The sequence below is a fragment of the Bythopirellula sp. genome (assembly GCF_041737835.1).
GTDB lineage: Bacteria > Planctomycetota > Planctomycetia > Pirellulales > Lacipirellulaceae > Bythopirellula.
The window spans coordinates 173,015-230,685 of sequence record NZ_JBGSQY010000001.1; the positions used below are offsets into that span (position 1 = coordinate 173,015).

48 protein-coding genes (2 of these 48 running past the window's edge) are annotated in these 57,671 nt (G+C 55.6%); 25 read left to right on the top strand and 23 right to left on the bottom strand.

Features of this window, described 5'->3' with window-relative positions:
• The 3 genes in view from AC6T8Q_RS00715 to AC6T8Q_RS00725 are tightly spaced (at most 17 nt apart) and all read right to left on the bottom strand, a layout consistent with a single transcriptional unit that may run on beyond the window.
• On the bottom strand, positions 1–209 hold the 5' portion of the coding sequence (locus AC6T8Q_RS00715; protein WP_500677263.1) for an ExeA family protein. It extends 610 nt beyond the left edge of the window; the window shows 209 of its 819 coding nt (coding positions 1–209); its start codon is at positions 207–209; its stop codon lies beyond the left edge, outside the window.
• 12 nt (positions 210–221) lie between these two features.
• Positions 222–1,256, bottom strand: a complete 1,035-nt coding sequence (locus AC6T8Q_RS00720) for a tyrosine-protein kinase family protein (RefSeq protein ID WP_500677264.1) — start codon at positions 1,254–1,256, stop codon at positions 222–224.
• A 17-nt stretch (positions 1,257–1,273) separates the two neighbouring features.
• Entirely contained in the window at positions 1,274–2,188 is a 915-nt protein-coding gene (locus tag AC6T8Q_RS00725) for a hypothetical protein (RefSeq protein WP_500677265.1), read from the bottom strand.
• 207 nt (positions 2,189–2,395) lie between these two features.
• Here AC6T8Q_RS00725 and AC6T8Q_RS00730 point away from each other — a divergent pair, with 207 nt between their 5' ends.
• Positions 2,396–3,427 carry a galactitol-1-phosphate 5-dehydrogenase gene (locus AC6T8Q_RS00730; protein ID WP_500677266.1) on the top strand — a complete coding sequence of 344 codons (1,032 nt, stop codon included), beginning with the start codon at positions 2,396–2,398 and terminating at the stop codon, positions 3,425–3,427.
• Positions 3,424–4,224 (top strand): SDR family NAD(P)-dependent oxidoreductase, encoded by an 801-nt coding sequence (locus tag AC6T8Q_RS00735; protein WP_500677267.1) that lies wholly within the window; start codon positions 3,424–3,426, stop codon positions 4,222–4,224. The genes AC6T8Q_RS00730 and AC6T8Q_RS00735 overlap by 4 nt, the downstream gene beginning before the upstream one ends.
• A 4-nt stretch (positions 4,225–4,228) precedes the next feature.
• Here AC6T8Q_RS00735 and AC6T8Q_RS00740 read toward each other — a convergent pair whose 3' ends face one another.
• From AC6T8Q_RS00740 to AC6T8Q_RS00760, 5 genes are all read right to left on the bottom strand, one after another.
• On the bottom strand, positions 4,229–6,187 hold the full coding sequence (locus AC6T8Q_RS00740) for an immunoglobulin domain-containing protein (protein WP_500677268.1): 1,959 nt from the start codon (positions 6,185–6,187) through the stop codon (positions 4,229–4,231).
• On the bottom strand, positions 6,184–7,008 hold the full coding sequence (locus AC6T8Q_RS00745; protein ID WP_500677269.1) for a hypothetical protein: 825 nt from the start codon (positions 7,006–7,008) through the stop codon (positions 6,184–6,186). Before AC6T8Q_RS00745 ends, AC6T8Q_RS00740 begins: the two co-directional genes overlap by 4 nt.
• 96 nt (positions 7,009–7,104) lie before the next feature.
• Entirely contained in the window at positions 7,105–8,838 is a 1,734-nt protein-coding gene (locus AC6T8Q_RS00750) for a cyclic nucleotide-binding domain-containing protein (protein ID WP_500677270.1), read from the bottom strand.
• Positions 8,839–8,846: 8 nt separating this feature from the next.
• Complete coding sequence (locus AC6T8Q_RS00755; protein ID WP_500677271.1) at positions 8,847–9,866, bottom strand: cytochrome c family protein; 1,020 nt, start codon at positions 9,864–9,866, stop codon at positions 8,847–8,849.
• A 4-nt stretch (positions 9,867–9,870) separates the two neighbouring features.
• Positions 9,871–11,118: a 2Fe-2S iron-sulfur cluster-binding protein gene (locus AC6T8Q_RS00760; protein WP_500677272.1), complete on the bottom strand. Its 1,248-nt coding sequence runs from the start codon at positions 11,116–11,118 to the stop codon at positions 9,871–9,873.
• Between the two features lie 162 nt (positions 11,119–11,280).
• Here AC6T8Q_RS00760 and AC6T8Q_RS00765 point away from each other — a divergent pair, with 162 nt between their 5' ends.
• Positions 11,281–12,807, top strand: coding sequence for an adenylate/guanylate cyclase domain-containing protein (locus tag AC6T8Q_RS00765; protein WP_500677273.1), 1,527 nt, complete (start codon positions 11,281–11,283; stop codon positions 12,805–12,807).
• A 7-nt stretch (positions 12,808–12,814) separates the two neighbouring features.
• Here AC6T8Q_RS00765 and AC6T8Q_RS00770 read toward each other — a convergent pair whose 3' ends face one another.
• The 3 genes from AC6T8Q_RS00770 to AC6T8Q_RS00780 all read right to left on the bottom strand — a co-directional run bounded on the left by AC6T8Q_RS00770 (position 12,815) and on the right by AC6T8Q_RS00780 (position 16,272).
• A complete protein-coding gene (locus tag AC6T8Q_RS00770) occupies positions 12,815–14,026 on the bottom strand; it encodes a hypothetical protein (RefSeq protein WP_500677274.1) in 1,212 nt (403 codons plus the stop codon).
• A gap of 56 nt (positions 14,027–14,082) precedes the next feature.
• On the bottom strand, positions 14,083–15,222 hold the full coding sequence (aroC, locus tag AC6T8Q_RS00775) for a chorismate synthase (RefSeq protein ID WP_496921987.1): 1,140 nt from the start codon (positions 15,220–15,222) through the stop codon (positions 14,083–14,085).
• Positions 15,223–15,378: 156 nt separating this feature from the next.
• A complete protein-coding gene (locus AC6T8Q_RS00780) occupies positions 15,379–16,272 on the bottom strand; it encodes a phosphoribosylaminoimidazolesuccinocarboxamide synthase (protein WP_500677275.1) in 894 nt (297 codons plus the stop codon).
• A gap of 247 nt (positions 16,273–16,519) precedes the next feature.
• On the opposite strand from AC6T8Q_RS00780, the gene AC6T8Q_RS00785 reads away from it, so the two are divergent.
• The gene (locus tag AC6T8Q_RS00785; protein ID WP_500677276.1) at positions 16,520–18,001 is read left to right on the top strand and encodes an endo-1,4-beta-xylanase; all 1,482 of its coding nucleotides are present in this window, start codon (positions 16,520–16,522) and stop codon (positions 17,999–18,001) included.
• A 33-nt stretch (positions 18,002–18,034) separates the two neighbouring features.
• Complete coding sequence (locus tag AC6T8Q_RS00790; RefSeq protein WP_500677277.1) at positions 18,035–18,748, top strand: class I SAM-dependent methyltransferase; 714 nt, start codon at positions 18,035–18,037, stop codon at positions 18,746–18,748.
• Positions 18,749–20,201: 1,453 nt separating this feature from the next.
• Here AC6T8Q_RS00790 and AC6T8Q_RS00795 read toward each other — a convergent pair.
• Positions 20,202–20,540: an STAS domain-containing protein gene (locus AC6T8Q_RS00795; protein WP_496922005.1), complete on the bottom strand. Its 339-nt coding sequence runs from the start codon at positions 20,538–20,540 to the stop codon at positions 20,202–20,204.
• Between the two features lie 457 nt (positions 20,541–20,997).
• Between AC6T8Q_RS00795 and msrA the strand changes: the two genes are divergently transcribed.
• The gene (msrA, locus tag AC6T8Q_RS00800) at positions 20,998–22,164 is read left to right on the top strand and encodes a peptide-methionine (S)-S-oxide reductase MsrA (protein ID WP_500677278.1); all 1,167 of its coding nucleotides are present in this window, start codon (positions 20,998–21,000) and stop codon (positions 22,162–22,164) included.
• On the opposite strand, the gene AC6T8Q_RS00805 is transcribed toward msrA, so the two are convergent.
• Together AC6T8Q_RS00805 and metH are read right to left on the bottom strand one after the other, a co-directional pair.
• Entirely contained in the window at positions 22,165–22,737 is a 573-nt protein-coding gene (locus AC6T8Q_RS00805; protein WP_500677279.1) for a TetR/AcrR family transcriptional regulator, read from the bottom strand.
• 309 nt (positions 22,738–23,046) lie between these two features.
• The gene (metH, locus tag AC6T8Q_RS00810; RefSeq protein ID WP_500677280.1) at positions 23,047–26,745 is read right to left on the bottom strand and encodes a methionine synthase; all 3,699 of its coding nucleotides are present in this window, start codon (positions 26,743–26,745) and stop codon (positions 23,047–23,049) included.
• Between the two features lie 221 nt (positions 26,746–26,966).
• On the opposite strand from metH, the gene AC6T8Q_RS00815 reads away from it, so the two are divergent.
• From AC6T8Q_RS00815 to AC6T8Q_RS00835, 5 genes are all read left to right on the top strand, one after another.
• Positions 26,967–28,184, top strand: a complete 1,218-nt coding sequence (locus AC6T8Q_RS00815; RefSeq protein WP_500677281.1) for an endonuclease/exonuclease/phosphatase family protein — start codon at positions 26,967–26,969, stop codon at positions 28,182–28,184.
• A 79-nt stretch (positions 28,185–28,263) separates the two neighbouring features.
• On the top strand, positions 28,264–29,559 hold the full coding sequence (locus tag AC6T8Q_RS00820; protein ID WP_500677282.1) for an endonuclease/exonuclease/phosphatase family protein: 1,296 nt from the start codon (positions 28,264–28,266) through the stop codon (positions 29,557–29,559).
• A 141-nt stretch (positions 29,560–29,700) separates the two neighbouring features.
• On the top strand, positions 29,701–30,090 hold the full coding sequence (locus AC6T8Q_RS00825) for a BlaI/MecI/CopY family transcriptional regulator (RefSeq protein WP_500677283.1): 390 nt from the start codon (positions 29,701–29,703) through the stop codon (positions 30,088–30,090).
• Between the two features lie 110 nt (positions 30,091–30,200).
• Positions 30,201–30,464: a hypothetical protein gene (locus tag AC6T8Q_RS00830; RefSeq protein WP_500677359.1), complete on the top strand. Its 264-nt coding sequence runs from the start codon at positions 30,201–30,203 to the stop codon at positions 30,462–30,464.
• On the top strand, positions 30,382–32,754 hold the full coding sequence (locus AC6T8Q_RS00835) for a M56 family metallopeptidase (RefSeq protein WP_500677357.1): 2,373 nt from the start codon (positions 30,382–30,384) through the stop codon (positions 32,752–32,754). The genes AC6T8Q_RS00830 and AC6T8Q_RS00835 overlap by 83 nt, the downstream gene beginning before the upstream one ends.
• 74 nt (positions 32,755–32,828) lie before the next feature.
• On the opposite strand, the gene AC6T8Q_RS00840 is transcribed toward AC6T8Q_RS00835, so the two are convergent.
• From AC6T8Q_RS00840 to AC6T8Q_RS00855, 4 genes are all read right to left on the bottom strand, one after another.
• Positions 32,829–33,419 (bottom strand): hypothetical protein, encoded by a 591-nt coding sequence (locus tag AC6T8Q_RS00840; protein ID WP_500677284.1) that lies wholly within the window; start codon positions 33,417–33,419, stop codon positions 32,829–32,831.
• A 16-nt stretch (positions 33,420–33,435) separates the two neighbouring features.
• On the bottom strand, positions 33,436–34,257 hold the full coding sequence (locus AC6T8Q_RS00845; RefSeq protein ID WP_500677285.1) for a hypothetical protein: 822 nt from the start codon (positions 34,255–34,257) through the stop codon (positions 33,436–33,438).
• Positions 34,258–34,360: 103 nt separating this feature from the next.
• Complete coding sequence (locus AC6T8Q_RS00850) at positions 34,361–35,716, bottom strand: PQQ-binding-like beta-propeller repeat protein (protein WP_500677286.1); 1,356 nt, start codon at positions 35,714–35,716, stop codon at positions 34,361–34,363.
• Between the two features lie 120 nt (positions 35,717–35,836).
• Positions 35,837–37,534 carry a sodium:solute symporter family transporter gene (locus AC6T8Q_RS00855; protein WP_500677287.1) on the bottom strand — a complete coding sequence of 566 codons (1,698 nt, stop codon included), beginning with the start codon at positions 37,532–37,534 and terminating at the stop codon, positions 35,837–35,839.
• 343 nt (positions 37,535–37,877) lie between these two features.
• Between AC6T8Q_RS00855 and AC6T8Q_RS00860 the strand changes: the two genes are divergently transcribed.
• From AC6T8Q_RS00860 to AC6T8Q_RS00905, 10 genes are all read left to right on the top strand, one after another.
• Positions 37,878–39,851, top strand: a complete 1,974-nt coding sequence (locus AC6T8Q_RS00860) for a hypothetical protein (RefSeq protein WP_500677288.1) — start codon at positions 37,878–37,880, stop codon at positions 39,849–39,851.
• A 135-nt stretch (positions 39,852–39,986) separates the two neighbouring features.
• Positions 39,987–41,699: a polyprenyl synthetase family protein gene (locus AC6T8Q_RS00865; RefSeq protein WP_500677289.1), complete on the top strand. Its 1,713-nt coding sequence runs from the start codon at positions 39,987–39,989 to the stop codon at positions 41,697–41,699.
• Positions 41,700–41,806: 107 nt separating this feature from the next.
• The gene (locus tag AC6T8Q_RS00870; RefSeq protein WP_500677358.1) at positions 41,807–42,322 is read left to right on the top strand and encodes a hypothetical protein; all 516 of its coding nucleotides are present in this window, start codon (positions 41,807–41,809) and stop codon (positions 42,320–42,322) included.
• A gap of 30 nt (positions 42,323–42,352) precedes the next feature.
• The gene (locus AC6T8Q_RS00875; protein WP_500677290.1) at positions 42,353–43,669 is read left to right on the top strand and encodes a glycosyltransferase family 4 protein; all 1,317 of its coding nucleotides are present in this window, start codon (positions 42,353–42,355) and stop codon (positions 43,667–43,669) included.
• A 74-nt stretch (positions 43,670–43,743) separates the two neighbouring features.
• Entirely contained in the window at positions 43,744–45,747 is a 2,004-nt protein-coding gene (locus AC6T8Q_RS00880; protein ID WP_500677291.1) for a PAS domain S-box protein, read from the top strand.
• Positions 45,748–45,758: 11 nt separating this feature from the next.
• Positions 45,759–46,397 carry a response regulator transcription factor gene (locus tag AC6T8Q_RS00885; protein ID WP_500677292.1) on the top strand — a complete coding sequence of 213 codons (639 nt, stop codon included), beginning with the start codon at positions 45,759–45,761 and terminating at the stop codon, positions 46,395–46,397.
• 298 nt (positions 46,398–46,695) lie between these two features.
• Positions 46,696–47,385, top strand: coding sequence for a response regulator transcription factor (locus AC6T8Q_RS00890; RefSeq protein ID WP_500677293.1), 690 nt, complete (start codon positions 46,696–46,698; stop codon positions 47,383–47,385).
• Between the two features lie 159 nt (positions 47,386–47,544).
• Positions 47,545–47,808 carry a 30S ribosomal protein S18 gene (rpsR, locus tag AC6T8Q_RS00895; RefSeq protein WP_496922024.1) on the top strand — a complete coding sequence of 88 codons (264 nt, stop codon included), beginning with the start codon at positions 47,545–47,547 and terminating at the stop codon, positions 47,806–47,808.
• Positions 47,809–47,868: 60 nt separating this feature from the next.
• Positions 47,869–48,315 carry an acyl-CoA thioesterase gene (locus AC6T8Q_RS00900; RefSeq protein ID WP_500677294.1) on the top strand — a complete coding sequence of 149 codons (447 nt, stop codon included), beginning with the start codon at positions 47,869–47,871 and terminating at the stop codon, positions 48,313–48,315.
• A gap of 45 nt (positions 48,316–48,360) precedes the next feature.
• Positions 48,361–49,032: an ABC transporter ATP-binding protein gene (locus AC6T8Q_RS00905; RefSeq protein WP_500677295.1), complete on the top strand. Its 672-nt coding sequence runs from the start codon at positions 48,361–48,363 to the stop codon at positions 49,030–49,032.
• Here AC6T8Q_RS00905 and AC6T8Q_RS00910 read toward each other — a convergent pair.
• Positions 49,024–50,601 (bottom strand): choice-of-anchor I family protein, encoded by a 1,578-nt coding sequence (locus AC6T8Q_RS00910; RefSeq protein ID WP_500677296.1) that lies wholly within the window; start codon positions 50,599–50,601, stop codon positions 49,024–49,026. The two genes, AC6T8Q_RS00905 and AC6T8Q_RS00910, sit on opposite strands and share 9 nt — an antisense overlap.
• A 260-nt stretch (positions 50,602–50,861) precedes the next feature.
• Between AC6T8Q_RS00910 and AC6T8Q_RS00915 the strand changes: the two genes are divergently transcribed.
• On the top strand, positions 50,862–52,142 hold the full coding sequence (locus tag AC6T8Q_RS00915; RefSeq protein ID WP_500677297.1) for a PEP-CTERM sorting domain-containing protein: 1,281 nt from the start codon (positions 50,862–50,864) through the stop codon (positions 52,140–52,142).
• Between the two features lie 60 nt (positions 52,143–52,202).
• Complete coding sequence (locus tag AC6T8Q_RS00920) at positions 52,203–53,282, top strand: DUF1559 family PulG-like putative transporter (RefSeq protein WP_500677298.1); 1,080 nt, start codon at positions 52,203–52,205, stop codon at positions 53,280–53,282.
• 65 nt (positions 53,283–53,347) lie between these two features.
• On the opposite strand, the gene AC6T8Q_RS00925 is transcribed toward AC6T8Q_RS00920, so the two are convergent.
• Together AC6T8Q_RS00925 and AC6T8Q_RS00930 are read right to left on the bottom strand one after the other, a co-directional pair.
• Positions 53,348–54,094 (bottom strand): hypothetical protein, encoded by a 747-nt coding sequence (locus AC6T8Q_RS00925; RefSeq protein WP_500677299.1) that lies wholly within the window; start codon positions 54,092–54,094, stop codon positions 53,348–53,350.
• Positions 54,095–54,178: 84 nt separating this feature from the next.
• Positions 54,179–54,808, bottom strand: a complete 630-nt coding sequence (locus AC6T8Q_RS00930) for a lamin tail domain-containing protein (RefSeq protein ID WP_496922031.1) — start codon at positions 54,806–54,808, stop codon at positions 54,179–54,181.
• A 521-nt stretch (positions 54,809–55,329) separates the two neighbouring features.
• On the opposite strand from AC6T8Q_RS00930, the gene AC6T8Q_RS00935 reads away from it, so the two are divergent.
• The gene (locus AC6T8Q_RS00935) at positions 55,330–55,740 is read left to right on the top strand and encodes a hypothetical protein (RefSeq protein ID WP_500677300.1); all 411 of its coding nucleotides are present in this window, start codon (positions 55,330–55,332) and stop codon (positions 55,738–55,740) included.
• Positions 55,741–55,769: 29 nt separating this feature from the next.
• Positions 55,770–56,228, top strand: coding sequence for a hypothetical protein (locus tag AC6T8Q_RS00940; protein ID WP_500677301.1), 459 nt, complete (start codon positions 55,770–55,772; stop codon positions 56,226–56,228).
• Positions 56,229–56,316: 88 nt separating this feature from the next.
• On the opposite strand, the gene AC6T8Q_RS00945 is transcribed toward AC6T8Q_RS00940, so the two are convergent.
• Both AC6T8Q_RS00945 and AC6T8Q_RS00950 read right to left on the bottom strand, forming a co-directional pair.
• Positions 56,317–57,141, bottom strand: a complete 825-nt coding sequence (locus AC6T8Q_RS00945) for a Rieske (2Fe-2S) protein (protein ID WP_500677302.1) — start codon at positions 57,139–57,141, stop codon at positions 56,317–56,319.
• A 135-nt stretch (positions 57,142–57,276) separates the two neighbouring features.
• A protein-coding gene (locus AC6T8Q_RS00950) for an LLM class flavin-dependent oxidoreductase (protein ID WP_500677303.1) crosses the window boundary here: on the bottom strand, positions 57,277–57,671 show its final stretch. 592 nt of this gene lie beyond the right edge of the window; only the last 395 of its 987 coding nucleotides appear in the window; its start codon lies off the right edge, out of view; the stop codon is at positions 57,277–57,279.

Below are 57,671 nucleotides of genomic sequence, written 5' to 3' on the forward strand. Positions count from 1 at the left end.
CTATCCCCCAGTTGGTTTTCAAGCGAATGCCACAACAGCGTTTTGCCGATTCCCGCGGGACCGACCAGCAGCGCGGCTGGGCGACGGCTTTCAACAGCGTAGCGCAGCTTATGCAGCGCGGCCTGATGAGCCGGACAAGGAAACAGAAATCGCGCGTCGGCGGCCGGCTCGAACGGCTTGGTTTCCAACTGCCAGTAATTCTCGTACATGTTGGTCGCCGCCTAGTTCGCCCGATTGCCGATGATGCCGAGGCAGAGCGTTCCGAGTACTTTATTGAGTTGCTCGACGGCGTGAACCGTCGCCACGTCTTTGTGGTTGCTAGGAGCCACAACAATCGCCCCATCGAGTCGACAATGTTCGACGATGTTGTGCGTTACGCTCAATTGCGTGTTGTCTTGCGGCGCGCCAAGGTCGAACAGCACCAGATCGTAGTGATATCGCAACATACCGGCGATCACCGAAGACTGAATGTTCGCCACTCGCTCGCTTTCCGCCAGGGCGGGACCACCGAGTGGGATCAGCGTCAATTTGTCGGCCAGCGACAACACGGCACACTCCGCAAGCGGGATTTGCCCGGTCAGGACGTCTTCCCACCCGGCATCAAATTCCAAACCAAGCGATGCCGCGAGATTGCCGCGCACGAAATTCGCGTCGACAAGTGCGACGTTCTGTCCCGACTGAGCGGCGATTCGTGCAAGGCACATCGTGACGGTGCTGACGCCAACGCCAGTCGCTGTTCCGGCGAGTCCCACGAGCGATTTGCCGTCTTGGGATCCGGCGAGTAAGTTCTCAACAACAGGAAGCAAGAGATTCTTAGAGGACCGGAGCAAATCGTCGGTCATGGCTGGCCAGCGGAATTCATCGACCTCGAACAGTGGTTTGAACGCTGCGGTGGGCGCGGGCTTCGGCGCGGCGAACGACGAAAGAGGTCGCCGCTCACTCACGCGCGAAGGCAAATTCAGCATTTCAGGTTCTTCAACACCTTGCGAAGAGAAATGATTATGCTGCTCGGTGGCGATCGCTGCATAAGAATCTTCAGCCGGCCTAGCGAATGATTGTGGCCGCAGGACGACCGTGGGCTCGGCATCTTCGTAGCGGAGCGTTCTAGGAGGGCTTTCCGCGCTTTGTGCAAACACTCGCAGCTGCGGTCCTGGGGCCGCTGCGCGCGGACCAGCCGCTTGCCGTAGCAACGGTGGTTGCACGACGGTCGGTTGGTCCATGTAGGCGTTGATAAAGGCTTGGTCGATGTTGCTCATGCGATGAATCTCAGGTCTTAGCGGTTAATGGGTTCGGTCGTCGCTGCGTCTGCTCGTTCCGCGACGGCGGGGAGCGATTGTAAATCGTCGGCCGGTTTGTGCAGGGCTTTGCTGTAATCGAGTGCGAGTGGAGTATTAGTCACTGGAAATAACAGTTGCCCCAGCAGAGCGGGTTCATCTGTTGGCTCGATCGTGGGTTGCAATGTCGCGGAGTTTGTCTCGGTGGACAATTCCATTGGAGACTCCTCACTCGATGTTGAGGGAGGTATGTATTCGAATTCTTCGGGCATGCTGCTTGAAGGCGTAGCAATACTCTCCGCTAGGGGCACCGTAGTCAGCGAATCCGTGGGTGAGAGTGGTGGCTCGCTGAGCTCAACACGGAATCCCTCGCCGGGGAGCGCAAACTCATTGAGTTCGGCGGTTCCTTGGCGATTTGTGAGCATCATCCAAAACAGCAACGCAGCCGAAGCAAACAAGGCCGCGGTGACAAACAATCCTGCCAAGGGTGCGATTCGCTCATGAGTCTGCGAGAAAAATGTTCCCCAGCCTGAGGATTGTTTGGCTGAGCGTGTGTGAGAATAACCGCGTGGCTTGTGATCCTTGCCGCGCGATACACGTTTCCGTGGCAAGTCTTCCTCGCGTCGTTCATCCATGGAATCCCATTCACGGTCGACGTGGGCACGATCGACGAAACGTTTTTGACGACGCTTGCGAGGGAGTGGCTCTTCGGTGGGCAAATCAGCTAGGTCGGCAAACGCGGGATGAGACGATTTCAAAGTTCGCGTGGACTGCGCAGGCGTTTCAGCGGCCTGGGTGCGCGGAGCGGCGGCGACTTCCGGTGCTGCACCCACGTGGGGCAATTCGGCGAGCATTTTCAACCGCGTGAATGCGGAATCGTCGGTTAGGAAATCGGTTCGTCGGGGAATAGCCACAGGAACGCCCTCATGCGACGGAAAAGTTTTGCCAGCGCGTGCTAGCACGACGGGTGGTCGCACACCACTGCCTTGTCCTAGTATCGGTGCGGAGACTAACGACCTTGAGGGTCGCATCAATCGCGAAAAGATTGGCACGTGCTAGCAGCTTGAAACGGCTCTTTCTATACTGGCCAGCGACTCCCCCAGCGGAATAAGAATCTCGCCATGAAAGCACTGCTACTAACGCAACCGAGCCAGCTCACCTGCACAGAAGTCCCTGAACCGGAGTGCGCGGACGATGGCGTGCTGGTGCGCGTGGCTGCCTGCGGCATCTGTGGCAGCGACATCCATGGCTACGACGGTTCGACAGGGCGACGAATTCCGCCGCTGATCATGGGACACGAAGCCGCCGGGGTGATCGAAACTGTTGGTCGGAATGTCACCAAGTTTCTCGTGGGGGATCGTGTGACGTTCGATTCCACAATTTCTTGCGGCGCTTGTTCGTTTTGTACACGCGGTGCGGTGAATCTTTGTGAGAACCGCCAGGTGCTGGGCGTCTCGTGTGCAGAATATCGTCGGCATGGGGCCTTTGCCGAGCTGGTGGCCTTGCCGGAACGAATCCTTTATCGCTTGCCCGAGGGACTTTCCTTTGAGCACGCGGCTTTAGTGGAGGCCGTTTCGATTGCCGTGCATGCCGTGCGACGATCAGAATTGGTAAGGGGAGAAACGGCTGTAGTGGTCGGTACGGGAATGATCGGCCTCTTGGTTGTGCAAGTTCTCAAAAACTACGGCGCTTCAAAAGTTGTTGCCGTCGATCAGAGCGAAAGCAAATTGAAACTCGCGCGAGAATTGGGAGCCGATCAAACGGTTCTCGTGACTGGTGACGAAACATTGATGCAACTCTTGGAGGTTCAAAATGGCCAGGGGTTTGACCATGCGTTTGAAGTCGTCGGGATCACGTCGACCGTGCAATTGGCCGTGAATGCGGTTCAGCGTGGCGGGACTGTTACTCTGGTAGGCAATCTTTCTCCTGAAATTGCCTTGCCATTGCAGGCCGTGGTTACGCGCGAGCTTACGCTCCGCGGCACATGTGCTTCGAGTGGAGAGTATCCCGAGTGCTTGGAGTTGATTGCATCGGGAGCCGTGCAAGTGGATCCGTTGATCTCAGCCGTGGTTCCGCTGGCCGAGGGGCCAAGTTGGTTTGCTCGATTGCATGCCGGCGAGCCAGGTCTAATGAAAGTGATTCTTAAACCATGAGTGATAAGCCGTCCCAAAACATGTTTGATCTCACGGGCAAGGTGGCCATTGTTACCGGGGCGAGTCGTGGCTTGGGGCAATATTTTGGCCGTGCTTTGGCAGGAGCCGGGGCGGATGTCGTCGTTACGAGTCGTCATCTCAGTTCGCTTGAGTCTTTTCAAAACGAACTTGCCGCTACGGGGCGCAAGGTTGTACCGCTTGAACTCGACGTCACAGATTACGACAGCATCCAACGGATGGTTGCCGCGGCACACGCCGAGCTCGGGAAGATCGACATTTTGGTCAACAACGCCGGCTGCAACATTCGCAAACCCGCCCTGGATGTGACCTGGGAGGATTGGAACACAATCCTCAACACGAACCTCCGTGGACCATTCTTCGTGGCGCAAGCCGTGGCGCGGCATATGATTTCGCGTGAGTATGGAAGAATAATCAACATCGGTTCGGTCACGTCGGTGAATGGCTATGCTGGACTCGGGCCTTATGGTGCGAGCCGCGGTGGCATCAAACAGCTTACGATGAGTCTCGCCGACGATTGGGGGCCGCATGGCATTACGGTCAATTGCCTGGCGCCGGGGTGGTTCAAGACGGCACAGAACCAAGTGCTCTATGAAAATCAAGAATGGGTTGATTACTTGGTCGATCGCATACCCCTCAAACGCCCGGGCCAGGTGCATGATTTAGACGGCGCGCTTTTATTCCTGGCCTCGGACGCGAGTTGCTACGTCACGGGGCAGACGTTGCTCGTCGATGGAGGAATATCCACCGGCGCGGTGAGAGCTTTGCCGCGGAAGTGAGAGGTCATTTCTTCAACGCATGATACTGGTGACATTGTGTGCAACTATCGCCCGCGGCGCCCGGTTTGTGGCACGACGCGCAGTCTTGCTTGGTCATTGCATGAAAGCCTGCGGCAAAGTTGTTGGGCGTTTGATTTTGATAAGTCTCCATCATGGCAGCTGCTTCGCTGATCTTGTGACACGCCGTGCAGTCGGCCAATTCTGGTTGCATCGTGTGGGGTGCATGTGAAAACAAAGTGAAACGCACTCCGGGGCTTGGTGCTTGCTGGGCAAACCAATACACTTCGAGTCCGCCATTCGCGTTGCGATCAACACTATGGCAACTGCCGCACATTCCTGGGGCAGTCGGCTTCATTATTTCCAGGAGCAGGCTTTCGGCAAGTTTGCTGTGCGGCCCGCGCGTGGCTTCGGCCAACAGATCGATCCAAGCCGTTAGCCAGGGATCGGCATGTCCTGAGGGTTGATAACGCAGTGCGAAGATTTGGTCATCGCGAATCCAACCACCGCCGTCGATCCGCTCTTTTTCGTTGGCGGTGGTGTCTGGTGGCGTCGATTCTGCAGTCGCAAACCATGTCTCGCCCATGGCCGTCATGTCTTCGGCGGGAAGATGGGCGACAATGGCCGCGAGCTCTTGATCGTTGACAGCGCGCCCCAAGATTTTTTCCAAACGTATGCTGATAGCTTTGTGACCTTGTGCGGCAAGGTCCTTAAGATACTTCTGCAGTGCTGAGATGACACTGGCGGCCGCGGTGAGATGCGTGGGATCGTCGGGATCAATATCAAAGAAATCGAAGTCTACACCCAGAAGTTGAATCCCTTTCGCGGCAGTTGGATTTTCTAGCAACAAAAACTTAGTGATCGCGGGCAAGGGGCCGTCAAAGTCTCCGGTCGCTTGTTCGGGCCAGTTGCCAACATCATGTCCAGCGTCACCGAGAATTTCCGCATCGATGATCGGCAGACTGACAAAAGGAACGCCGGCTTGCCAGCTTGTTTCGAGATCGCTGTCGTGGCATTTGGCACAACTGACTTCATAGCCGAGCGTTTGTTGAAAGCCCTCCGCCGATTGACGGTGGCACATCTGGCAGGCAAATTCCTGCTTTTCCGCGGGGAAATGCTTGGCCTGATGGGCTGCGTGATCGAACGCGATGCGTGTGCGTCGCTCGTTGGGCCAGCGATCAAACTCAGGGTGATCGGTGGCAAAACTCTGGAATTGTTGGGCATGACACGCTTGGCAAGCCGTGTTGCTCATAAACGTCAAGTCGTGATTTGCCCCATGGTGTTCGCGATGGCAAGTGCTGCAGGCAAACTCACCTCTAGGATCGACTTTTCGAGAGGTAAGTTCCACCTCATGTGTTGTGGTCAACAGTTTCTGATCGATGCCATGGGCCAGCAGTGCCGTGGCAGCGGGAAATTCTTTCTGGTGGCATTCTATGCAGAGTGAGCTTTGAGTCGGTTCGGCAAGTTGTGGTTCGAGAGGATGCGAAAGCCATTGGAATAGTGTTTGATTGCCTGCGGCATGGCAACTTGCACAGCGCTGTGTCTGATCGCCTCCACGCGTGACGAGTTGGGCATGATGGACCGAAAGCGGCCCGGGCGCCAAAAATTCGTTGCGCCAGTTGCTGCTCAGAATCATACACAACCCGCCAAGAGTTGCGAGCGCCAGGGCCCACACAAAGCGGCCTCGTTGCGATCGCAAGGAACGCTCGGGCGTACACGAATAGTGGACGCAACATTCTCCGTCGGGGGTCGGCCCTGCTTCGCAGATTCCACCACGCAAAGTCGAACGATTACAAATCCAGCGATCGCCCTCGCGCACGGGATGGCAGGCCACGGCATGCGAGCAATGCCCATGGGCCGTGGGCCCGAGCGGACAAGGGGGGCCATCATCGGTGAGCCCACACATCCACGCTTGATTGGGCCGGTCGTAGGTATCTTCCAGTTCCGGTTTGAGCGGTTCTCTCACGGCAAACCCCCATCGAAGAGGTGCGCGAGACAACCGTGCAAACAAGCAAGCATCAGAAGCGGATACGTGAGTCCGATGTGTGCGAACAACCAAATCTTGAGTCGCCACTGCATCGCTGCTTGAAAATCCAAATCATCGCGTCGGCGAATGAGGGCAAACAGTTGCTCGCTCGCTTGTTGTTCAGGCACGGAGAGATACCGCGTGACTTCCGTTAATTCGGCGAGCAACCGTTTTCGCAATCTGCTCGAAGGCTTGAGCCAATAGTACCAACCCCGCGGCTTTTCCAAATAACCTTCCAGCCGCGAACTGTAGAAATTGCCGAGCGTATCTCTTCCCGTAGCTCGCACGGTTTCCAACACCACTTGCTGAGACTTTTTGCGAACCTGATTGCGTAAGGCAGGAATTCGTTCGTAAATGAATTCTTCACTCACACGGGCAAGTTGCACCGGCACAGTGCGCGTCCAATACAAGCCGACCAGGCCGCTGATGAAGGTTGCCGTATAGATCGCAGCCAGAATTCCTTCGAGCCAACCTTCGGGCAACCGCCAGTTAATATGCGTGGCAAATACAGCTGCGGTGGCGAGCCCAGTATAGATATGCACTTGCAGCCAACCCGCGGAAGTCGTCCACGAGACGATTGGCAATTTCTTGCGAATGTTGTAGGCCGCAAGAAATGCGAGCATGCCCAGCAGCAGATAGCCGGTCACGAAAGCGGGGTGACCCAGCCGCACGTGAGACCACCAAGCGTAAGTGACTACGCCCGCCATTGCGGCGATTGTCAGCGTGCTATTCCGCAGTCTCCGACTGGCGAACGACTTCATGGCACTCGTGGTGGTTCTCGAAAAGAAAGTGATCCTCCACCCAGACTACCGTGTTCACCTAAGACTGCGAAGGGCGAGGCAAGATTCAGACCAGTATCAGCGGTTGACCCAAGCGGAAAGTTCCCCCAGGTTACCTAAGTCCATGCGCACCAAGGCATCGTGGGGACAGGCTCGCTGACACGCGGGCCCACCGACTTGATCGGCACACAGATCACACTTGGTCGCTTTGTGAATCGGTTGTTGAGTAGCTTGGTCGACAATGATCGCGCCGCTGGTGTCGCGCACCTCAACCATTTGAATATTGTTGTAGGGGCAACTGTTCGCGCACGTGCTGCAGCCAATACACGTGAGATCGTTGATCCGCACGACGCCGCTGGCGGTTTCCCGGCCAATCGCGCCCGTGGGACAGCCGATCATGCACACGGGATCGATGCAATGCATACAAGCATGAGCGATCATGAACGGCCCGTGGCGTTGTCCTTCGCGAATGAAACGTGGATTGTTGTCGTGCGTGGCGGCACAGGCGCGAACGCAATCATCGCAGCGGGTACAACGGTTCAGATCGATGACCATCGCTTGGATGCCGTTCATGAGGCGGCGTTCAACGAGAAACTCCAACAGCGGCGTGTCAATCTTGGAAGAATCTTCAGCACTGTCGTAAGGCAAATCTTGAATACCGTAAGTGGCATACTTGGTGCCAACTTGGGCCAACTCTTCGCGTGAGAAATTGGGAAACACGTACTGATCGAGAACGGCTTGCGGAATACGCAACAAGTCGACGTAACCCAGTGCCCTTAATGAATTGCCCATCATAACGGGCTGGCCATCGCGGGCGGTCTGAATGGCTTCGGCAAGACCGTAGACTTGCCCCTTGCCAAGATAAGCAATCGTGCGATGACCGTGGCCAAAGTGATGACTCAGCCGTGCGAAGCCTGACCGTACAAGCAATATGCCATCGCAAGCAGAGCCCTCTTCGGCGATCAGCGGCTCCGCGATGATTGCTTCGGGGATCATTCGCTGGGCAGGTTCGAAATTGGCTTGCCAATCAAAATTGCCGTGCGTTTCAAATTTTGTGGCTGCGACGACAGCTTCCAAGACGTCTGTCGGGAGTTGGGCCAGCAATGGCGTTTCGCGCAAATGGACCCGCAAACTGTTTTCACGATAGAGTTCCTCGATGTGGCGACGGAGCGCAGGGGTGCGGCTCATCATATCACGCAGCCCTTGCCAACGTATCTCTAACAGCCAGGCATCACCCCGAGCGACCACAGTGGCGGAGCGGGGTGTACGAGTCAACGCAGCGAGTTCGCCAAAAACTTCACCCGGTTTTAAGGAGACGGTTCGTGATGAGCCTAGAACTCTTGGTACATCCTGCAAAAACACTCGCGTTTGAGTGAGGTCATCTACTTCGCTGCTGTCGTCGGCAACGAGTTCGCGTTGCGAGCGAATCTGCTTCCGTACCTCGGGAAGGTCCGGGCTGCGCCACATACTCACTAACGAACGGAGAAATCCACGCTTGTCGGTTTTCTGTCGTCCGAGGATCGCGGGATCGAGTCCGGAAAATATGACTTCCACGTTGCCACGCAACACAAGAAACGCGCTGTTGCCGTAATCGCCTTCACGGACGACGATCGATCCTTCGGGATAGTGATTGATACGAGTGTCGTTCTTGAGGAGATCACGCAGAGGCAGTGCCGAAGGAAACGCCTGCGGATCCATATCGCAAAAGGGCGGCAAGTCCAACAGTTGGTCGACATCCTCATCGCGCATCGCTTCGCCGAACGGGACATCCCAGCGGCGTGGGCGCTCGATGACGACTTCGGAGGGGACCATGGCGGTTCCTACTGATTTTTGTATTGCTCGGGTTTAGGGAGCAGTGGGTCGAGCGCGGCGAGTTTGTTGCCATCCGCATTCTTGGCGAATTCAAATGCAGCTTTGCCGACCGCATCGGCGGCGGCATTAAGTTCTGATTGGTGATTGAGTTGCAAGGGAACGGCGAGCGCCGCTTGCAATGCTCCGTCTATTTGCGGGTCGCTGACAACCTGGCTGATGTCGTAAAGACGCTGCTTCAATCGCGCGGCACGCTGAGCCGAGGCGATCCCAAATCGCGCTTTCACCGTGGCAGCCGCAGTGGCACGCAAACTGGCCTCCAAGTCGGCGAGCACCCCGACGACGTAAATCTTGCGAAGCTCGGCAGGACTGGCTGCTGCGTTCGACGTGCCGTTGGTTCGCAAGAAATTGTGCCGCACCAAACCTTGCGACCAGGAAACAAGTTCAAATTCATGGCTTCCCGCAGCGTGGCCTCCGACATTCACGAGTTGCTCGTTAGGCGTGGTGTGGCAGCTCAAACATTGCCTTGCGATCAGATAAAGATTTGTCGGGTTGTTCATTCCCGCTTTCACGCTCGCGGCGATGCGTTCTTGCCGATGGGCGGGTGTTTCTGTTTCTCGCGTGATGTTGGGACCGCCATAATCGTTGTGCAGTGCGATCCAATCTTTTGCCGCGCCGTGGCATGATTCGCATGACACGCCAGCGATCACCCGAACTCGCGAACCGATTTGCTGTTGGGTGTAGTGACAGGCCACGCAGGTTTCGTTGCGTTTCACGCTATTAAGGCCCAGCCGATCGGCGATCGCTTTGGCCTCGGGCATGCGGTGCAACGAATCAAACGTTTGGAAATGAGGAGTCATGTGCCACTGCAACATTTCTTTTTCATGGCATTTTGTGCAGGAGTCCGGCCCCAGGATTTTGGTGGGGTCGTTGAGAATCTCGCCAGCAATGTTGTCCGTTTCACCGGCGAACATATTCAGAGACGACAGACATAAGAGCAGGCAAGTTGTTAGTTGAAGATATTTTCGCATCGTGTCACGCCTCCAGAACGATGTCCCCTTCAGGGACACCGATGCAAGTGAGGCATTCATCCGCCGCCAACGGCACGCCAGGAGTTTTGGTGTGGCTGACTTTTCCATGGATGACTTTCAAAGCACATTGCCCACAACTACCCGCGCGACAGCCTGAGTCGAGCACGATGCCTTCTTGTTCTGCAAAATCGAGTAGAGAGGTGAACTCACCTTTCCAGGTCAGCTCACTGTGTGATTTAGCAAAACCAACCTGACAAGGCGTGGTGAGCTTGGTGGGCTTTTGCAGACCCTTGAGACTCGCCGGGCCAAAGGCTTCGAAATGGATGTGGGCTTCGGGGACGCCCCACTTCCATAAGGCAGGGACTAGCTCTTCCATCATGCTGGGGGGGCCACACACATAGAAATGAAAGTTGTTCGAGGGCAACACCTGTCGCAAGCGAAGTATCGAGGCGTGCCCGAGATGATTGTAATCGTGACCAATCCGGTCGGTCGCTAACGGCTTAGAATAGCTGATATCGCAGCGAATGTTGGGCGATTTGGCGATCTCAGCGAGCTGGTCGCGGCAAGGCTGCTCGCTGCTGTTGCGATAACCCGCGAACAGATAGACGTTGCGTTGTTGGCGGTCATGGACAATCGAACTCGCCATGCTCAAGATCGGCGTAATACCCACTCCCGCAGAGATGAGCACGACAGGTAGTTGATCCGTGGGGTTGAGAAAAAACGCTCCCTGCGGTGCTTGAACTTGTATGGTGCTCCCCACTTTCACAAGCGTATGAAAATGGCCACTCCCCTGCCCTGCGGGCAGCGATTGATTCGGAGGTTCCGCGAGTTTCACTGTGATTCGGTAATAGTCTTCACGTGGGCGCTCGGAGAGCGAATAGCAACGCACGATCGCTTTGCGCTGGGGATCAACTGGCAAGCTCATCGTGAGATACTGGCCCGGCTCAAAGCGTGGTAACGGCTTGCCATCGGCAGCGACCAGATAATAGCTTTTGTAACCAAGCGCTTCGTCGACAATCGCCGCCACGCGAAATGGTCGTTCGCCGGCCCAAGACTTGAAGATGGGCTTGGCTGCGCGGGCTCCGTTAAGCGTCCCGGTCAATTGTTGATCGAACAGGCCGCGGCGTTCTGCATAGCGGTGGCGACGCTTGAATTGGCGACGGCGGTTGCCAACGAGCGCGGAAAGCGTTTGTAATCCGCTCGCTCCCAACAGCGCGGCGCCGGACACCATTCCTATCAACGGCCAATCCACTTTGCATCCTTGCAAACAGTTCTGTAACTGCCCACTCGCGACCGAACGGCAGGCTTGGCATTTTTTCAGAACTGACCCAGCGTGTCGAGAACAGATAGCCACCACTGCTAGCGTGCGATTGTGCCGATTCTGCGGGGCATGTCGACACGGTTCGGGGCTAGCATGACCTATCTTCTAATAGCGGCCAATTTCCCACTCGAAGACTTTGCTTTCGCGATCATGCTCGACCAGTCCGAGATCTCTACTCAACGGCAATTCGCAGTCTTAGCGGACAACGCTCTGCTGGCTGACGCTATGCAAACAATGGGCGCGAGCGCCGTGTCAGGACCTTCGTCGGAAACTGTCACGAAATGGCTATCGGCCGTGGCGCAACTGCATCGAGCATCTGCCAACTCGCAAGAATTTTTTAGCGATGCCGCGCGGTTCGCCGTCGAAACCATCGGGCTCGATGCCGCGTGGGTGTTGAGTTACGCGCCCGTGAATGGTTGGCAAACCGTTGGGCAGCGCGCCAATCAAGATTTGTCTCAGGAGCTGGACTTTGCAGCACTTGGTGCTTTGCGCGACAAGGCCACCACGCACTACCAACCGGTGACTGATGGCGTTTGCTCGCACGATCATGCAGTGGTGTTGTCCCCGGTGTTGTCGTCGACTGGAGAAGTCATTGGTGCCGTCTATGGTGTGAGAAACACTCGTGGAGAGAATCGTCGTCGGGGAATTCGGCCACTTGAAGCACGTATGATGCAGATTCTGGCCGAATCGGTTGCCGTGGGGATTGCACGATTAGCTAACGAAACCGAAGCTGCACGGACCCGTGTGTTGCTCGAACAAGCTTTTTCGCCGACGGTTGTCGAACACATCCATCAGAATCCCGAATGTCTTGCGGGCCAGTTGCGTGAAGTCACGCTATTATTTGCTGATTTGCGCGGCTTTACTTCGTTGGCTGAAATGTTGCCGCCTGCGGATTGCTACCGCTTGTTGAGTGAAGTGATGGAAGTACTCACCGAGGTCGTGATAGCGCATCAGGGGATCGTGGTCGATTACTACGGCGATGGGATGCTGGCTTTTTGGAATGCTCCGCTCGACCAAGAAGACCACGCCGACTTGGCATGTGGTGCGGGGCTGGCGATGCTCGATCGCATTACCGCTTTGTCTTTGGAGTGGAAGGGGATTCTTAGCGAACCACTGGAACTGGGCATCGGTGTCCATACAGGCCCTGTGCTCGTAGGGAATGCTGGCACAAATAGCCGATTGAAATATGGCCCCCGCGGAAGCAACGTTAACATTGCCAGCCGAGTGCAGGCCGCGACCCGGGAACTGGAAACATCACTGCTGGTGACCGCCGCGACAAAGCGTCGTTTATCGCCTAAGTTTTTTACGTTGCGCACTTGCACCGCGAGGTTGCCAGGTTTGGAACAGCCGGTGGAGCTGTTTACTGTTTTCCCAACGTGTGAAGCGCGCGAAGTGAAATCACGCCTCGATCAATATGCTCATGCCCTGCGGCATTTCGAGCATGGAGATCTCATTATGGCCGAGGTTTTGCTCAAGGAACTCGTGGCGGCGGGACCAATCACGCCGGCGCGTTTCCTGGCACAACAGGCGGCTATCCAACGTGGCACTGAGTTTGGCCGTCGTTCCTCGGATCGCCAGATGACCGATCACGGTCCCATCATCGAGATTCACGAGAAGTAAGCAGCGATTACTTCCTAACCGCATCGTCATTTGATAAAGGCAAGCGATCGGCAAGCTCCACGGCTTCGGCCGTTGCGGGGAGCCATTCTCCCTGCAAAGGACAGAACAGCCTTACAAACCGGCTCAGCGGCAGATTCGAATAAGCAGGTTGCATGACGAGAGCCTTGCCACCAGCAGCAACGAGGCAATCTTTCTCAATGGGACAATTTCCCGATGCCGACAGACCAGCAGCATCTAAATGGAAATGGCAAGCGAATTGATCGAACTTGAGCGGCTCCTGGGAAGACAGAAGTGATTCGTCTTTGACGACGCAAAAGAGTCCCTTTTTAAGTTCAGTGAGCATAGCGGGACTGACCGTTCCAGACGAAGTTTTGAGTGTCCCTTGTGCTAGTTCAATCCGTTCGTCGCACCAATTTAAGTTTTCAAACTGCAACTCCGCTTGGGTGGCGAGTTTAAGTGGCGACTGTTCGCCGACCCATTTCTGGACGTCGATGGGAGCGATATGGCCGCGGAAGCTGCCGGCTACGTTATTCGCTTGGCTGTGCCACTGTACGACGCCGTTGAAGGCGGCCCCTTCCCAACGCCCTGCACCAGGGACGAGATTTGCCACTAACCATGTCGGCAGCTTTGTTTGTTGGGCGTCGAGCGTGGCTTGCCACGAACCATCGTTTCGTCGATCGATCACCAGCCGCACAGGTTTGTTGGATTCACCGAGCATCCCTTGCAGTGCGAGCCGTCGTTCGCCATTCGGCAAGATTTGACTTTGTACGACGGTATCACGCAGTTGGCAACTGTTGCGCATGCCATCGTCGATGAGCACTTGGTCGGCTTGCAGTGTCACGCCGGTGAACTGGTCTCCAGCAAGCCAGATATTCACGGCGGATGCTAAAGTTGTTATTTGAAGCGAATCGAACTGCAATTCATCCGTGGTAAGAATTTGTCCCGGACCGATATGCAATTGTTTGATTTTCAGCAGCGTGGCTGCGGTACTCAAATCGGTGAGCCGCAGATCGTTGAGTGTGCGTTCCAAAGGACGTGGTGCCGAGACTTGCGTCACGTCGGCACGAACATGAAGTGTTTGCTCAAACGTGCGTTGCCAATCGCGTTCCTGCCAGGGGCGGTGAAAATAGAGCACCCACACGAGCGTCGCCAGCGTCGGCAGGGCGCACAGCGCCACGAAGGCGATCCGGCAAACACGGCGTTGAATACGTTCATGCACTGAGAACATCCTTGTTCCCGCCGCTTGCGGCTTAGCGGCAAACGGAATAAAGCAAGCTAGCGCTCGGCAGCCATTTTTAAGAAAAGTTCGTAGCGTGCCAGCATCTCGGGCAAACTGTCGCCACCAAATTTATCGACCACCGCGGCGGCTACCTCAAACGCAACTACGTTTTCGACGATCACGCTGGCTGCGGAAATTGCACAGACATCGCTCCGCTCGTAGCTAGCAGATTCCGCTTGTTTGGTGTCGAGATTGATCGATTCCAGCGGTTTGGCCAGGGTGCTAATCGGCTTTTTCGCCGCACGGATGATGATTGGCTGACCGTTGGTCATGCCAGCTTCCAACCCGCCAGCATTGTTCGTCGGCCGCGTGTAGCCCAGATTGGGAGACTCTTTTTGGGTTTCGTCGTAATGGATCGGATCATGAACCTGCGAGCCGGGTCGGCGTGCGGCTTCGAAGCCCATGCCGATTTCCACCCCTTTGATTGCTTGCACTGCCATCACCGCTTGGGCCAACCGGCCATCGAGCTTGCGATCCCATTGGGCGTGTGTTCCCAAACCAAAGGGCACCCCATCGACGCGGACTTCGATGATGCCACCCAGCGTGTCACCATCTTTGCCGGCTTTATCGATCATTTGCTTGATCGCCGGATCGCGTTCCAAATTCAAACCGTAAAGCTCGCTTTGATCGCGAATCGCTTTGAGTTCTGCGAGCGTTCCTGCAACGGGTTCGATCTTTTCGCCACCCACTTCAGTCACGTAACCAAACACCGTGATGTTGAACGCGGCTAAAAGTTGCTTCGCGAGCGCACCTGCCGCCACGCGAACCGTTGTTTCGCGTGCCGAAGCACGTTCCAAGATACCGCGGATGCTGCCCAGATATTTGATCGCCCCGGTGAGGTCGCCATGACCAGGCCGTGGCCGTGGCAGATCGTCCAACCGTTCGAGCTTATAATCGCGGTTCACCACTTCCAAAGCGATTGGGCTGCCGAGGGTCATGCCGTGCCAAACACCGGTCCGCACGTCGACTTTGTCGGTCTCGATGCGTTGCCGTCCCCCGCGGCCATAGCCCCCTTGGCGCCGTTTGAGTTCCACGTCGATGAGGTCGGTATCGACGGTCACCCCGGCGGGAAAACCATCCACCAACGCGATCAAAGTTTTGCCGTGGGATTCGCCAGCAGTCCAGTAACGCAGCATGAGTGACAAAATGGGGTTAGGGCTAGGAGCTTAGGGAGGGCGAACCGCCTCGGCGGGAGAGTAAGGCCCCGCTAGCTCCGACGCAAGGTGAGCAAAATATCCATTCTACATTGGCCAAACGGGGTGGGATAGGCAAAGGCAATAGCCGTGAAAAGCTCACTTCCACGCAAAATCTTTCCCAGTAATCCGTTCAAAAGCTTCGATGTATTTCTCGCGGGTTCGTTCCACAACGTCCCCGGGCAGATCGGGCGGTGGGCTTTGCTTGTCCCAGCCACAGTCGGTGAGCCAGTCGCGAACGTATTGCTTGTCGAATGAGGGTTGAGCCTGCCCCGGTTTGTATTTGTCGGCGGGCCAGAACCGCGAACTGTCGGGCGTGAGGACTTCATCGATCAGAATGACTTCGCCATCAACCAAGCCAAACTCAAATTTCGTGTCGGCCACGATGATCCCTTGCTTATGCGCGTGGGCAGCACCGGCTTGATACACCTCGGTGCTAAGCGTGCGCAGCTGTTCGCCCAATTCGACCCCCACGATTTCGCACATCTGCGGGAACGAGATATTCTCGTCGTGCTCACCTTGTGGTGCTTTGGTCGCGGGGGAAAAAATCATCGACGGCAACCGCGCTGATTCTTGCAGACCCGTCGGCATTTCGATGCCGCAGATCTTGCCGTAGTCGACGTACTCTTGCCATGCCGAGCCAGATAAAAATCCCCGCACGACGCATTCGATGGGAACCACTTCCGTCTTGCGGACCAAGATGGTTCGTCCTGCGAGTTCCTCGAGGTTCACACCCTGCGGAAGGTTCATTTTCTTGACGTCGGATTCGATCAGATGATTGGCAATCTTCAGATGCTCGAACCAGAAATTGCTCAGCTGCGTAAGCACGCGCCCTTTGTCGGGAATCCCCGTCGGCAGTACCCAGTCGAAGGCGCTGATGCGGTCGGTGCTGACCAGCAGCAACTGATCCCCCATGTCGTACACGTCGCGAACTTTGCCACGGGTCACAGGCAAGCCGGAGATATTCGTTTCCATCAGCGGGGTTTGCGACATGAGAGATCCGATCAAGTGTCGAGGCAGCGCGGGCAAACGCGCGTAACAAGGCTTCCTCAGTACTACAAGCTGGATGGCGACAAGCCGGGCTTGCTCTCAGAAATATAACGGGTTCCCGCTGTTCACGGGACCCCCTTGGACTTTTCGTCGCTGCCATCCCGTTACGAGGTAATAATTGATAAACTAAAAGTTCCTCGCGCTCGTGTGCGAGTTTTTCATATTCGGTACATGCCACCAGGAACAACTCATGGGACAAATGCGATTTCGAGTGCATGACCAGAGTCGTATTCCCAAGGGTAGCTTGGATCGAATTTACGTGGCCGGGGCCGAGGAAATCCCTTGGTCCACCCGGGCCCGCTGGCAGGGTGCCGAACTTGTCGTCGAACGCACGGTCAACGACTCGGGATGCGTCTTCGTCCCCTGGTTGGTTGACGGCCAAGGTCAAAGTTTTCTCGCCACGGCGACGCTCATGGAGCGACAGCAGCCCTACGTGCTCGAAGTGGAACTTGCGCGGGGTCTGGTGCAGCGAATTCGCAATCGGCTGTTCATTTGGGAATGGTTGGGGATGACCACCCCCGACGATCTCAATCAGCAGTTGCAGCTGGCCACGCGGAATTTCGCGCGGGCAGCCACGATGCAGAACAATCTCGTTGACGCCGCAGAGCATGCCAACACGGCGATCGCGCAAGCCTTGCGGATGTCCGAGGAAATGGTGGGTGTCTATTCGCGGCAAGCCACGGCATCGCGGATGCAGCAAACCCCCGTTTCGACATTGATGGGTGTGACGCTGGGTCCCAAACTTCCCAGCGTCGAAATGCGCCGCAAGTTGGTCGAAGCTTGTAACATCATTCAAATTCCGATTGCCTGGCGTGCGATCGAACAACGCGAAGGCAAACGCAACTGGAAACAGACCGACGAGCAACTCGCCTGGTGTCAGCAAGCGGGATTGAAAGTCTCCGCCGGGCCGTTGTTGCAGATGGATGATCGCGGCATTCCCGATTGGCTCGTCTTGTGGGACGGCGATTTCGATAATTTGATGAAGCTGTTTCTCGATCATGTGCGGTCGGTTGTGACTCGTTACGCTGGCCGGGTCCATTTGTGGCAAGTCGCTTCGCGAGTCAACACCGGCAAAGTGTTGTCGCTGGAAGAAGAACAAAAATTGCATTTGGTGGCCCATGCCCTCGATCTCGTGCGGCGGATCGATCCGCGCACGCCGACCGTGGTTTCGTTCGATCAACCTTGGGCCGAATATCTCGGTGGCAAGGGCGACGATCTTGCCCCGTCGCACTATGCCGACGCACTGGTGCGTGCCGATTTGGGCATCTCGGGGTTTGCCCTAGAAATTAATGCGGGTTTCGATCCCGGTGGCAGCGTTCATCGTCCCACGTTTGAATGGGGACGACTGCTCGATCAATGGAGCATGTGGGGCTTGCCGTTGATGGCCTCCATTTCCACGGCGAGCGCTACGTCGCGCGACCCCGCCGCGCGCAAGAACATTGAAGTGAGCTTGCCCGCCGGGATGAACGACACCGATCAGGATCCGCAGCGGCATTGGGCCGGCACGGTGTTGCCGATGCTGCTCGCCCGTTCGGCCGTGCAGGTCGTGTTGTGGAATCAGCTGACCGATGGCGAACCGCATGAATTTCCAAACGCCGGGTTGTTCGATGCCAAGAACGAACCCAAACCGACGCTTGATCTGATGCGCGATCTGCGCAAGTCGTTGTTGTAATTGGTTACTGAATAATCCTTCCTGTTCTTTTTTATGGCCGCTCCTGATCTCAATCGCGTCAAGGAAGTTTTCGAGCAGTGGGCGATGTACGAAACCATCGTCAACAGCGATTACATGAACCACGCGGAACTCGTGACCGCACTCGGCACGTGGGCGACCAAGTTTGGCAAGCCGCTGCGGATCGTTGATCTCGGTTGCAGCGATGCCTGGCTTGCGAGTCATGGGTTTCGTACCGCGAACGTCGAACACTATCTCGGCGTCGATCTGTCGGAGTCCTCCATTGAGCGTGCCCGCGGCAATCTGACCATTTGGCCCGGCAAGGTCGATCTCGTTTGCGGCAATCTCGCCGACGTGCTTGCTCAACAGCCTGCGGCATCAGCCAATGTTGTGCTCGGCAGTTATTCGCTGCATCACTTCGCGACGAACGAAAAACTGCAACTCATCGACGAAGTTCGACGGATCCTCGCGCCGGGTGACGCGTTCATCTGGATCGACGCGGTGCGCAACGACGACGAAAACCGCGAGGCTTACATCACCCGTTTGACCCAGGCGATGTCGGACGGCTGGACTGCCCTCACCCCCGAGCAACGCGCTCGCGGTGTTGAGCATGTCCGCACGTCGGACTTTCCCGAGACAAAATCATGGCTGCTCGACAAGGTCGCGTCGGCCGGCTTTCAATTGAGCGAGACGCTTATTGAAAACAAATTCTTCGCCGGTTGGGTCTTTGTGAAGTCTAAGTCTTTCTGAGGGAGCCTAGGTCCGCCGGAGGCGGAAAGAATCTAGCCTCCACATCCACACGGCATGTACATGTGTTAGGAGTAGGCCGGAACAAGCTCCGCGCAGTTCCGGCACAGAATACGTATTAAGTAAGCCATGCCGGAACTGCGCACCGCTTGTTCCGGCCTACAAAAACCTCTCTTCAGTTTTGCCAGCTTGGCCAGGTTTGCGTGGTTTGCAACTCCCTGAGCACGCAAAGCTCGACTTTTCGCGCGAGCGCCGGGGTCCTAACTTTCGCGCCGAAAGTCTTGGGTTTTGTCACTTGTCGATATCGCAAGTGCTGTATGTTCAAGCCCTTGCGAAATTCGCACGTTACAAAACGAGTCGACTTTTGGTCGAAACATTTGCTTCAGCGCGTTCCAAATCAGAGTCCACGGTTTTCGGTTTTCAAAGAGCATGCCTACTGAAGGGCGAGCACCATTATCGCGATTGGTAGACGATTGGCCACAACAATTATTGGCCGGGGTGAAGATATTACACCACGGAGTCACGGAGAACACGGAGGGGAGTTGATTGCGGAGTGCGGATTTCGGAATGCGGAATGAAATCATTTAGTTGTGCTTACAGTCCTACAGTCCACAGTCCTGCTTCTGTGGCTGACCTCTGTGAGGTCGGATCGTATGGTGCACTTCCAGTCAATTCTTGAAGAATTTTTTATTGACAAGCGGTTCCCGAAATGGCTACTATCGCCCTGGGGGAAAGCAAGGAGAATTATGACGCGCACCCTATTATTCTGTTTCTGGGCCTTCTCTGGCCTGTCTTCTCATTATTTGTCGGCGGCGGTGATTTCGCGCGACTGGAAAAGCGCCGGCGACGGCCTGCTGACCTACGATACGGTCAATAAGCGGGAATGGCTCGATCTGAGCCAGACTCTGTTGCAGCAGTTCCCAGGTGTCTCCCTCAATGATCGTTATCAAAGTGTTGTGGCTGAGCTTGTCCCTGGGGGATTGTTTGAAGGATTCACGGTGGCCAAACGAGATGATGCAATTGCTTTGGCGCAGTCCGGAGGGATTGACACTTCAACAACGAACTTGGCCATAAACGAGATTCCTGGGTTAGGCTTGGGTCAGTTGCTTAGCTTGACCGTTGAACTTCCCAATGGCACGAGGGCAGCCATAGGATTACTTGATGAGCTTTATAGACCCCAACTTGAAGTGTTATTGAATGCCAAGTTTGGAGCGAATTACACTACACCTGGGGCCGGTCTGTGGATTGACGGTTTTGATACAGTGCAATTGACGCCCTTGCCTGGAGTTTTTCTTTACCGTGCCATACCAGAACCAACTTCTGTAACGCTGATGTTGATGCTTGGTTTTGCGATGATTAACACGCGCACCCAGAACAAGTCCACACAGTCGTTGCGCACACGCGCAACGCGTTGCTTCGCGGCTAACATCCGATACGATTGGCGGTTTGACCGTCCTCACACCCGCGCGAGTTCTTGGCCGCGGACGGCTTCTTCGCGCGTCATGAAATGGGGCAGCGCCTGGTCCAGCCGGCAGATGTGCAGCGCGTCGACGCATTCGGGCGACAAGCCACAAAGCCGCAATGCTCCGCCGTGCTTGAGCACGCGCTTATGCAGCATGACGAGCTGTCCCATCAGTTGGCTGGGCAGGAAGTCGACATACTCCATCTCCAAGACCAGCCGATAGACGAAGTGCTGATTCAGCAGTGCCCACATGCGGTCGGCGATGTTGTCGTACGGTTCGTCGGTCGGATGCAACGCGACGATCAACCAATCGGGCCCTCGATCGATTTTCATGGGAATACCCACCTTTATGCCATGTCCGTGGCTACCAGGAAGAGCCGCCTACGGCAGCCACGACGCGGCGAGAAAAGAATTTGCCTAACATGCTCCTCCAAGCGCATCTTACGCCGACTCAGAGGCCAGCTACAAGAGTACTTGCGAAAACGACAGAAACAAACGGTGGGAAAAACCCGACCGCTTCGAATTTCCGATTTCACAAGAACCAAAGGACAGTGAGCGGCGTATTGCTAGCTGGGGAAATCTTGGACTGAACGGGGAAGGTCCGTCGCTGCTTGAATGGCCAGCTTCTGACTGCGATTTTTAGTCGACAGGTGATTTTGCAGCGAGAGTTCGTTAAAATCGCCCCATGGTTCGCGGATTCTGTAACAGGACCTTAACCTCGGGCGTCAATAATTATGAGTGCCGCATCCTCTAGAACACGGCCCTGCGGCGGCCACATTGGAGGCTTGAGATGCAGATGAAGTATTTAGGCCAAATGTTTCGCTTTCTGTTGGTCGCTGGGCTAGCGTGCGGCGTGGTTGCCGCGCTGTTGCCCGCCATACATGCCGAGCCACCCACCCGTACGGAGAAGAAAAAAATGAACGATTCCAAGCCTGCAAACCTCGAGCAAGCCACCTTCGGAGGCGGTTGTTTTTGGTGTACCGAAGCCTTTTTCAAAGAGCTGAAAGGTGTGTACAGCGTGGAGTCGGGCTATAGCGGCGGTGCGCGCAAGAATCCGACCTATCAACAAGTCGGCAGCGGCCGCACGGGTCACGCGGAAGTGATTCAGATTGAATACGACCCGAAGAAGATCACGTTCAAGGAGTTGCTCGAAGTCTTTTGGAAGACGCACGACCCCACGACGCTTAATCAACAGGGCAACGACGTTGGCACCCAATATCGGTCGGTCGTCTTCTATCACAACGACGAGCAAAAAGAACTCGCTGAGAAGTATTTGCAGAAGCTCGACGAGTCGGGCGCTTACGGCGCTCCAGTCGTTACAGAGATCACAAAGTTCGAGGCGTTTTATCCGGCCGAGGACTACCACCAGGATTATTACGACTTGAATCCCGAAGTCCCTTACTGCCGGTTTGTGTTGCAGCCGAAGCTCGACAAGTTCCGCCAGGTGTTTGCCGACAAGTTAAAAACGGAAGAGTTGGAAGAACCGATGCCCGCCGACACTGATTTCAGCAAAATCAATTGGAAGGAGAAGCTTACTCCTGAGCAATATCAGGTCACTTGCCAATTCGGCACGGAACGTCCGTTCGATAATGAGTATTGGAACAACAAAGCGCCCGGCATGTACAAGTGCGTGCGTTGCGGCATGCCTTTGTTTACGTCGTCGACCAAGTTTGATTCCGGCACGGGTTGGCCCAGCTTTTACAAACCGACCGATAATGAGCATGTCAGCGAGGTCGAAGACCGCAGTCACGGCATGGGCCTGCGCACCGAGGTGCGTTGCTCGCGGTGCGATGCTCATTTAGGGCACGTGTTCGACGACGGTCCCAACCCAACGGGCTTGCGTTACTGCATCAACTCGGCGGCGCTGGATTTCAAGAAGGGTGATCCCGACAAGCTTGAAAAGCAGGCGAAAGAAAAGCTCGCCGATGAGTCGGAAGCGCCCGTCGAAACGCCGTAATCAGTTATCGCGTTCCAACAAAGCTGCGGCGATCAATTCCTCGGCCATTTGCAGAGTTTCTTCGGCCTCGAGTTGATCGCCGTAAAGCTGTCGGGCGATGAGCGAACTATCGAGCAGCGCACCCAGCCGCGCGGCGAAGCGAGCAGGTTCGTTGATTTTTGCCTGCTTGGCCGTTTGCTCGATAATATCCAGCACGCGGCGCTTATTGAGTATGGCCGTCTTGCGAGCCGGGTCGTGGGGATCGCCGCTGGCCACTCCCGCGGCAATCAGCAAGCAACCACGGAATGTTTTGTCGTATTGCAGATTGTCCCAGACGCCGAAGATGCCCAAGAGTTGCTCTTTGAACTCGGCGTCTTCTGGACCGCTCGGCAGCGCATCGATTTGCTTCATCAGCTGTGTGGCAAACACATCAAGCACGGCGCAAACGAAGGCTTCTTTCGTTTCAAAATACTTATAGAAAGTCGTCTTGGTCACGCCCGCGTGTGACAGAATGCGATCCAGGCCCACGGGATGAATCCCATGGCGATGGAAGAGCTCGAGGCCCGCATCGAGTAAACGCTCTTGTGAAGACATGACGTCCTTGATTGCTTGTGAATCACCCCCCATCTGGCAGGGAATAGAATAGTATGAACCATAATCTCTACAACGCGAGTGACCATTGACTGAAAGTCAACAGGCATAGCGACGTGTGCTCAGTTATGTGACACCGCGCGACGACAGATTTCACGAAGATAAGAAATACGCACGCGCCTACAGAGTGCGATTAAGCCAAGCGTGCCGTTTAGCAGTGCCAGTTGCAGCGATAAGTCACGCGCAAGCGATCAGGCTGAGTATGCGCTGCGACTCTAATAGGCAGATTGAAGTGCGCTCAACCACATGCAGCTAACTTGGTTCATAACCCAAGTTGGGGGCCAGCCAACGCTCGATTTCAGCGATGGTCATTCCCTTGCGCCGCGCATAATCGGCCACTTGCTCTGCCGAGATGCGGTCGACGGCGAAGTAGCGCGCTTGCGGGTGAGCGAAATAAAGCCCGCTCACGCTGGCCGCGGGATGCATCGCATAATGCTCGGTGAGCGTAATGCCGGTGACTTTTTCGGCATCGAGCAAATTGAACAAGGTGCGCTTCTCGGTATGGTCCGGCTGCGCGGGATAGCCGGGCGCCGGACGAATGCCGCGGTACTTTTCGTCGATCAAATCGATGTTCGATAAGTTTTCGTTCTTGCCAAAGCTCCAATCGCTGCGGGCTTGTTGGTGCAGGTACTCGGCAAACGCTTCGGCCATGCGATCGGCCAGGGCCTTCACCATGATCGAATTGAAGTCGTCGTGATCGGCTTGGAATTTGGCGGCGAGTTCGTCGCACCCAAGGCCGGTGGTAACGGCGAATGCTCCCAGATAATCTTTGCGTCCGCTGGAGAGCGGCGCGACAAAATCGGAGAGCGAATAATACGTGTCCTGGCCTTTGCGTTCCCATTGCTGACGCAAGCCGTGGAAGCGGCACAATTCCTTCGTGCGTGATTCGTCGGTGAAGAGCGCGATGTCTTCACCGTCGCTAGCCGCTGGCCAAAAACCGTAAACGCCGCGCGCGGTGAGCGATTTCTCATTGATGATTTGATCGAGCAATTGCTGGGCATCATCAAACAAACGCTTGGCTTCCGCGCCAACGTGTTCGTCTTCAAAAATGCGCGGGAACTTGCCTTTAAGTTCCCACGTTTGAAAAAAGGGCGACCAATCGATGTATTCGCGAAGCGTGGTAAGCGAAAAATTGTCCAGAACTTTTGTGCCCGTGAAGGCCGGCGTGGGGAGATCGATGGTCGACCAATCGCATGTAAAGCGTTTGGCTTGGGCATCGGCATAGGGCAACAGCGCGACCGCTTGCCGTTGGTTGTACGAGGCAACCAGCTGCTCTTGTAACTTGCGATTCTCGGTTTCAAACAACGGCTTGTTGTCGGCGCTGATCAGTTTTTCGACCACGCCCACCGAGCGCGAAGCATCGAGCACATGCGCGACGCAGTGTTCGTAATTGGGGGCGATTCTCACCGCCGTGTGTTTGGCACTTGTTGTGGCTCCGCCAATCAGCAGCGGCTTCACAAAACCTGTGCGACGCATTTCCTTGGCGACGTGTACCATTTCATCGAGGCTCGGCGTGATCAAACCCGACAAGCCAATGATGTCGACGTTCTCCGCCTTGGCCGCTTCGAGAATCTTTTCACACGGCACCATCACGCCGAGATCGACCACCTCGAAGTTGTTGCAGCCGAGCACCACGCCGACGATGTTCTTGCCAATGTCGTGAACGTCGCCTTTGACGGTGGCGAGCAAAATCTTCGCCCGCGCTTGGCCCACGGTTCCCGCGGCTTCTTTTTCGGCTTCCATAAACGGCATGAGATACGCCACGGCTTTTTTCATCACGCGGGCGCTTTTCACGACCTGGGGCAAGAACATTTTCCCCGCCCCGAATAGATCGCCAACCACGCTCATGCCGTCCATCATCGGGCCTTCGATAATTTGCAGGCAAGTCTCATATTTTTGTCGGGCTTCTTCCGTATCTTCGTCGATGTGTTTGACGATGCCCTTGAGGATCGCGTGCTTCAAACGTTCTTCGACGGGACCCGAACGCCATTCTTCGTCGGCCACGATGGCTTCGCCAGATTTACCCTTAACCGTCTCGGCATGCTCGACGAGCCGTTCCGTGGCATCGGGACGACGATTGAGGATCACGTCTTCGACCAACTCTTTGAGCTTGGGTTCGATATCTTCGTACACCGCCAGTTGCCCGGCGTTGACGATGCCCATGTCGAGACCCGCCTGCACGGCGTGGTATAAGAACACCGAGTGAATCGCCTCGCGGACAATGTCATTGCCGCGGAAGGAGAACGACACATTCGACACGCCCCCCGAGACATGCACGCCGGGACAAGTTTCCTTGATGCGCCGTGTGGCGTTGATAAAGTCGACGGCGTAGTTGTTGTGTTCTTCAATTCCGGTGGCCACGGTGAGGATATTCGGATCGAAGACAATATCTTCGGGTGGGAACTGTATTTTCTCGGTCAGCAGTTTATAAGCCCGCTGGCATATGCGAACTTTGCTTTCTTCGTCGGCGGCCTGGCCTTGTTCATCGAAGGCCATCACTACGACGGCCGCGCCATAGCGACGACACAACTGTGCCCGGCGCAGGAACTCGGCTTCGCCATCTTTCATGCTGATCGAGTTGACGATCGGTTTGCCCTGGATCGCCTGCAAGCCGGTTTCCAGCACCGTCCATTTGCTGCTGTCGACCATCACGGGGACAGCGGCGATGTCGTTTTCGCCAGCGATGAGCCGCAGATACTTCGTCATCACGGCTTCGCTATCGAGCAGGCCTTCATCCAGATTGATGTCGATGACGTTAGCCCCGCCTTCGATTTGGCCGCGGGCGATTTCGATGGCTTCTTCGTATTGCTCTTCCCTGACCAAGCGGGCAAATTTCTTCGACCCCGTGACGTTGGTCCGCTCACCGATCATCAGGAAATTGGTTTCGGGCCGGAGTGCCATCGGCCGCGTGCCGCTCAAACGAAACAGCGGTTCGATGCGCGAGGGTTTATGCGGGGCGACTTTGCGCAAGCGCTCGCTGATCGCCGCGATGTGATCGGGCGAAGTGCCGCAGCAACCACCGACAATGTTGAGCCAACCCTGATCGGCGAACTCACCAATCAAATTGGCCATCGCCGCGGGACCAAGGTCGTAGTGCCCCATTTCGTTGGGCAGACCCGCGTTGGGATGGCAACTAATCCGCGCGGGGGAAATCTGTTGCAGTGTTTCCAAGTGGGGCCGCATTAGCTCGGGCCCAAGCGCGCAATTCATTCCGACCGACAACACGGGAAAGTGCGAGACGGCGGTCCAGAAGGCCTCGACGTCCTGTCCAGAAACAAACGTTGCCCCCCCCTTGTCGAACGTGCCGGAGATCATCACCGGCACGCGATGACCCGTCTCCGCAATATAGCGGTCGATGGCGAACAGGCAGGCTTTGAGGTTCAGCGTGTCGATGACCGTTTCAGGCAGGAGAATATCGACACCCGCTTCGATCAGCGCGGCCACCTGAGCGTAATATGAGGATTCCATTTCTTGGAACGTCACGCCGCGATAGCTGGGGTCGTCGACTTTGGTGCTGATCGCCGTTTGTTTGGTTGTGGGGCCAATCGATCCCGCCACGAAACGCGGCTTCGAGGGATCGCGTTCGGTGAACTCGTCGCAGGCCTTACGGGCGCAAGCCACGGCTGCGAAGTTGATTTCTTCAACCAGCGACAGCGGCAGGTTGAATTCTTCCATCCCCACGGGGCTGGCGCCGAAGGTATTGGTTTCGACAATGTCGGCCCCCGCAGCGAGATACCGGCGGTGAATCTCGGTGATGTCGGCGGCTCGGGTCAGGCAGAGAATATCGGCGAAATTCTTGAGGTCACGATCATGACCTGAAAAGCGTTCACTCCGGATGGCATTTTCATCCAGCCCCAGGGCTTGGATTTGGGTCCCCATCGCGCCGTCGAGGATCAGGATGCGGTCTTCAAGCAGGTTTTCGAGCGTGGCAGTACTATCGCGGTGCGGCATGTTCTGTGGATTATCGCAAATTAGGGGGGATTAATTTCGTGAATCGAACCTATAAGTATCGCAAATGCGGTTTCCGGTTACAATGCAGTCGGGCCACCGCTTTGCTACCGCTTTATCTATAGATCTATAGGAACAGAATGGTGTTGATCAGATCAGGTTCACTGACGAACTGTATGTGTCGGGTTATGGTCGGATTGGTGTGCTTCTTGGGCAGCTTGTCCTTGAACGCTCAGACCGGGACGTTTATTGACCGGCAGCTCTCCAGCGATCTGCGGATGATGAGCTACAACATCCTGTGGGATTCGATCTTTCCCGACAGGGATCCCGTGAAGGCAGCCAAATTCGATCGGGTGATGGATGCAATTAATCCCGACATTCTCAACCTGCAAGAAATTGGCGATCCGTTCACTTCGGGATGGATTCCCAAGAATGGCAATGACGTTCGCGACTTGCTGAATTCTGTTTCACCTCTTCCCGGCGGCGCATCGTGGAATGTTTATAAGGGTAGCAGTGGCGACAGCGTGCTAGCCAGCAAGTATCCCATCACCATGACGCGGAACTCCACAAGTCCCTCAGGTGACTTGGGCATGGCCATCGGATTGGTCAATCTGCCGGACGACCAGTTTCCCAGCGATTTTTATGTTATGAACAATCACTACAAATGTTGCGGTAGCAATGGCAGTTCGGAAGATCTGCGCCGCCAGCAACAGTCCGATGCGAATGTCGCCTGGCTTCGGGATGCTCGCAACCCAGGAGGATCAGTCAATCTAGCACCTGGCACTCCCTTCGCTGTTGTTGGTGACCTCAACCTCGTGGGAGGTCCAGGTCCACTCGATACTCTGCTCACCGGCAACATCAGCAACGAGGCACGCTACGGCGTCGATTCGCCGCCTGATTGGGATGGAACCTCAATCACAGATGCTGCCCCAGTGCACAATGGCACGGGGTCGACAAATTACACGTGGCGCTCGAGTGGCTCGACGAGCCGCCTTGATTACATCATCTATTCCGACAGCGCGCTCGACGCTGGCAACAAGTTCGTGCTCAACACTGTTAGTATGACCAGTACCGATCGCACGGCCACAGGCTTACTGCAGTACGACACAGCACAGGGAAATTCGTCAACATATTTCGACCACCTACCCGTTGTGGTTGATTTTCGTCTGTTTGATTTCGCCGAGGCTGATTTCAACTACGACCGCTTGGTGGACGACACTGATTTGGCGATCTGGCAAAATTCTTACGGCATGAAGACTGGGGCAACGCGTCTGATGGGCGATGCCAACGGCGACGGCGACGTCGATGGCCGCGATTTTCTCGTGTGGCAACAGCAGGTTGCTGCTAGCGCACCGGAATTTGCCGCCGTGCCTGAGCCGGCAACCCTGTCGCTTTTTCTCTTTACGGCACTCGTTTTTGGCCGTATTTCTCGTCGCACCTAAGCTGTAATGCGAATTGTCTAGAGTAGTTCAGGTTTGAACGCTAGAATGTGCGCATCTTACCTAAATGGAGATGCCGCATATGAGACAGTCGTGGATTGTTGTTTCCCTTGCCGTCTTTGACATTTGGCTTGGAGCCGGTGTTTCCACTCAGGGGCAGACCGGCACATTTATAGACCGGCAGCTTGCTGACGACTTGCGGGTGGTGTCTTACAACGTGCTTTGGGACTCCATTTTTCCAGAACGAGACGCGGTGAAGGCCGCCAAGTTTTCGCGAGTCGTGAATGCATTGAAGCCCGACATTCTTAATCTCCAAGAGATCGGCGATCCATTTACGCCAGGGTGGACTCCTCGCAATGGGACCGATGTGCGCAATCTTCTCAATAGTATCTCGCCTTTGCCAGGCGGCGGTTCCTGGAATGTTTACAAAGGGGGTGACAACGTCATCGCTAGTAAATATCCGCTTTCCATGACACGAAACAATACTTTGCCGATTGGTGAACGATCACAGGCGATTGCTTTGGTCGACTTGCCGAATGATGTTTATCCGACCGATTTTTATGTGATGAATAATCATTTTAAGTGCTGTGGCAACCCCGGCGGATCAGAAGACGCCTTGCGACAGAAGCAATCCGACGCAATCGTCAATTGGATCAGAGATACCAAGAACCCCGGCGGATCGGTGAATCTCACACCAGGTACTCCCTTTGCTGTTGTGGGTGACCTGAACATGGTAGGCGGACTGCAACCGCTTAACACACTGTTAGACGGAAATATCATCGATCAGTCCACCTATGGAAGTGACGCACCGCCTGATTGGGACAATTCAAACATCACCGACGCGCGGCCTGTTCACAACGGGGCGGGCAGTGATTTTTATACTTGGCGGGATGACAATTCCAATTTCGATCCAGGGCAACTTGATTTCGTGCTCTATTCGGACTCCGCGCTTGATGTGGGGACAAAATTTGTCCTCAACACCGTGAGCATGACCCCCGCACAGCAAGCGGCGACTGGCCTGCAACAATTTGACACGTCGCAGGGGACTTCCTCGATCAATTTCGATCACTTGCCTTTAGTTGTGGATTTTAGGATTTTTGATTTTGCCGAAAGCGACTTCAATTTCAGCCGCACTGTCGATGCCGCTGACCTAGCGATTTGGCAAAACTCTTACGGTATGGCAACCGGAGCAACACGCACGATGGGCGATGCCGACGGGGACGGCGATGTCGATGGCCGCGATTTTCTCGTGTGGCAACGGCAGGTTGCTACTAATGCACCGGAATTTGCCGCCGTGCCCGAGCCGACCGGTTTCGCGCTCGTTCTATTGGCTGTGATTGTCGCGCCGCTAAGCCGCCGTCGGCCGCTCGCGGCTTAGTGAGAAACATCAGTCGCAACTCCAGGCGCTTACGCTTCTGGCTCGCCTCTGCAAAATCTTTCTTGACATCTACTGGTCAACCAGTAGAATCACGGGCGTACCTACTGGTTAGGCAGTAGATTACTATAGCTGGAGACTTTTATGTCCGAAACGCCCACGGAACGCGAACTTGAAGCCTTGAAAGTCCTTTGGGACCGCGGCGAGGGAACGGTGCGCGACGTTTGCGATGCGCTCAATGCCGGTGGTGAAAAACTGGCTTACACCACCGTGCTGTCGTTGTTACAGGTGATGGAACAGAAAGGGCTGGTCACACATCGCAGCGTCGGCAAGGCCTATATCTATCTGCCAGCCATCGAACGCGAACGAACTCTTCGCCAACTGGCCACGGGCTTTCTAGATCGTGTGTTTGACGGCGCGCTCGATGAATACCTCGTGCATGCCCTCGGCAAACGAAAAATCAGCACGCAAGAGATCGATCAACTGGAACAACTCCTCGCGGAGCAGCGGCAAAAAAACAAGCCAAAGAAGTAGTGAGCCGTTTATTTAAGATTGGCCACGAGAAACACAAAAAGACACAAAGAATTTGAGATGCAGTTTCATTTTTGCGTCTTTTCGTGCTTTTCGCGGCTATATAACCCGCTATGAATCTGACTGGGGAATCCAATCATGAACTCGCTCGATATATCGCGGTGGTTGTGGGATTTCTATTTGCTTGCGTCGGGACTGCTCTTGGCGACCGGAGTGGCGAGTTTTTTGATCGCTCAGCCCGCGCGGCGGATGGCATTGGCCTGGGCGATGGCTGGCGGTTTGCTGCTGTTGCTGATGCTGACCGCGGTGCCGAATTGGTCGCGTTACTCGCTCGTCTCCCCTGCCCTGCCGGAGCCTGTGGGGAACGTGGTGATTGAACCTGTCCTCAACACCGCGATCGAAAGTCCTCCTCAAATTGTTGCGGCTCCAGTTGATTCACAAATTATTCCCGCAGCACGGATCTTGACCATGGACTGGCGATTGCTCGCCACCTTGGTTCTCTCGACGGGATCGGTCATTGTTGCTGTTTGGTTGATACTCGGTGCCTGGCAAGTACGGAGGTTGCGGGCTCGGGCCCAAGCGGTTCCGCAGCATGTCGCCGATCTGCTCGCGGATTTCCCTTCCCAGCCATCGGTTCAACTCCGAACGCACACCGACCTGCCGGTTCCCGTGGCGTTGAGTTTGCGCCGGCCGATGATTTTGTTGCCGCAGACGCTCCTATCGCGGGCGAACCCCACGGAACTGCGGAGCGTGTTGGCTCACGAGCTGGCCCACGTCGAGAATCGCGATCTGTGGCTGCTAGCGCTATTGCGACTGTTAACGATTCTGCTGTGGCCGCACCCGCTGTTTTGGTTGATGCGTTCGCGCGTGCGGCACGACCAAGAAATCCTGGCCGACATGGCCGCGGCCGAACTCACGACGCGGACCACCTATGCCGAGCAATTGGTGGCGCTCGCCCGCTCGGCAGTCACCACGCGCGTGCCACGGCTGGTGTCATCGGTCGGGCTGTGGGAAAAGCCGTCGCAGTTGACGCAGCGAATAAAACTGCTGCTCGACGACAAGCTCACGATCCTGCAAAGCTGCTCGCGGAAATGGCGATTGGGAACAGTGGCTGTGTTGGGTGGACTTGCGATTGGTCTGTCGTTGGTGACGCTAACGCCGGCGGAAACAGAAGAAGATTTGTCACAGGCTGCAACGCGGTCCGCCAAGGCAAAGCCTCAGCAAGACACTAAGATATTCAAAAAACTTGTCAATTCACTACGACCGAACTTGATCGTCGGTCTTTGTCTTGATGAAAACAATCGTCCGATAGAGGGCGTTTTGATTGATTTGTATGAATCACCAGTTGATTCCAATGAACAACAGTATGTTAAGACTTTATCCACTCTTTCGGACTCAGAAGGGAGATTCAGTTTCGCTGACGTTGTTAATATTAATAAACAGTTTCCAGCGGGGTTAGGAAGTCAGTACTTTCCAGTCGACAGTAAGAGAATGTTTGCAGTAGTAGGAAGTAAGGCGGGTCGAGTAACGAATGCGGTCAATGCGACTGATGTTCAGATTGCTCAACGAGGGATGATGTGCGCTTGGCGGATGCCGCCAGTCGAATCTTTACACGGTCGAATCGTCGACGAAGAAGGCAAGCCCGTTGTTGGTGCAGAAGTACGCGTCTTTCTCTTTCCAAAAATTGGTGGAATCCCGGCACTGCAAGTAAACACGGCAGTAACAAATGAGGAAGGAAAATATACCCTTGGCAATTTGGGAAAGTACGACGAGGCTCAGGCTAAGGAACGGTATAAACATGAAATTGGCGAAAAGTTTGGCAAGAAATTTCAATCGGATCCACGTTTTCCTAATTTCCTTCCCTGGCAGCAATATATGTTTGTCACCCACCCTAAGTTTGCTGATCATCATGTAAAAATTGCAAAAATACCCGGCGAATTAGATGTCACGTTACGAACCGGGAAATTAGTGACGGGCCGAGTCTATCAGCAAGAAGAAGCAGGACCCAAAAAACCTGCGATTGGTGTAGAAGTAATCGTGTCAGGTGTTACCAATCCAAATACCACGACATTGAAAACAAAGTCCGAAGGTATCTATCGGATTGAAACACTTAAGGATGGAAAATATCAAGTAAATTTCAAAGCTGAGGGTTGGTTCGCTCCTGGGGTTGAAATCGACGTTAATGATAAGAGTCTAATTCAACTCGACGACATAGTGATGACGCGTGGTGGCCGGGTTCGCATTCAACTCGTCGATGCAAACACAAACAAACCGCTCCGATTTGCGAACAGAGTAAAAGCTTTTGTTGTTCCTCATTTGCAGTCAGAAAGTCAGAAGAAGTTATTCACAAATAACCTAGTGGAGTTTTCCACAACAGGCGTCGGTGAACAGCAAGTTCCAGCTGGCAAATATCATTTTCTTGTCAGCCTACTGGGAAGTGATGAGCAAACAAAGTATAGAGATTCGCTCTTCGCTAATATTCGCCACATAGAGGATTTGTCATCGCATCCTGCCTACCAAGTCTATGAAGGTAATATTCTCGATATCACAATACCTATGGTTAAGGTCAGTGGTTCCGGTGAAATAGAAACCTCTGTTCCATCGCAGCGTAATGCCGCCTACGAAGACGCGGTGTTTGATCGACCGCCGCCAGCTGTTAGCAAATAAGACACTTTCTAGCCGGATCGCCACGCGATCCGGGAATATCCCGGACCGGCGTGGCGGTCCGGCTGGGGTCAACCTTACTCCGGCGTGCCGCGTTCCATCGTGACGAACACTTTCTCGAACGTTGGTTTTAGCGCCTGCCAATCGGCTTCGGGGCACGTGCAGTAAATGGTCAGACCCTTCTCGTGGCCGATGATCGTGCCGCGGTAGCCGTGGAGCGTGCCGCCAAAGGCTGTTTTGGAGGTGAACTCGGTGCTCCGCGCGGGGCCGAGTTGGCATTCGATCACGTTGGGACTCGGCGAAATTTCGGTGTACTCGGTGAATTTTTCTTGGGCTTCTTTGAGACCGCCCACGTGAATTTGATGCACCGGTTCGAGCTCCGGCGGCAAACCTTCGGGGGGCGTGCCACCCATCGCATCGCTCAAGAGCGAACCCGTGGCACTCGCCTTGATTTCAATCAGTGCGGGGCCCGAGGCAAACTTGGCCCAGACGGGTCCCCCCTTCCCTCCGCCTCCTTTGTTCTCCCAACCCTCGGGAGCCTGGCAGGCGAACGTGCCGTCCTTGACGTTGAACGGCACATACGCGGTGGGAATCTTTACTGTTTCGGAACAACCGGCGATCAAAAGAAGTGAAACCAAAGCCAAAGACCATGTTTGATAACAACGCATAAAGAATCTCCCTGCGTTAACAACTTTTCAGACTCATCCAACGCGCGGCTGTGCCGAGTAGCACCCCGTAGATCAATAAGCACAACGTAATCAAGGGCCCCATCACCGCGGCAGTTAGATACGGTGGATCGCGCCACGCCGCATGAAATGCTGTGATCAACATGCTCACTAGTCCAAACGTAATGGCATACACCGTGATCCACATCAACGGCCGCGTCAGCAGTGTTTTCATGACCGGCCAAGAGAACAAGGAAAATGGTGCGCCTGTTTCGAGGCTTGATAACTGCAAGAAAGGATAGAGCGCGACCGTGGCCCAACCGACGATTTGCCACCGCGACCCTTCAAAGGGGAGGCTGACAAAATAGCCAATCCCAGCCGACGCGGCGAGGATGCCGACTGTCGAGGGCAACATCCAGAACCAATCTTGCCACGTGCCGCGCAAGGCTTCTTCCGGGGTCGTTTCGCCGTGCGAAGTGGATTCGATGAGCCCCAAGTAATAGGCCGAGGCATACGAGGCGGTAATAAAAGTGAGTATCCCCGTCGGAATGAGGACAACGCGGCCGACCATCAGACTGAAATTCACAAGCACGTAGCACCACAACAGCACGAGCGATGTGAAGGTGATCAGCGGCAAGAGCAAAAGAAAGTGCAAGTAGGTCGCCGAAGTGACCCGCGGCACGAGCGCCCTGACATTAACGTGCGGCGACGCAGCATCGCGGCGTGGTGCCGTCGGGCGTTTTTCTTCTTTCGCCACCAGCTCGGCATGCGCTTTTTGCATGTACCGCTGGGCGAGCGCTTTGCGCGGATCGATTTCGGTCGCGTCTTGAGAATCCGCCATCCCATTTTCCCCGGAGGTTGGCAAACGTCACCAACTTAGGGCAACTCTACCAATTCCAGCCGGGGGAGCAAGGGTTTTCTCCGCTAAGCCGCGAGCGGCTGACTTACTTTTTGTCCACGCAGTAGAGCTTTTTGCTGGATCGAATGAAGATTTCGCCGTTGCTGATGGCTGGGCTTGCCGAAAAGTCGGCTTCGTCGGTGCCAAAGCGGTTGACGGCGATTTGCTTGATTTCGTCACCCAGCTCGAACACGTAAATCAATCCCGCACGGGTCACAAAGTAGAGCTTGCCATCGGCCACGACCGGCGACGAATAGCTTTGGTTCATAAATCCGCCACCGCGGCCACCACGTCCGCCGCCCTCCCCTTCAGCCGGCTTTTCTTCAGCCGCTTCTGGTTCTGGGGGCGCTTCCAAACGCTGCTTGAAAAGCTCTTCCCCACTGGTTGCGTCAAGGCAAGTGATCACATCGCGACTAACCGAATAGATTTTGCCTTCGTGGAGGACGGGAGTTCCAATGCCCCCTCGTGCGTTGCTGGTCCACAAAATGTTCTTGTCAGTGACGTCCCCCGTGCCGCCCGCTTTGACCGCGGAGGTGCCGCCGTCACGGCCACCGACTAAATAAGCGATGCCTTCGCCGGGGATCACGCTCGTGCTGCATGCATCGCCTTCGCCGACGGTCGCATACCAAGCGAGCTTGCCGGTATCGGGTTTGAATCCCCAAATCTCGCCAGGCACGGCCATGACGATTTCTTTTTTGCCATCTTCGGAATTCACGAGGATCGGCGAGCCCCAGGTTCCTTCGAAGCCTTGGGCTTCTTGTTTCCAAACTTCTTTGCCCGTTTCCTTGTCGAGCGCAACCAGCGCATGGCTTTCGGCGTTTGCGGGAACGATCACGAGATTCTCATACAGGATCGGGCTCGAAGCCGAACCCCAGTCGCGCGGGTCGGACTCGGTGCCGACGCTTGTCTGCCAGAGCTTCTTGCCATCCATGTCAAACGCGACCACGCCCGTCTTGCCGAAGAAGGCGAAGACTTTTTCGCCATCGGAGACGGGGGTGTGCGATGTGTAGCCATGCTCGGCGAACATGCCGCCGTAGTTGTCTTCGGGCAGATAGGGATCAACGACTTGATCCCACAGGATTTTGCCGTCGGCACGATTCACACAAACGAGATGCCGCTTGAGTTGCGATTGATCGCCTGGTTCTTCGCGACTCAGACCGTAGCCACTCCAGCAGGTCACAAAGACTTTATCTCCTACGACGATTGGGCAGGACGAACCTGGCCCGGGGAGATCGATGCTCCACTTTAGGTTTTGCTGGTCGGACCATGTGGCTGGAGTGGGGGCATCGTCGGGAGAAACGCCCGAGCCATTGGGCCCACGAAAGCGGGGCCAGTCAGCCGCAAAAGACGGAACGGCACACAACAATACAACGGCAAAGAGCGACAAGGCTCGCAAGTTCATCATAGGACCTCCCTGAGAAGCGCAAGGTGCGCATGGTGGAACGATAAACAAAATTCTATCGAACCATCAATTCAGGTGGGAAGCCGTTGGAACGTGGAAATCTCGCAATTCGGTCGCGTATTACCAGAACTTCACGTAAATCACGCTCAGGATTGCCAGCAGTGCCACGATCATCGCCATGATTTGAGGACTGACGCGGAACATACTCTTATCGACCTCAAAGGCCTTGGGATTGTCTTTCGGGCCAAACAGGCTGATGACGACCATCAACGCGACGGTAATCCAGAATGCCAGTCCCATACAGTTGAGGAACGGAATCTCGTAGCCGCCGTCGCCGGTGGGATACGCCGTGTAGAGAAATGTTTCGGTGCCCCACCACTCAGGCGCCTTCTCGTTGAAGAAGACCGACAGGAGGAAACCCGACAGCACGCCGACGATGGCTGCGGTGCCCGTGGTACGCTTCCAGAACATGCCGAGCAAAAAGATGGCGAACACGCCCGGGCTGATGTAGCCGGTGTACTTTTGGATGAACGTGAAGCCCCCTTCACCGCCAATGTTGAGCGTGTCGTTCCAGGTGAGAGCGATCGCAATCAACATCGACGCGACAATCGCTAGCCGGCCCACCCAAACCAAATGCTTTTCGGTGGATTCGGGTTTAACAAACTTTTTGTAGATATCGAGCGTGAAAATCGTTGAAATACTGTTGGCCTTACCAGCCAGCGAAGCCACGATCGCCGCGGTGAGGGCGGCCATCGAAAGGCCTTTCAAGCCGTTGGGCAGGAACGTCAGGATTGCCGAGTAGGCGTTGTCGGCCATGACTTTGCCTTCGGCGTTGACCATTTCCGTCTGCAAACCGCCTTCTTTATGAATCACATAGGCGGCAATGCCCGGCAACATCACGATCACCGGCATGAGAAGCTTGAGAAAGCCAGCGAACAGAATGCCGGTGCGAGCCGTTTTCAGATCTGCGCCCAAGGCACGCTGCGTGATGTATTGATTGCAGCCCCAGTAATTGAGGTTCGCCACCCACATGCCGCCGATGGTGAACATCGCAATGCCGGGGAGTGCCCGATATCTATCGATTTCAAACTGCGGGGTCTCCGGACCTGGCTTGGGGAACATTAATTTAAAATGATCCGAGGCATTCGACATCAAAAGCTTGAAGCCTTGGATGGCGTCTTTGCCCATGTCGAACTGTTCGCTCACCAGCGTGAGGGCCAAGTAAGTGGTCGCCAAACCACCAATGATCAACACGACGACTTGGATCACGTCGGTGTAGCCAATCACCTTCATGCCGCCGATGGTGATGATCGTGGCAAAGATAGCGATCGCGACGATCACAGTTTGCAAGCTGGCATTTCCATCGAGCAAGTTGCTAATGGCGAGCGCGCCTAAGTACAAAATCGAGGTCAGATTTACGATGATGTACAGGAACAACCAGAAGAAGGTCATGATGACAGCGACCGTGTCGTTGTAGCGCATCTTCAGGAACTGGGGCATCGTGAAGATTTTGTTCTGCAAATAGATCGGCATGAAGAACACCGCCACGATGATCAGCGAGATGGCCGCGATCCATTCGTAAGCCGCGATGGCGATGCCGAGCGTAAAGCCCTGCCCCGACATGCCGATGAATTGCTCCGCGGAGATATTCGACGCGATGAGCGAGGCGCCGATAGCCCACCAGGTGAGGGCCCCTTCGGCCAGGAAAAAGTCGGTGGTGGATTGCTCCGACTTCTGTTTCCGCTTGTAAACCCAAACGCCGTAGGCCGAGACGCCAACCAGGTAGCCAATAAAGACGATATAGTCGAGTTGATTCATGCGGACATAACCCAAACTGGAGACGGGGCCCAAACAGGAAACGGAATGATCCACTAAGGAACGAAAAGTACTGAAAAGTCTTCCCAGAATAGCAACAGCTATCAGTTGATGCGAGAGGAGCCAACTACCCGTGGTAGAGACTTTGCGAGAACGGACATCAACTCCTGGCGTTTCTCCCCAAAGTCGCAAGACTGCCGGTCAACCTGTAAACAGTTTCTTACCGCCGGACGGCCTTCTTCGCGGGTTTCACGCTGCTCGACAGCCCCGCGGAGCTTGCCTAAAATGGATATCTGCTCGGCCCGAGTGCCGGCAGCCCTGCCAACCCCGGAGCCAATCGGCTCGTATGTCAATTCAGGTCGATCTTGATCAGCTTTCCGCTGCTCATTCTATCGCGCGACGGCAATTGTTAGCCCAACGCCATTCGCAGCCCCACTGGACGTGCCAACTGGCCAGTTCGCCGTTGTGTACGGCTACAGCCATTAGTGCGCTCGTGTTGGCGGAACGGCACGTCGACGATTCGCCTGCTGACGATTCGATGTTGGAAAACAGTTGGCTGTCGGGCGTGATGATTCGGAGCGAACTGACCGAGTTGGTCTCCAAGGGCTTGCGGTGGTTGGCCGAGCACCAGAACCCTGATGGCGGCTGGGGCGATACCGACCGCAGTCGGTCGAACATTGCGGCCACACTGTTGGTGCAAGCGGCGTTCAATCTGACAGGTGTGCCTGTGAAGTATTCCAACGTGCTGCAAAAGGCGCAGGAGTACGTCGACAAACAGGGTGGCGTGGCTGGGCTCAAAAAACGGTTCGCGCATGACCGCCAGTTTGCCGCGGCGATTCTCACGAATTGCGCGCTCGCGGGAATGGTGCCGTGGCGCAAAGTGCCGTCGCTGCCATTTGAATGGGCCTGCTTCCCGCGGAAGTGGCAACAACGGTTGGGCCTGTCGTCGGCATCGTACACTCTGCCAATCTTGGTGGCCGTGGGACAAACGAAATTCCACTATATGCAGCATCGCAATATCTTTGTGCGCTGGCTGCGGCGTTGGGCCGTGAAGCCGAGCTTCGCAACGCTCAACACGGCACAAGCACCGGATGGCAGCTTCGCCGAAACGACTCCGCTCACCAGCTTCGTGCTGATGTGTCTGGCCAGCATCGGCCACAATGAACATCGCATCGTCCGTCGCGGAATTGAATTTCTGCTGGAAAACGTGCGGTCCGACGGCAGTTGGGCTCCTTGCACGAACTTTGAAGTTTCCGACACATCGCGTGCTGTACGATCGCTGGGTTGGAATCTCAACGACGATTTCCAGCCGATGAGTTGGTCCGCAACTCCAGAGCCCTCGGAACAAGCCGATGCGGTGCTGACTTGGCTGCTGGCCGGGCAACACAAAGAACAACATCCCTTCACCGGTACAGCGCCGGGCGGTTGGGCTTGGTCGAAGTCGGCGGGGGCGATTCCCAATGCCAGCGATACGGCCAACGTCTTGATGAATCTGGCCGATTGGCATAACCACTGGCCTCGCCACCGCACGAGCGAAGTCACGGGTGCCGCGACAAAGGCCGCGCGGTGGTTGTTGGATTTGCAAAACCGCGATGGGGGTTGGGCAATCTTCTGCACCGGTTGGACAGGCACGCCGGGCGATTCGAGTTGCTCGGACGTGACCTCGCTCACCATGCATGCGCTCAACAACTGGGCCAAGTTTTTGCGTTCGACATCGCCCAGCCATCCGTTAATCGCCCGCATCGATATCGGTTTAAAAAAGGGATTGGAGTTTTTAGAGAAGGAACAACGCGAAGAAGGTAGCTGGTGGCCGCGGTGGTTTGGCAATGAACTGCATCCGCAGGAAGCGAACCCGGTGATTGGGACCGCCCAGGTTTTGAAAACCCTCAACGAAATGCAGGCCGGCAAAACCGACATGGCCCAGCGGGCGATCAACTGGCTCACTGGGGTGCAATATCCCGTCGGTGGCTGGGGGACTGTCGCTCAGCGCGTGACGAACGAATCGTGGTATGGCCGCAAGCGCGACACCGAGGTTGAAACCAACTGCAGTCTTGAGGAAACATCAGTGGCGGTGGATGCTTTACTTCCCTTCGCCGATGGCAATCCCACGGTGAAAAGTAGCGTGGAACATGGCCTCGGTTGGCTGATCGAGGCCTCGGCTGACACCTCCCGTTTGGAGCCGGCCCTTGTCGGTTTCTATCTCACCAAATTATGGTATTATGACGAATTGCTTCCCCAGACCCTCGCGGTTCGCACGCTCGGCAATGCTTGCCGCATGTTGGGCGTTCCCGCCGCGGTGGCTGCCGCGACCCATCCATAAAACGGGGTTGTCTCGGCCGGTTGTGGAAGCCAAGATGTTCGGCCTGCCGGTCCCATTTTCGGCAGAGCCATTCCCGATAGCTCGCCAGCGCAATTTTGTCTTGAGAGAGTGGCTGTCTTGGGAGAGGAGACAATCGTGGCGAGTACGCGGATGGAAACCATGAACCGGGAAAATTCAGCAGCATCAAACGGCGTTACTAGCCGTGGCCCCGGTTTGCTCAAGGAGATCCCCGCCGAACGGAGCATCCGGGGTCTCATCCGCCGCGAATGTTGGGCCGCTGCCCAAGAAATTGACCACCAAGCGGGTCTCTCTAAGGAATTGCTGGAAACTCACGCCCGACGGATCCTTGCCAAGCTCGTATTAACAGAAGGTTATGTCGGCTGGACGATGGTGGTGTTGTCGAGCGAATTCTGGCGGGATCAAGTTGCCGCCGTGCCTCACGAGCGTCGTCTCTTGTTGTTGCCGCCGGATTCGGAAACGTCGTTTGCTGAGCTGCGCGCACAAGCGAGTCAACTTGGCCTGACCATTGCGACCACCGAGTCCTCGACCGCGATCATGGAAATCTTGTTCAGCGGCACGATCGACGCGATTGTTGGCGTGGCCAGTTTGGACATTTTGGAAAAGGCGATCGACAAGATTTTGCTCGTGGGTATGCCCGCGCTTGCCGTACCTTTGCTCTCCACAAGCGATGAGCCACCGATGTTCGACGCCGATTGGGTGCAGGATATGCTCCACGTCGGCCCTGCGCAACAGCCTAACACGTCGAATCGCTATCGGACGTTACTTCAAACCGCGCGGAGCTTGTTTGAACCCGTGGAACTTGCCCGCTTGTTGCCACGGCAACGTAGCGGTCCCAGCCTCGCCGAAGTGAACGGCGCAGGGGCTTCGGGCCTCGATCCACTCGCCGCGACGGAAACCATCGCGCATGATTTTCTCGCCTTGGGGGGAAAGTACGCTCGGCCGTTTATCACGCTAGCCGCTTACGATGCGTTGACCGAGTCCGACTCACTACCCGATGCGGTGCGCAGGGTCGCGCTTTCGATTGAAAGCTTTCACAAAGCATCGCTCGTGCATGACGACATCGAAGACTCTGATGATTTTCGTTATGGACGGCCGTCGCTGCATCGTGCCCATGGTTTGCCAACGGCAATCAACGTCGGCGACTACATGATTGGCTTGGGCTACAGTTTGGTTTCCCGTGAATCGGCCGCCTTGGGCTCGGCAGTCGTGGGCGATATTCTTGAAATCTTGTCCGATGCTCATTTGCGTTTGAGCGAAGGCCAAGGGGCCGAACTGCTCTGGCGGGACGCGCGTAACAAGCAGCTGACACCGCAAGAAGCTTTAGAGATTTATTCGCTCAAAACGTCGCCGGCATTTGAAGCCGCGCTGTTGAGTGGACTGCGCTGTGCTGGTTCGTTGGAGAATTTACAGAAGCCCCTCCAGCAATTCTGCGAGCACCTGGGAATCGCCTTCCAGATACTTAATGATTTGAAAGATTGGCAAGGTGATCAGGACAACAAGCTCGGAGTGGGGCTCGATACCTTGGGGGGACGGCCGACCGTGCTCTGGGCCTTGGCCTTGGAAGGATTATCTCCTGAATTTCACGAGGAATTACTAAGCCTCGCGGAATCTCAAGCCGATGCCGAGAAAAAAATCCTCCGCGTGCGCGAACTCTATCAGTCGGCAGGCGTATTTGACAAAGCCGCCGACTTGGTGCGCGCTCACCAAGCGCAAGCAGAAGCCATCGCCGGGCAGATTGCTCCCGAAAGTTTGCAACGATTGTTGCACTACTTGTTGGAAATCGTGCTCGACCGAGCTTCCGCACTTCCGAGTGCGACGGCACAGTGACAACGTCGCATCGACGACAATTTCGCATCGACGTGGCGTTGATTTAGCTAACGGATTTATAGCCTTTCAATTCACGGTGCCCAGCGAGCGATATGCCTGTGAGCGACATGATCAAGGAACTGTGTAATATTTTCTATCCTACGTCGGCCGAGGTGGGCTTGTTCGAGGAAGTCGCCGTCGGTGATCTTCCCGATCAATACAAAGCACTGCTGGCTCATGACGATCACATGACCGTCACGGTTGAAGCCTGGCACAATAGCTTGGTCGAAGTTCACGTGTTGCAAGAGAGTCGCAAAGGGGATCACTATGCCCGCCGGATCGTGCTTGCTCTGCAGCGTGACGGTATGCCCGTGCAATTTGGAATCATGCGGATCAATCTGGCCGACTTGCCGGAGATCGTCAAACTCGAAATTGAATCGCAAGCCTTGCCGCTGGGGCGGATCATGATTCGTCACCATTTGCTTCGCGAAGTCGAGCTGTTAGGGTTGTGGCGGGTGGCAGCGGGGCCTGAGTTGCGAAGACAATTGAAACTCGAACGGGGAGCGGTTTGCTTTGGCCGGACGGCACGGATTCTCGTCGACAAGGTCCCCGCGGTAGAATTGTTGGAAATCGTGACGCTTTAATTCCGACACCTCTTGCCTGCCGACCCGCCCGTGAAAATTGCTTATCTAGCCGCCGGTGCCGCGGGCATGTATTGCGGCAGTTGTTTGCACGACAACACGCTTGCCGCGGAACTTTTGCGTCAGGGCGAAGATGTCATTCTCGTACCGATCTATACGCCCCTTCGCACCGACGAACAAAACGTCAGCCAGCCGCGGGTCTTTTTCGGTGGGATCAATGTTTATTTGCAGCAGAAGTGGGCCCTGTTCCGCCGCACGCCCCGCTGGTTCGACAAATGGCTCGATCATCCGGCGTTGTTGAATGCCGTGACCGGCCGGGCCAGCAGCGTCGACCCCGCCGAGTTGGGAGATCTCACCGTTTCCATGCTGCGAGGTGAAGAGGGCAACCAACGCAAGGAATTAGAAAAACTGGTCGATTGGCTGCTCGACGAAGTGAAGCCAGACGTGGTGCATCTTTCCAACTCGATGATGCTGGGGCTGGCACGGCTGATCGCCGAGCGCTGCGGGCCGCCCGTGGTTTGCTCATTGTCGGGCGAAGACATCTTTCTAGAAAAGTTGAAATCCCCCCACAACGAGCAAGCTCGCGACTTGTTGCGTGAACGTGCATGTGATGTGCATGCTTTTGTGGCTCTTAACAATTATTTCGCCGATTTCATGAGCGAATATCTCGACGTAGCGCGCGATAAAGTTTTCGTGATCCCGCACGGCCTCAATCTCGAGGGCCACGGCGAACCGCAAACAAATGCTCATTCTGACGACACCCCTCGGCGGATTGGGTATCTAGCACGCATTTGTGCAGATAAGGGATTGCATTTGTTGGTCGAAGCGGGGGAGTTGCTTGCCGGCCGATCTGATGTTCCTGAGTTTGAGATACATGCCGCCGGTTATTTAGGAGCCAGCGATCAACCGTACTTGCGGGAAATCGAGCGCCGCGTGTCGCACGGCAAGTTAGCAGGCAAATTTCACTATCACGGCGAACCCGACCGCCAGCAAAAGATCGAGTTTCTACAATCGCTGAATTTATTTAGTACCCCCACGATTTATCGGGAAAGTAAGGGATTGCCGGCCTTGGAGGCTTTGGCCAATGGGATTCCCGTCGTGTTGCCCGCACACGGTTCGTTTCCCGAAATCGTCGCGGGCACACAAGGGGGTGTTCTCTTTGAACCACACAATGCGGCTGACCTGGCCGCCAAGCTTGCCGACCTTCTCCAGAACGCAAGCTCCGCGCGATTGCTCGGCCAGCAGGGTAAACTTGCGGTACACCAGCGCTATCACGCCTCGGCGATGGCTACCCAAACTTTGCATCTTTACCGCACCCTTCTGGGGACTTCCCGTGATGCTGGTAGCTGAAAGGCCGTCCCCAGTGTACAACACGCATAAGGGTTTTTTCTGGGTGAAAGCCACTTGTCGCAGGGAGTGCGCTCTTGTCGTTCGATTCTTCTCAACAGATTTCGCAGAATCATTCCCCCGCGACAGCGGGAGCTGATGCCGCGCGCACGTTGGCGTTGGAACTGCTGGCCGAGACCTGTCTCCACTTTCAAACCGACGCCGCGGGAACGATAACGTTCATGAGCCCGTCGTCGCAGAAGCTGCTCGGCTATGCCCCCGAGGAGATGATCGGCCGCAGTATCAAGGAGTATTGCGACGACGAAAACCCCGCCCGGGCGTCATTAACTGAGTTCATCAGCCAAACGCCTGATGCGGCCAATGTCACGCGGCGACTTTCCATCGCTCGGCGCGCGGATGGCGAGAGCGCGTATTTGGAGATCAACGAAAAGACACTCACCAATGGGTCGGGCGAGGTTGTGGGTCGCGCAGGGGTGGCCTACGATTTGACCCACTACATTAAGAGCGATCTGGCCATTCGTGAAAGCGAGCGAAAGTATCGCCGTTTGGTCGAAGAGTTGGGCGAAGATTACATCATCTTTACAAATCTTCCCACTGGCCAGTTGACCTACGTGAGCCCGTCGATTTACCGAGTTCTCGGTTATAAATCGGAAGAGATTACGGGCAAAAATTGGCGAGAAGTGATCGGAGAGAATTTCGTGGGCCGGGATCGCGCCGAAGAAGTACGCGGCGAACTCGATCGGGGCATCCGCTTTCACAAATTCACGGTCGAACTTCCCGACGCCCTCGGCAATATTCACATCGTGGAAATTCAACAGCGCCCCATCTTTTCGTCTGACGGGCGCTACGTCTCGATGGAAGGTATTGCCAAGGACATCACCGAGTTCACAAAAAATTCCCGTGAGCTGCAGCGACTGAAGGATGAACTCGAAGAGCGCGTCGTGCAGCGCACCGCCGAGTTGGTGGCCAGCAACGAACGACTCATAGAAAGCGAATCCCGCTATCGGAATGTCGTCGAAGATCAAACCGAGTTTATCTGCCGTTGGCTCCCCGGGGGGAAATTTACGTTCGTCAACGAAGCCTACTGCCGCTATATGAAGAAGCCGTATGGCGAATTAATTGGCCAATCGTTTCTTCCTTTAATTTACGAAGAAGACCGCGCGCGTGTACGAGCCGAGATTGAAAGTCTATCTCCTGAGAATCCAGCAATCACGATCGAACATCGAGTCGTTCGGGCCGATGGTTCGATTGGCTGGAACCAGTGGACCAACCGTGCGATCTTTGACGAACATGGCCGATCCAAAGGTTATCAATCGGTCGGACGCGACGTGACCGAGCTCAAGGCTGTGGAAGAGTTGGTCCTTGAGCGTGAAGAACACCTTAAGCGCATGTCACGGCTGGCCATTATGGGCGAATTGATCGCCGGCATCGCCCACGAGATTCACCAACCTTTGCACGCGGCACAGCTTTTCTCGGAGGCCGCCCGGCGAAATTTGGAAATGGGCACCGAACGTGGCGTCGCCACGGCGATCGACTGCACTCGCGAGATTTCCAACGCCGTCACCCGTACGGCGACGATCATTCGCCATTTGCGTTCGTTCACGACCAACAAGCCGACCAAAATCGACCCGCTCAACATCAACGAGGTGGTCCGTGAAGTTGCCGACGTGATGAGCTACGAAACCCGACGTGCGGGGGTGAAGCTGACGTTTGAACTGGCGGAGAATCTGCCAACTTGGAACGGTGACCGGGTGCAAATCCAGCAGATTCTTGTCCATCTGCTGGGGAATGCCTATGAAGCCATGCCCAAGGGGGAACGCTCCGACTGGCGGGTGGTGATCGTTACCCGGCAAGAAAGCGATTGCATCCTGGTTGAGGTCGTTGACAACGGAATTGGCACGGAAAAAGAGGACGTCGAGCGTTTATTTGATGCTTTTTACACAACCAAGCAAGAAGGGCTTGGTATGGGCCTGTCAATTTGCAAGACTATAGCGGAGTCGTTGAATGCGGAAGTCGAGGCTCGCAAGAACCCCGAGGGCGGAATGACCTTCACCTTGCGACTGCCTTTGGTCGTAAGGTAACTTATAAAAATATGAGCACCCCCTCCGTCGGTGAAGAGGCCGTCGTCTATATCGTTGACGATGACGAGCAAATCCGCAAAGCCGTGATGGCCTTAGTTGAGGCCATGGGAGTCGGCTGCGAAAGCTTTCCTTCCGCGGAAGATTTCTTGACGGCCTACGATGGCCGCCGCCCCGCGTGTCTGGTCACCGACGTGCGCATGCTGGGGATGAGTGGGCTCGAACTTCAAGAGCGCTTGGTCGAGCTAGGACACTCGATGTCGGTGATCGTGTTGACGGCATTCGCGACCACACCCACGACCGTGCGCGCGATGCGCAACGGCGCGCTCACGCTTATGGAGAAACCTTGCAACGACGACGAGCTCTGGGACGCCGTGCGTCGCGGCTTGGCCACCGATCGCGAGAACTACGATCTCGAACAACAGCGCAGCACTCTCAAGCAGCGCTTAGAAGAGCTGACCCCCAAGGAACGCGAAGTCCTCGATTTGATGATTGCCGGTGATGCCAACAAGGTGATTGCCCGAAAGCTCGATTGCAGCATTCGCACTGTGGAAAATCATCGACAGAAGGTATTTCAAAAAATGTCAGCCGATTCCTTGGCCGAGCTAGTACGCATGGCTGTCGCGATGGGCATCGTTCCCAATCTCGCGTAGCTTCTTAAAGCTGTCGCCCCAGGGCGCCACAGCATTAATTTATTTTTCATCTGTTTTGCGAGCAATTATCTCACTTACGCGTTGCTCGCGTATCGCTTGAGAGAATTCGGCTGTGGAAGTCCGCAGGGCCTTATCGGCTAGTGCGGATACCTGAAAATTGCGTGATTGCCGAATAATTGAGGAATAAGGCGTGGTGCCGAGCGCTGACCCTATGAGTCACGCATGTGAACAGCGGCACTCCTGTCTGGAATACGGGAATGGGCAATTACGCGCTATCGAGAAGAGGCCTGATACTACCATGAGTGAGATGAATTCTAACAGCAGCTCGATCGTTTATGTCGTCGACGACGATCCCCAAGCTTGCCAAACCATTTCTGAATTGATTTATTCGTTTGGATTTCAGGTCAAGTCGTTCCAATCCCCCGAAGAGTTTTTGACCAGCGTCGATGAATCGCAATCCGGATGTGCAATTCTCGATTTGCGGATGCCCGGCATCGACGGTATGGAAGTCCACCGTCGACTATTGGATCGCGGGATTGGGCTGTCGGTGATCCTGCTGACCGCATACGCCGAAACCCGCATCACTGTCAACACGCTCCGCAGCGGTGCAATCGCCGTGCTCGAGAAACCTTTCAAAGATGAAGAGTTGTGGAGTTTCGTTCAGGAAGGCGTCCAACGGAGCGAGCTCGAGCATTTCCGCCGCCGTCATCTCAATTCGCTCGAAAAGCGCCTCAAGAAACTCGCCCAACAAGATCGCGAAGTCCTCAAGTTGATGATGGAAGGTGTAAAAAATCGCTCCATCGCCAAGCGGCTAGAGGTAAGCCTCCGCACGGTCGAAAACCGTCGCCGCCGGGTGTTTGAAGTCATGCAAGCAGAGTCCGTGGCCCAGCTTGCCCGAATGATCACCGAATACGAGCATGGCCTGATCCCCAAGCCGGAAGCCCAAGATCAATGGCTCCGCCTGCCGTTTGAACGCGTTGTCTGCTAGTACAGCCCGATGTTTCCTGCATTTTCGCCGACTTCAGACCCTTCGCAGCCCGCTTGCGAGGGTGCGCGAAATTGCTAGAATACAGGGCTACGCTGCGGGCTTGGGCCCGCGTCTATCCCTTCACTGTCCTGATCGCCGAGCGGCGATCCAAAAGAATCTATGTATAACAACAAGCGCAAGAGCAACAGCAGCAGCAGCAATAAGAAGATTGCCAAAAAGGATCCCATTTGCATCGATGGCGTTCGCCCACGTCCGATGTTCGTCGATTACAAGGATCTGGATTTGCTCAGCAAGTTGACCAATCGTCATGGCCGGATTGTCAGCCGTCGTAAGACCGGTTGCCAAGCCACGAGCCAGCACGCCGTCTCGAAAGCGGTCAAGCGGGCCCGCTTCATGGCCCTCATGCCTTACGAAGGCAGCTGATCGACGACGGAACCTCATTTGGTTCCGCGCATGACTTGCCGCGCTCGGTCCCGCTGAAGGATGTCAACTCGTAAGGATCATCCCATCATGGCCGAGCCTTTCCGTACAACGCGACTCGTTGAGTTTCACGATACGGACATGGCCGGGATCATGCACTTCGCCTCATTCTTCCATTACATGGAATCGGCGGAGCATGAGCTGCTGCGATCTCTCGGCTTGAGCGTTCACACCACGGTCGATGGCGAGATGCTCAGCTTCCCACGGGTAGCAACTTCTTGCCAATTCCGATCGCCGGCGCGTTGCGAAGATATCCTTGAGATCGCAATCGTGGTTTCGCGGTTAGGATCCAAGAGCATCACCTACGATTTCGATTTCCAGATCGCAGGCCGTGAAGTGGCCACGGGGCAGATCACTTGCGTCTGCTGCCGCGTCATTCCCGGGCAGCCCCTGGAATCCGTGTCGATTCCCGCCGACGTGGCCGCGAAGCTCAAGCCATTTGTCGCCTGATCGAGCGAGCTTGGCCTCACGACGCACGGGTGTCACAATAGTTGCATGACATCACTCGTTGCCGATCATCTGGCCAAATCGTATCCCACGACCGCAGATCAAGCCCTGCAAGTGCTGAGCGATGCCTCGCTGCGGTTATTGTCGGGCGAAAACGTCGCGATCCTGGGTCCGAGCGGTTCGGGCAAGAGTACGCTCTTGGCCATCCTCGGCACATTGGATCAGCCCACATCCGGCAAGTTCGCGATAGGTGACGTCGATCCGTTTCAACTTGCCGAGCCGGAACTCGCTAAGTTTCGCAGTCGGCAAATCGGCTTTGTGTTTCAAGATCACCACCTGCTGCCACAATGCACGGTGCTAGAAAACGTATTGGTGCCGTTTTTGGCCGACGGCTCGGCTGGCAAAGCAGAGATCGATGCGGCGACGGCTTTGATTGGCCGCGTAGGGTTGGCGGAACGGTTGCTGCATCGGCCCGCGCAACTTTCCGGCGGGGAACGCCAGCGAGTCGCTATCGCGAGGGCCTTAGTTCGCAAACCAGCGTTGGTCCTGGCGGATGAACCGACCGGCAATCTGGATGCGAAAACCGCCGAGGAAATCACACGGTTGCTGTTGGAATTGCAAGCCGAACAAAATTCGATGCTGGTGGTCGTGACCCACAGCGAACAACTGGGCAGCCAAATGCAACGGCGGATGAAAATCGCCGACGGTGTGTTACTTTAGGCCGACTTCATAAGCCGTCAGCGTGCCGCTTCCTTCGTTGGAGAGAATCAGCAGCGGCTTGCCATCGGGCGCATTTTCGCTGGGTATGTACAGTAAGCCTTCGGGGGCGAGGTCACGCTTGCCGCCGCTTTCGTGCGGGGCAATGTATTCCACAAATGCTGGTGCTGCCGGATCAGAAATCTCGTAGACGAGCGCGCCGCCGGTCCGCTCGAGCCCCACGACGGTAAAGCGCCGCCGCCCGATTTCAAACACCACCAGATTCTCGGGTTCAGGCCCACGGATCGGGCTGCGGACATCAATGGGACTATCAAGTTGGCTGTCGACGTTGAACAAATCCGGCGCGACTTGGGCAATCGTTTGTTCGATATCACTGCCACTGTCGAACACGAGTTCGAGTCCCTCATCGGTTCGTCGCCAAATAGAAAATGACCGTCCGCCAAAGCCAACGAGTCGATCCAAATCGCCGTCGCCATCCGTGTCGCCCGCCCAGCGTGAAACCTCCCAGCGGCCCAGTTGATCGTTGCCGGTGAGCCGTCGTGCGGGATTGGCCGGGTCGAGTTTAATGCCTGCTTTCTCGAGTTCGCTGACCGGAATCGCTTCGTGAAAGTCGTAATAGTCGCGCGGATCGCCTTCGTTCGCCGTCACGAGATAGCGATCTTCTCCTTGCTCAAATGTCGCAATCCCGTCGGGTTGGTACATGGTCCAAATCGGCCAATGCCGAATACGCACCCCGCCATCTTGATCGCTCACGTCGAGTCCGGTGGAACTGGTATGTGAAACCAACTTGGCCTCCCCTACCCCGCCCAAAGAACGAAAACTCTTGAGCCCCAGCGAATGGATCGCCGTGATGTCCCTATCGCGGATATCCAGCTCGGCGATTGCATTATTCTCTTGCAAAGTGATCCAGGCGGTTTTTGCATCGCTGCTGATCGCGATGTATTCCGGCTCGACATCTTGCGCCACGCTCGCGTTGTTCGATCCGAACAGATGGACTCCCGCCGCGCGTAGCTCTTTTTTCTGGGAATTGAATTTGTCGAACTTCGCCTCGCGAACATTAGCCGATTTCCAGTCGTCATTTTTGATAATCACCGAGATCGATGCTTCGGGATCAAACGAATAGTCATCGGTGGGCTCCCCTTCATTCGCGGCGAGCAATGTTTCGCCATCCGGTGTAAAGACGATCATATCGGGCAAGTAGCCCGCTTGGTGGGTCGCAAGTTCTTTGAGGTCCTTAGCGTTGTAAACCGTCACCTGCCCGCGCTCGCGTTTGTCGTCCGCAGCCCAAGCAACGGCAATCACATCTCCCGTGCAGGCCACACTCGTGGCATGAAAGCCGGTGGGAATCGCAATCTCGCCCTGGCGCGTCCCGCTGGCCGCCGACACCACATCGACGCCGCCACCGACGGTGACGAACAACTTTCCGGTTGCTGCCGAATACGCGGCAATTTCGCACGCGCCGCTGGGGGCAGAGTAACGCCAAGCGAATCCAAAATTCTCATCGGCCTGGGTCGTTGCCGTGAAGACAAAGAAAACGGTCCCAAGAAAAATACGCAGCAAGTTGTCAAGCATGTTGTTTCAAAGATTTCGAGGACGCAAACCAAGGTTGCGGCAAGCAAAGGGGAGGGATTGGGTAAGAATTCACATACGTTCACCCACAATTGTTAGGAATCTGTTAGCAACTCGTGAAGCCAATATTAACGTTTGGTGAACTCTTCAAACGGCGGTTGTCTCTTAACATGCCGCCGGTAAGATCATGGCCAAATGCATTGGGCAGCATGCATTTTTCTCACGACTCACACCACTGACCAACCAACAAGGGACGAGAATCCATGCACTGTTGTGACCTATTTCGGCGGCTTTCACAACTCTTTGCTATCACCACAATATTGCTGTTATCTGCGGCAAGCGTTTCCGCGCAAATGTGGATCAACGAGATCTATCTCGATCCACCAAGCTCATTTGATAGCACTCACGAATACATCGAGCTTCGGGGCACGCCGGGAGCTTCGCTCGCTGATCACTACTTGGTGATTCTTGAAAACGAAGTCAGCGCCACAGCTAATCCTGGGCAAATCGAGGCTTTTTTCGACTTGGGCAGCCTGAGTGATCCGTTTTTCGGATCGAACGGTTTCTTGACGTTACGCCAAGCGGGCAGTCCGTTCAACAATCTCAACCCACTCTCCAATAACCAAATCAATACGGCCACGGGGGCGACTTGGGGCTCGGGGGCACAAAGCTCGGTTGGTTTCAGCGACGAAAACAACGACGGCATCATTGAAAACAGCGGCGGCACGTTTCTGTTGATCAAGAACAATGGCGGCACGGCCTCCAAGCCTGCGATCACCACTCCCAATTTAATCGATCTTGATGCCAACGACGACAAGATTCTCGACGACAACATTTATACGCAAAACTGGACGATCCTCGATTCGATCGGCTTCAACGGCGAATCGAGCGACATCAATGGTTATCTCTATGCTCCTGTGAATTTCAGCCCCGGCACTCCGACCGCGGGTGGCAATGTTGCCCCTGGGGCCACGTTTGTCGACGTCGGTTTTGAAATTGAATACCTCGCACGTTGGGGCAACAGCACGGGCAATGAAGCCGGTGACTGGCACGTTTCGAATCTCACCAACGAACCCGGCACGTCGGGCGCAGGCTATGACGGGCCCGATGATTTCCGTCAATCCGCGACTCCCCACGGTATTAACACTGTGAATCAGTTTGTCGAATCGAACCAAGGTGTCCCTTATGCCACGATTATGACAGACACACTAGGTTCGGAGAATTTATTCATCGCTGATGGCGATTTCAATGCAGTCTACAACGGCGAGGAATACGTCTTCGATGGCAAAGTCAATGGCCGAGATTTCCTGCACTGGCAACGCAACGCAGGCTTTGGCCTGAATACCTTTGGTTTTCCACGGTTTGCCAATCGTCGTCATGGCGACGCCAACGGCGATCGCGTGGTCAACAGTGCTGACCTGGCGATCTGGCAAGCCGCTTATGGTGCGGGGGCTTTGTCAGGCTTTGCAGCCGTGCCAGAACCATCGACGCTGGCGTTGCTACTCGTTGGTGGATTGTTCTGTGTTCGCCGAGCCCGCGATTAATCCGGCCCGATATAGCAATAGTTTAAATCATTTCCGTCTTACTGCTAGGAAGCAAAATCGATGCGTCAATTGAGCGCGAAGACACGCCACCCCGCGGCGTTCACGTTGGTCGAGTTGTTGGTGGTGATTGCGATTATTGGGGTGCTCGTGGCTTTGTTGCTCCCGGCCATCCAAGCGGCGCGCGAAGCGGCCCGCCGTTCGCAGTGCATGAACAATCTCAAGCAAATCGGCTTGGGTATGCTCAACTACGAAAGCTCCAAAAAGACTTTCCCTCCGGGACAATTCAAGCCTGCAGGACTCTCGGTGAAACGGGCTCTCGCTTGGCCTGTGTGGCACCTTCCCTACATCGAGCAGCAGAATGTTTTTGATCGCATTGATATGAAGTTTAGCGTGACCGAGTCACCCAACAATCAGCCGGACTTTTCGGGGCCGACTAACGCCGTGATCGATACGTATTTGTGCCCGAGCGTGAGCCGTCGTCAACTTTATCGTGGCCAGGATGGTCGACTCACGGGATTGCCTGATCCAGGGTCGGCCGGAGATCACAATGGCAACGGACTTGGTTGCATCGACTACATGGGCATTCCCGGCCCCGATGAAGGAATCATCAATAAGACTTCGGGCATTGCGTATGACAAAGAAGAGGGCAACTTCCTGGCTTACAAGCCCGGCCGTGGAATTCTCATGCGGCTCGATGCCAATCCCACGCCTTGTCCCGGTGCTACGCCAACGTGTTCGGCACCCGTGGTGAAGATGAAGCACATCATCGACGGCACGACCTACACGATGATGGTGGCTGAATCGAGTGGTCGTGGTGCGGAAGAGCAAATCAACTGCAACGGCGAAAATACGCCGATGACCGACGAATTTTCTGGCGCTTGGGCAAGCGAAAAGAATGTGAGCCGCGTGAAGCTCGACCCCGATCCGGCTGTGGGGAAACAGTATTGCGGACAATGGGTTTCGGCCGTGAATCCTCCCGAAAAATTTCAATTCGCCTACGAAGAGTTTTTCTCCGATCATCCCGGTGGCTTGCAGACATTGCGATGCGACGGCTCGGTGCAGTATTTACGCGACGACACCGAACGCGACGTCTACATCGCCCTTTGCACCCGCGACGGCGGTGAGCTGGTCATTGAATAAAAGGCTGCGTGAGAATCAACATAACGCCCAGGGATTGCAATCCCTGGGCGTTTCTTAGTTTGCTTCTATCGCTTTGTTCTTCCGGTTGTTAATCCTAGCAAACCGACCAGTATCACGAGCGTCCCAGGCTCAGGCACGAGCGTCACGCTCAAGCCCTCAAACCGTGCCCCATTGGCGATATCGCCCGTGGGAATTCCTTGGCTATTCATGGGAACATAGCCAGGCAGCAGCGTGGCGTAATCGATTTGTCCATAGGTTAGCGTAAACACCTGACCCGGGCGAAAGGGAATCCCCAAGCCCGAAATATCGTCCGTGGCGTCGTCGGCCATCACAAAATTAGGTACGCCCACATCCTCGGTATCGAAGCCCTGAAAGTTCAGGCGAAACTCGGCCTCGAAATCGAAAATCGTTCGCACCGAGCCGTTCGGGAGCGTCAGCGTGAAATGCTCAAGCGTTTCGTCTTTCATACCGTCGAAATAGAGTTTGTCCAAATATCCCGTGCGGTTGAACGAAAAGCTGAGCGATTCCCCCTGCCCCGCGGCCGTGCCACCCATCAGGTTGAGCCGATTGGGGAACGGATCGGTCACTCCGGGATTGGGGCGAGAATCAACACCGAGCCGCCCCGCGTCGGTGGCAAAGATTGCCAATCCTGGGCCCGCGCTGAATGAAACCATGACTTCGGGATCCGCCACATTTCCACCGGCGAGGCCATTGAGCCCGCTTGGGTTGGCGTTGCTGAACACAAACGTGCTGGCTTGTGCCGGTAAGCCGCTTAGCACGCACAACATGAGACCGGCCAATATTCGCGACATAGTTCAATATCTCCTGGCAAGAAAAAACCTCGGCCATCAATCCCATGATGGCCGAGGCTCGAAATTAAACAGAGAGTCAGTTGACTAGCGGCGCACTAAGCCTAGGCCAGCCAACGAGCAAAGCATCAACGCCACGGTGGTGGGCTCGGGAACGGCGGTCGGATAGGAACCGGGGTTTCCGAACAAGCCATTGGCATTTTCGAAGCTGCCAAAGTCATCGCCGAGGGTCGACAATTGCCAGCCCAAAACATTATTTGCACCCAAGAGGGCATCGCTGCTGGGATTGCCGCTGGCGGCATCAGTGCGGATCGAACCAGCAATGTTCACATCGCCGTAGGTCAAGCGATCGACCAAGGCGTTGAAGTTATCGTAGATATTGATTTCGTCATTGCGCCCCAAGTTGGCGGCATTGCCACCGATCACTTTCACGGAGGCGGGCAATCCCCAGTCAGCACGAAATGTGCTGGCCAAGGCTTCGGCCAGAATCACGGATTCGCCTACCGCGACGCTGCCAAAGTCCGAGAGGCTGGTCGTACCGGGGGTACGGCTGTCGTCGTCAAAGCTCCAACCAGTGAAATCCACGGCGGAAGGACCAAAATTGGTCAATTCGATGAATTCCGAGCCATTGTACATCCACTCGGAAATACGGACTTGGCCCATGGCCTGACCGGCCAAACAGAGCAGCATGGCTGCTGCACAAAATAGCTTCTTCATTAGCTTTCGCTCCTATTGGTGTGAATCGAGAAACAAATTTCTACGCGACTGAGGGGAATGCAAGACCGAGCGCCGTTACCAAGCGGGAGGCTTGCTGGGTGCGCCGCGGTCCATCAATGTTGAGAGTCAATGATCTGCCCCGAAAAACGCAAACCGCACACGGCCTTGCATCTCCCTCAGTCCAACTGCGAGCAGCTTAGGGGGTCGGAGTGAAGAAAAGGTGAAGAACGTGTGTGACTTGAGCGAATAGTCAGAATCTTTTACTAACCCCGCAAAAAGCCCCATTTTTGTGTTAATGAATTATTAAGATTCCGCGACCGACGCCGTTAACCGGCCCTCGGCAGCCGATCCCGCTACCGTGCTCAAAACTTCGTGCCACGCTACCGGTCATACCGATTGCACCGCTTGGCGAAGTGTTGATTCGTGGCCAGCCAGCTTTTCACCGACTTGCAGAGTTATGTCTCACAGCCGCGCGGTTCGATGCTAGTAATACTTGATATCACCCCTCACGGATGACGGCGATGATACTCCGCACACTCTACGCTTGCTCGATGGCCTGCATGGCTTTGTTTGCCCAAGAGGCTGTTGGGCAATCGCTGGGGCTTTATCATATCCCCAGCACGATGCCCCAATTCTGCGGGCTTGGCTACGGCCCAGGGCATCATGTCCCCATGATCTGCAACAAGGATTGCCATCCCCCGCGGATGCAGCGCCGCGTTCATGTCTGCGGCTGCACGAACTGCCCCCTGCCAATGGAAAGTTTCCACGGCTGCGCGGGGCCCGGTTGCCACGCGCAACTTGACCAAATCCTCGGAACGGGCGAATATGGCCGTTCGCAGATCATGCGCGACGAGCCCCAGAATCTCACCGAAGAAAGCATCTTACCGCTGCCGGAATCGGCCGAGCCGCCGCAACTCGAGATGTTGCCTTAGAAGTCAGCGCCCCAGAAGTCAGCCGCGTTATGAAAATTTTTGTCGCAGTGCTCGTGGGGTTGGCCGTCGCGCTCGCCCTGGCACTCGCTTGGCGAGGTCGGCGACGCACGCGGCACCAAGCGCTTTATCAGCGTGCGATCGACGCATTTCCCCACCAAGCGAAGGGTTTGAGCAACATCTTTCTGGCTGCGGCCAACGCCACAGGCAAGCCGCGCGGATTGATTTGGAAAAGCTGCGAGCTGCAGGGCGAGCCGCTGTTCGCAACCGACCATACGACCGGCGAGATTTACGGTCTGTCGGGAGCAACGATTGGCTTCGCAGCCATCCCCGGCGGGGACATGGAAGAAGTCGAAGCCGTCGGCGATATTCGCTACGTAACGGCAGTGTTCGTTTATCGCGAAAACAAATGGCAAAGCGACGGCCGCGCTATTTTTAATCTCGAACCGGCACAAGCACTGGAGCGACTGCAAACCAGTCAGTCATCCTGAGAGAGCCTAGGCGACCGAACGATCTAGTTTGCCTACGTATTGAAAGTCGAGACCCATTTCATACTGGCTCTTTTCTCTCAGCTCTTCGCTAGTAACTCGCTTTCGCCTTCTTCCGCGACTTCTTAACGCTAATCGTCGCCTTATCGCCTACTTCCTCGACTTCATAACACGAAATTGCTTTTTTCGCTGGTCCCGCTTGCACCGAACCGTCGTTCACGTCGAACTGCGAGCCGTGCCAAGGGCACATCACCGTGCCGCAGGCCATCATTCCCCCCGCGAGAGAACCTCCTTTATGAGTGCAAGCGTCGTCGAAGGCCGTAAGACCTTCTTCGGTGCGAGCCAGCACGATTCGTTTGCCATCCGTATGAACGAGAATCATCTGGTCGACAACGAGTTCCTTCACTCCCTCAACCTTGGCATAGCCGTCGCCGTCAACTTCCACATGCTCCTCGCGCCATTTCCCCGATTCTGCGTAACGATGATCCACACCGATCTGATTGCGATAGACGAGCGTTCCACCCATCCAACCACCGACGGTCATCACGCCGATCGAAGCGAATTCCAGCACGACGGCTAGTGGCCTGGGCTCGAAGGTTTGCCAATCGCGAAACGCCCAGCCCGCCGCCATGATCGCCAGCGCCACAAGATTCACGATCATGTGATAAGTGGCGCGCGTTTTGGCTGAACTATTCGGCGGCACGACCGTCACGTAGTCGATGAACCCCGGCACACTCGCGGCAATGCCCGTGACCACGGCGGCGATGCTCGAATACGCCCCCACGGTGAGTAAGCTCGGCCAATCCCCCATCAGCCCCGCCAAATCCGCGAGTGGCGCGGCCGTGGAAAAAGCAATTGGGAACCCTACCATCATCGGATGAATAGGGTGCGTCATAAAATTGGCTTTGCTACGCATGGCAGGCTTTCTATCTCAAATTGATGGACCTGTCGTTGAGCGGCATCAAAGCAATGTGCCAGCCGGACAACCAGGAGACATTGGGCGCCGTAAACCGGTTCGTCCCTGAACCGGCCGAGCTAGGACGAGTGCAAATCAGATGCCCACGGCGAGGCTGGCGAGAAGTTCGTACGATCGCAACCTTGCGTTGTGGTCGTAGAAAGCCGACGCAACGATCAATTCGTCCACGCCGGTGCGTGCGATGAATTGGTGCAGGCCGGATCGAACGGTCTCCGTGGAACCAACGAACGAGCAACTAAGCATCGACGACGCTTGCGCTTCTTCGGCAGGGGACCAATAGACATCGATGTCGTCGATCGGCGGTTGAAGTTGTCCCGGCTTACCGCGGACGAGATTCACGAATTGTTGCTGCACCGACGTGAATAGCCGTGTGGCTTCAGCATCGGTGTCCGCTGCAAAAACATTCACGCCTGCCGCGACATAAGGCTCGGCCAATTGTGCCGACGGTTCAAACTCACGGCGATAAAGTT

Bases quoted from the DNA above. Each gene is read 5' to 3' on its own strand.
- AC6T8Q_RS00860 (WP_500677288.1), top strand. From the start codon at position 37,878: ATGTCAATTCAGGTCGATCTTGATCAGCTTTCCGCTGCTCATTCTATC.
- AC6T8Q_RS00720 (WP_500677264.1), bottom strand. From the start codon at position 1,256: ATGAGCAACATCGACCAAGCCTTTATCAACGCCTACATGGACCAACCG.
- AC6T8Q_RS00755 (WP_500677271.1), bottom strand. From the start codon at position 9,866: ATGCGAAAATATCTTCAACTAACAACTTGCCTGCTCTTATGTCTGTCG.
- AC6T8Q_RS00900 (WP_500677294.1), top strand. From the start codon at position 47,869: ATGTCAACTCGTAAGGATCATCCCATCATGGCCGAGCCTTTCCGTACA.
- AC6T8Q_RS00825 (WP_500677283.1), top strand. From the start codon at position 29,701: ATGTCCGAAACGCCCACGGAACGCGAACTTGAAGCCTTGAAAGTCCTT.
- msrA (WP_500677278.1), top strand. From the start codon at position 20,998: ATGCAGATGAAGTATTTAGGCCAAATGTTTCGCTTTCTGTTGGTCGCT.
- metH (WP_500677280.1), bottom strand. From the start codon at position 26,745: ATGCCGCACCGCGATAGTACTGCCACGCTCGAAAACCTGCTTGAAGAC.
- AC6T8Q_RS00845 (WP_500677285.1), bottom strand. From the start codon at position 34,257: ATGGCGGATTCTCAAGACGCGACCGAAATCGATCCGCGCAAAGCGCTC.
- AC6T8Q_RS00745 (WP_500677269.1), bottom strand. From the start codon at position 7,008: ATGAAGTCGTTCGCCAGTCGGAGACTGCGGAATAGCACGCTGACAATC.
- AC6T8Q_RS00780 (WP_500677275.1), bottom strand. From the start codon at position 16,272: ATGTCGCAAACCCCGCTGATGGAAACGAATATCTCCGGCTTGCCTGTG.
- AC6T8Q_RS00820 (WP_500677282.1), top strand. From the start codon at position 28,264: ATGAGACAGTCGTGGATTGTTGTTTCCCTTGCCGTCTTTGACATTTGG.
- AC6T8Q_RS00945 (WP_500677302.1), bottom strand. From the start codon at position 57,141: ATGCGTAGCAAAGCCAATTTTATGACGCACCCTATTCATCCGATGATG.
- AC6T8Q_RS00910 (WP_500677296.1), bottom strand. From the start codon at position 50,601: ATGCTTGACAACTTGCTGCGTATTTTTCTTGGGACCGTTTTCTTTGTC.
- AC6T8Q_RS00920 (WP_500677298.1), top strand. From the start codon at position 52,203: ATGCGTCAATTGAGCGCGAAGACACGCCACCCCGCGGCGTTCACGTTG.
- AC6T8Q_RS00905 (WP_500677295.1), top strand. From the start codon at position 48,361: ATGACATCACTCGTTGCCGATCATCTGGCCAAATCGTATCCCACGACC.
- AC6T8Q_RS00855 (WP_500677287.1), bottom strand. From the start codon at position 37,534: ATGAATCAACTCGACTATATCGTCTTTATTGGCTACCTGGTTGGCGTC.
- AC6T8Q_RS00790 (WP_500677277.1), top strand. From the start codon at position 18,035: ATGGCCGCTCCTGATCTCAATCGCGTCAAGGAAGTTTTCGAGCAGTGG.
- rpsR (WP_496922024.1), top strand. From the start codon at position 47,545: ATGTATAACAACAAGCGCAAGAGCAACAGCAGCAGCAGCAATAAGAAG.
- AC6T8Q_RS00835 (WP_500677357.1), top strand. From the start codon at position 30,382: ATGCTGACCGCGGTGCCGAATTGGTCGCGTTACTCGCTCGTCTCCCCT.
- AC6T8Q_RS00850 (WP_500677286.1), bottom strand. From the start codon at position 35,716: ATGAACTTGCGAGCCTTGTCGCTCTTTGCCGTTGTATTGTTGTGTGCC.
- AC6T8Q_RS00890 (WP_500677293.1), top strand. From the start codon at position 46,696: ATGAGTGAGATGAATTCTAACAGCAGCTCGATCGTTTATGTCGTCGAC.
- AC6T8Q_RS00840 (WP_500677284.1), bottom strand. From the start codon at position 33,419: ATGCGTTGTTATCAAACATGGTCTTTGGCTTTGGTTTCACTTCTTTTG.
- AC6T8Q_RS00930 (WP_496922031.1), bottom strand. From the start codon at position 54,808: ATGAAGAAGCTATTTTGTGCAGCAGCCATGCTGCTCTGTTTGGCCGGT.
- AC6T8Q_RS00805 (WP_500677279.1), bottom strand. From the start codon at position 22,737: ATGTCTTCACAAGAGCGTTTACTCGATGCGGGCCTCGAGCTCTTCCAT.
- AC6T8Q_RS00870 (WP_500677358.1), top strand. From the start codon at position 41,807: ATGATCAAGGAACTGTGTAATATTTTCTATCCTACGTCGGCCGAGGTG.
- AC6T8Q_RS00785 (WP_500677276.1), top strand. From the start codon at position 16,520: ATGGGACAAATGCGATTTCGAGTGCATGACCAGAGTCGTATTCCCAAG.
- AC6T8Q_RS00935 (WP_500677300.1), top strand. From the start codon at position 55,330: ATGATACTCCGCACACTCTACGCTTGCTCGATGGCCTGCATGGCTTTG.
- AC6T8Q_RS00915 (WP_500677297.1), top strand. From the start codon at position 50,862: ATGCACTGTTGTGACCTATTTCGGCGGCTTTCACAACTCTTTGCTATC.
- AC6T8Q_RS00925 (WP_500677299.1), bottom strand. From the start codon at position 54,094: ATGTCGCGAATATTGGCCGGTCTCATGTTGTGCGTGCTAAGCGGCTTA.
- AC6T8Q_RS00795 (WP_496922005.1), bottom strand. From the start codon at position 20,540: ATGAAAATCGATCGAGGGCCCGATTGGTTGATCGTCGCGTTGCATCCG.
- AC6T8Q_RS00885 (WP_500677292.1), top strand. From the start codon at position 45,759: ATGAGCACCCCCTCCGTCGGTGAAGAGGCCGTCGTCTATATCGTTGAC.
- AC6T8Q_RS00750 (WP_500677270.1), bottom strand. From the start codon at position 8,838: ATGGTCCCCTCCGAAGTCGTCATCGAGCGCCCACGCCGCTGGGATGTC.
- AC6T8Q_RS00830 (WP_500677359.1), top strand. From the start codon at position 30,201: ATGAATCTGACTGGGGAATCCAATCATGAACTCGCTCGATATATCGCG.
- aroC (WP_496921987.1), bottom strand. From the start codon at position 15,222: ATGCTGCGTTACTGGACTGCTGGCGAATCCCACGGCAAAACTTTGATC.
- AC6T8Q_RS00940 (WP_500677301.1), top strand. From the start codon at position 55,770: ATGAAAATTTTTGTCGCAGTGCTCGTGGGGTTGGCCGTCGCGCTCGCC.
- AC6T8Q_RS00730 (WP_500677266.1), top strand. From the start codon at position 2,396: ATGAAAGCACTGCTACTAACGCAACCGAGCCAGCTCACCTGCACAGAA.
- AC6T8Q_RS00735 (WP_500677267.1), top strand. From the start codon at position 3,424: ATGAGTGATAAGCCGTCCCAAAACATGTTTGATCTCACGGGCAAGGTG.
- AC6T8Q_RS00765 (WP_500677273.1), top strand. From the start codon at position 11,281: ATGACCTATCTTCTAATAGCGGCCAATTTCCCACTCGAAGACTTTGCT.